This is a genomic window from uncultured Cellulomonas sp., from assembly GCF_963527515.1.
Lineage (GTDB): Bacteria > Actinomycetota > Actinomycetes > Actinomycetales > Cellulomonadaceae > Cellulomonas.
This window is the reverse complement of record NZ_CAURTV010000012.1, coordinates 1-56,664: the sequence shown is the minus strand read 5'-3', so window position 1 is coordinate 56,664 and position 56,664 is coordinate 1. Positions and strand designations below refer to the sequence as shown.

The following is a 56,664-nucleotide window of genomic DNA, read 5'->3' as shown; positions in this document are numbered from 1 at the left end:
GAGGTGACAGGCGGTGTCTCGTCGGAGCCGCTCTTCCTGCCGGCCACCACGGCCGCCGTCGCAGCCGCCGCGACGCCGAGCCCCGCGGCCGCCGCCTTGGCGGAGACCCCGGCATGGCCGCTGTCCCCGCGCGACTCCGCCGCGTCCTCGACCCCGGGCGTCCCGGTGATCCCGGTCTCGATCGACCCCCGCCAGGCGCCGGTCGCGTAGCCCTCGTCCTCGATGAACGCCTTGAACCGGTCCAGGTCACGCTCGGCCTGGTTCTCGACGATGTTCAGCGTGTCGCCGACCTTCTCGACGAGGCCCTCGGGCTCGTACTCGAGCGACAGGTGCACCGACGTCCGACCGCCGCCCACGTCCTCGAACGTCACCGCGCCCGCGTTCGTCGCGCCCGCCGTCGCCGCCCACGACACTTTCTGGTCCGGCACCTGCTCGAGGACCTGCGCCTCCCACTCGCGGCGCACGCCCGCGATCTCGGCGACCCAGTGCAGGCGGTCGTCGCTGAGCTGCGTGATCTCCTTGACGCCCCCCATGAAGTGGGGGAACTCCTCGAACTGCGTCCACTGGTTGTACGCGACGCTGACGGGCACGTTCACCAGGATCGACTTCTCCACCGTGGTCGTCATGACCTCTCCTCGGGTTGACGGGTGACACCGCTCCTTGGTGTGACCTGCGGCGCCGCGAGGGTCCTGCGGCGCCGCTCTTCAGCATCGCCCCGGGGCGGGGCGCGTGCCCGGCGAACAGCCGCTCGGCGCCTCGTTCGGCACGATTCCGGCGATGTGGCTACGGTGCGAAGATGACGCGCACGGTGCGGACGACGCGGTCCGCTGTCCTGGTCCTGATCGCCACGCTCGCCCTCGTCGGCTCCGCCGCCGGTCCAGCGGCCGCAGGCGGCCCAGCGGGCGCCGGGGGCTCCCGTGTCGTCTACGACGCCCTCGGCGACTCGTACGCCTCGGGGTACGGCGTCCCGCCCTACGCCGAGTGCGGCCGCTCGCAGAGCGCCTACGCCGTGCTGCTCGACGGGCGCCACCGTCTGCGCCTCGACGACTTCGTCGCGTGCGCGGGCGCCACCACCACGTCGCTGGTCACCGGCGGCCAGCTCACCGCGCTGGACGCCGACACGGACCTGGTGACGTTGAGCATCGGCGGCAACGACATCGGCTGGTCGACTGCCGTCGTCGCCTGTCTCGGCGGCACCGACGCCCAGTGCGCGGGTGCGGTCTCCCTCGCGGACGTCCGGATCACGACCGAGCTGCCCGCCCTGCTCGACGCGGTCTACGCCCAGGTCGCCGCGGCCGCCCCGGACGCCCGGGTGGTGGTGACCGGCTACCCGCGGCTGTTCTCCCCCGAGCACGGCGCCTACCTCGGCGCCTCGACGGCAGAGCTCACCGCGCTCAACGCCGCTGCGGACACCCTCGACACGGTGATCGCCGCCGCGGCCGACCGCGCCGGCTTCCAGTTCGTCGACGTACGCCAGCGCTTCGACGGCCACGGAGCGAACTCGCCGGACCCGTGGATCCTGGGGCCGACCGACCCCGGGGCGTTCCACCCGACGCTCCAGGGCTACAGGGCCTACACGGCCGCGGTGAACTCGGCGCTGGGTCCGGTCAAGCCGGGCTGCGGCAGGCACCACCGGTGAGGTCGGCCAGGGCGACGCCGGCGACCGTGACGGGCTGGGTCGTCTAGCGCGACTCGCCGCCGAGCGCACGGGTGAATCGCTTCACACGGCTGTGCGGACGATGTCCGTCTGGTGGGCTTGCCCCTCCGCCGCCAGGGTCGCCATGACCCGTGCGCTCTCCCGTTCCTGAGAGGGATCCCTCCCGTGCTCTCACTGCGCAAGGTGTTGACCCTGGCCACGGCGGCCATGGTCGCCGCCGCCGGATCGATCGCCGTCACCAGCCACGCGAACGCCGCCGCAGGCTGCCGTGTCGACTACACGGTGACCAACCAGTGGCAGAGCGGCTTCGGCGCCAACGTGCGGGTGACCAACCTGGGCGATCCGATCACGGGATGGGACCTGCGCTTCTCCTTCGGCGCCGGCCAGACCGTCAGCCAGCTCTGGAACGGCTCCTTCACCCAGGCCGGAGCGGCGGTGACGGTCCGCGACGCCGGGTGGAACGCGACCATCGCCACCCACGGCACGGCGTCGTTCGGCTTCAACGGCGCGTGGACCGGGAGCAACCCCGTGCCCATCGCGTTCACGCTCAACGGCGTCGCGTGCACCGGCAGCCCGGTGACCCCGAGCAGCTCCCCGACGACGTCGCCGACGCCCACACCGACGCCCTCGCCGACCACCGGGCCGATCACGGGCAGCGCCGCCCAGCTCGTGGCCGACCTCGGCAAGGGCTGGAACCTGGGCAACCAGCTGGAAGCCTCCGTCAACGGCGTGCCCAGCGAGACGGTGTGGGGCAACCCGGTCGTGACGGGCGCCCTGATCGACCGGGTCAAGGCCTCCGGCTTCACGACGATCCGCATCCCGGTCTCCTACCTCGGCAAGATCGGCTCCGCGCCGGGCTACACCGTCGACGCCGCCTGGCTCGCCCGGATCCGGGAGGTCGTGAACCTGGCCTACGACCGTGGGCTGCACGTGATCATCAACATGCACGGCGACGGCTACAAGAGCGTCGGCGGCGCCTGGCTCATCTGCGACGCGTCCGGGCAGGACGCGATCAAGGCCAAGTACCAGAAGGTCTGGCAGCAGGTGGCGTCGACGTTCCAGGGCTACGGGGGACGCTTGATCCTCGAGTCGATGAACGAGAACTTCGACGGGCAGTACGGCGCTCCCACGCAACCGTGCTACTCGAACATCAACGCGTACAACCAGATCTTTGTCGACACCGTGCGCCGGACCGGCGGCAACAACACCTCCCGGTGGCTGCTCGTGCCGGGCTGGAACACCAACATCGACTACACCACCGGGAGCTACGGCTTCGTCGTGCCGACCGACCAGTACCGGTCATCGGCCGTCCCCAGCAACGAGAAGCGCCTCATGATCTCCGCGCACTACTACGACCCGTGGGACTTCACCGGGACGGAGAACGGCACCATCACGCAGTGGGGGCCCAACGCGACCAACGCGTCGAAGAAGTCGACCTGGGGTCAGCAGGACTTCATGGACGCGCAGCTGAAGAAGATGCACGACAGGTTCGTCGTCAACGGGTACCCGGTGTTCATCGGCGAGTACGGCTCGATCGACAAGACAGCGTTCGACTCCTCCAACAACCGGTTCCGCGCCGACTACGCGCGCACCCTCGTCGCCACGGCGAAGAAGTACGGTGCGGCCACCGCCTACTGGGACAACGGCCACAACGGCCAGTACGGGTTCGCGCTGTTCGACCGGAGCTCCGCGACCGTGACCCAGCAGGGCATCATCGACGCGATCATGGGTTCCTGACCACTGCCGCACCCGGAGGCGATCGCCATGACCACCCTGCGTCACGGCAAGATCTGCCACGTCGAGCTCCCGGCCGCCGATCCGCAGAAGGCGGCGGAGTTCTACGCCCGCGTCTTCGGCTGGAAGGTGCGCGCCGCGAACGGCACCTACTTCTTCGAGGACGCCGTCGACGAGGTCAGTGGCCACTGGGTCCAGCGGAAGCCGACGCCGCCCGGGGTGCTCGTCTACCTCTGGGTCGACGACCTCGCCGCGGCCGTCGAGCGGGTCACCGCCGAGGGGTGCGAGGTCGTCCAGCCGATCGGCGGCGACCCGGGTGAGCTGACGGCCCGATTCCGAGACCCTGGCGGCAGCGTGATGGGCCTGTACCAGGAGCCGGTGGACTGAGCGCGCCCGTGACGCACCGTGGTCCATGCCCCGGTGCGGGCACCGGCTCTAGGGTGGCGCGGTGACAGTGACCGCGCGGCAGGTGAGCGAGCGGATCGCCGCGCACGTGGGGGTGCCGCCGCGACCGGCCACGGTCGACGGCTTCCTCGCAGGTGATCCGGATGCGCCCGTCCGGGGGGTCGCCGTGACGATGATGGCGACGCTCGATGTGCTGCACCGCGCTGCCGAGCAGGGGCTCGACCTCGTCATCACGCACGAGCCGCTCTACTTCGACCACCACGGTGCGTCGGACGCGATCCTCGAGTCGGAGGGCGACCCGGTGTACGCGGCGAAGTCGAGGTTCGTCGCCCAGAACGGGCTCGTCGTCCTTCACCTGCACGACGCCTGGCACGACCGCCGGCCGGACGGCATCCTGACCGGCACCGCACGCGCCCTCGGCTGGCTCGACGCGGAGCGGGCGGGCGCACCGGGGGTGTACGACTTGCCGCGGACGACGCTCGGCGAGCTGGCCGCGCACGTCGCGCAGAGCCTGGGCGCTCGGGCGCTGCGCTACGTCGGCGACCCGGCGTCGACCGTCTGCGCCGTCGGGCTGCAGCCGGGGTTCCAGGGGTTCGAGCGAAACCGGCAGCTGCTCGCCCGGCCGGACGTCGACGTGCTCGTCCTCGGTGAGGGACACGAGTGGGAGACGGGCGAGTACGCCGCCGACGCGGTCACCGCGGGGGTGTGCGCCGGCGTCGTCGTGGTCGGGCACGTCCCCTCGGAGCAGGAGGGGATGGCCGAGGCCCGCCGCTGGCTGGCGGGGCTCGTGCCGGAGGTCCCCGTCGAGCTCGTCGCCGCGGCCGACCCCTTCCGGACCCTCGGGTCCTAGGCCCGCTCGACGCGGTCGGCCTGCGGTCCCCGGTCGCTCTGGCGCACCTGGTACCGGACGCGGTCGCCCTCCTGCAGCGCGTCGGCGCCCCTCACCACCGACACATGCACGAAGAGGTCCGCACCACCCTCGTCGGGCGTGATGAAGCCGAACCCCCGGTCCGCGTCGTAGCGCGCGACCACACCCTCGCCGCCGCGCACGGGGGCGCCGGAGTCCCGCGGGGGGCCGGACGGTCCGCGTGCCGGCGCGGGCGTGCTCGACACCAGCCGGATGTTGCGGGCCTGGAGCCCCTTCTCGCTCGTGCCGACGTCGTACGTCACGCGATCGCCCTCGGACAGCTCGGTCACTCCGGCGGGCAGCGACCGGACGTGGACGAAGAGGTCCTCGCCGCCGGCGTCGGGGGTGACGAACCCGAAGCCCTTCTCCCCCTCGTACCAGGACACGGTGCCGTCGGCCCCGTCGGACGCCCGAGGCCGCCCGATCGCGTCCGCCCCGAGGGGCAGCAGGTGGTCGGCCTGCGGACCCTTGTCCCCCTCGACGACGAGGAACGCGACCCGCTGCCCGTCCGAGATCACGCCGCCGCCGACGATGGCGGAGCTGTGCACGAAGATCTCCGCGCCCCCGCCGTCGGGCGTGATGAAGCCGTAGCCCTTGCCCGGCTCGTACCAGGAGACGGTGCCGAGCACGCCCAGGAGTGCGTCCGGGGCGTGGTCGCCCGTGATCCGGACGCGGCGGGCCTGCGGGCCGCGGTCACCCTCGCCCAGCTCGAACTCGACGAGCTGCCCCTCGCGGAGCGCGTCCTCGGTCCCGACGATCTCGGACGCGTGGACGAACAGGTCCTCGGCGTCGTCCCCGAGGTAGAGGAAGCCGAACCCCCGCTCGGCGTCGAACCAGCGGACAGTTCCTTCAGGCACGGTGACTCCTCGTCGATGCGGTAGCTGCTGTCGTCCAGTGTCCCCGAGAGGGCGGCGTACACGAAGTCGTGACCCTGCAACCCGAATGCACCATTCAGCGACGCGTCACACGTGCCGATGAGCGGTGTGACGGGCCCCGACCGAGGCCCCGCGAGAGGGCCTGATGAGAACCGACCTGCGTACCGCGACCGCGTGCGCCTCGCTGATCGTCGGAGCGGCGCTCCTCGTCGGCTGCCAGAGCGCCACGGTGGGCTCCCCCGTCCAGGAGACCGCGCCGCCGGTCCCCACGCCCGTGGTGAGCTCCGAGGAGCCCGCGCCGTCCCCTGAACCCGACGACGGAACGACAGCGGACCCCAGCCAGATGCTGGTCGGACTGACCCCCGGGTCGGACGCGTGCCGCGAGGCGTACGCGCAGCAGCTGCTCGCCGCGGACCCGGCGTACTTCGACGTGCGCCCCGTCGACGACCCGATCACGCTGCTGACCTACGACCGGCTGACCGAGACCATCACCGCGGACGAGCACGCCCGCTGGGGGATGGAGCGCCTGCTCCATCCGGACGACGTCCCGCAGGAGTACCGCCTGCCCGACCTCACCGGCGAGGGCACCGACCCGCTGACCGGCATCGCGCTCGCGTCGATGTGGGAGACCGACTGCCTGCCGCTGGAGACGCAGCAGTGGCTGACGGACTACATGACGCCGACCGTGGTCGTCGACGAGCCCTGAGCAACGAGGTATCAGCACGGAGACGGTCGCCCTCCTCCTCGGCATGCAGCCCGCACCGGGCCGCACCGTGCCAGGGGGAGAACAGTGGCCGACAACATGTACGCGGGTGTCTCCGTGCAGGTGTTCCCGAACGGGGACGCGGCACTGAGCACCCCGCACGGCGACGTGACCGCGTTCCTCGACTACGTCCGGCAGTTCAACGGGATCAACTTCCACGCGCAGGACGACGACGTGCGCGAGTGGCGGTTCAACCGGGAGTACGACAACTGGCAGGACAGCCTCGGCATGGACTCCGTCCGGGTGCTGCACGCGTACACGCACATGGGCATGGCCGCGGACGGCCGCTACGTCGCCGCGATGGGCCGCACCTGGGACAACACCTTCCTGGCCGAGTCCACGCGGATGACGTTCGGCGACCAGCGGCTGCGCTACCTGATGCTCCACGGGTGCCACTCCCTCGAGATGCACGGGGGGCAGAACCCCTGGCGCACGTGGGCGGAACCGAACCACGGCGCACGGATGATCTTCGGTTTCGACGGGCTCACCTACGACGTCGGCGGGCTCGGGGCCGGGTTCTTCCGGGAGTGGAACAAGGGGAAGTCGTTCAGCCAGGCGTGGCAGGACGCGGCGTTCTCGACCCTGACCAACCACCGGCCGTCGTCCACCGCCTGCGGCGCGACCGCCGAGGAGGCGCAGGACCGGCTCTGGAACGAGCGGCTGTTCCACGGCGGTGCCGTCTCCGACAGCTGGTACTGGTGGAGATGGGCGGGACCCGCGGTGATCGAGGTCGTCATCACGATCACGGTCCCCCCGTCACCGATGCGCCTCTCCGTGGGGCGCCGGTCCGTCGACGACGAGGCCGCGCAGCACCTGGGTGACCGGTTCGGGGTCCGGGCGCACCTCGCGGCGGCGGCGTCGCCCGATCCCGAGCACCGTCACGAGGGTGTCGACGACGCCCTCGTCGGCCCGCGTCTCGTCCTGTCGCCGGACGGGTCCTACGAGGTCTTCCTGGCCGAGCCGGACCGCTACGCCCGGCCGATCGACCTGGACGCCGCCCGGGAGATCGCCGAGCAGGCGGTCCGCTCGCTCGAGCTGGACACCGAGCTGGTCCTCGACGCCCTCACGGTCACCGAGCACGCAGGCGTGAGCCGGGACGGCGAGCAGACCGAAGTGGCGATCGCCGACTTCACCGCCCACTTCCGGCAGCTGTACGACGGGACGCCGATGGCTCGGGGCCACGACGGTCACGTGAGCGTCACGCTCGACGCGGGGGGCACCGTGTGCAGCATCTCCGACCGGACCGTCGCGATCGTCGACGCCGTCGAGGCCGCACCGTCGGACGGGTACGAGATCGACGTCGACGAGTCTCTCGGTCGCGCGATCGCCGAGCTCGAGCGGCAGCTGCGCTGCGACGGGCGCAACGACTCCCAGCTGGTCCTCCTGCCGGACACGCGGGACGTCTCCTACCGCATCGACCGCGACTCCGCCGTCCTGGTCGCGCGCGAGGAGGTCGAGATCCGCAGCGGCGACTTCGCGATCCGCAAGGTCCTCGAGGTCGTCCTCTAGACCGGCTGCGCCCGGGCGTGCGGGGGGCGCGCCCGGGCGTCCAGCCGCGCCACGGACTCCCGCACCGAGCCGTGCAGCATGAGCTCCACGTCCCCCACCAGCCGGTACGGGTCCCCGGTCATCCCGTCCGAGACCCACCGCAGCAGCACCGCCAGCACGGCCGACGTGTAGAAGTCGACGACGAGCGCGCGGTCCTCCGGGCTCGTCGGACCCCCGCCGCCGACCTCCCTGACCACGGCCTCGGTCACCGGCCTCATCTGCCAGAACAGGAACCGCTCGAGCCCCGCTCGGCCGAGCCCGTCGAGGACCGCGGTGGTCGACGACCGGTTGTCCCGCAGGTACGCCATCAGCCGCACCAGGCCGTCCGCCCACTCGTCATGGTGGGCCGACACGCGCACCTGCTCCGCGACCTCGGTCTCGAACACCCACAGGGCGAGCTCCTGCACGTCGTGGAAGTGGTAGTAGAACCCCTGCCGGGTCAGCCCGCAGTCCTGGGTCAGGTGCGTGACCGTGACCTGGGCCAGCGGCTCCGAGCGCAGCCGCGCCTTGAGCGCCGCCGCGAGCGAGTCGCGCGCGTCCGTGCGGCGCGCGTGCGGACTCACCTCTGGGCTCACACTCCCTCCAACGGTCCGCCGACCCCCGTCGTCGTGGGCCGAAGGTCCCAGGAGGCGACCAGGGGCGCGCCCGGCGATGCCCCTGCCCACCCCGGACTGGACACATCCCGCCCCCTGTCCAGTGCCGGGCGGGCCAGTGCCTTCCTACCGTCGGGCAGCCCCGCAGCCATGGCGGCCGCGGGCGGTCCGCAAGGAGGTCGCGATGTTCCTGTTCGACACCATCGGATGGCAGTCGTGGGCGATGTGGTTCGTCGTCCTCGGCGCCCTCATCGTGCTCAACGAGGTCACCCGCCGCTGGAAGTGGGCCGGGATCGGGTTCTTCGTCGCGCTGCCCCTGGTCCTGACCGTGTTCGTGTGGCCGACGACCGCCGGTGAGGGCTCCTCGACCGGCACCTGGTTCCACTGGGTGAAGGTCTACTCCGCGCTGGCCGGCTGCCTCGGCTTCATGGCTCTCCGGTACGTCGGGCGACTGTCCAGGAACCGCTGGATGCTGCTCTTCCCCGCGCTGATCCTCGCGGTCAACATCGGCGAGGCGGTCGTCCGTGACTTCGAGGTGGCGGGCCTGCAGGGCATGCACGACGGCGTGTTCATGGTGGGCGGCGTCTGGAACTACATGAACGGGATCGCCGGGATCCTCAACGCGCTGACCATCTGCGGCTGGGTCGGGATCATCGTGTCGCGCGACAAGTCGAAGGACATGGTCTGGCCCGACATGCTCTGGTTCTGGATCATCGCGTACGACCTGTGGAACTTCGCGTACGTCTACAACTGCGTCGGCGACCACGCCTTCTACGCCGGAGCCGCGCTGCTGATCTCCTGCACCGTGCCCGCGTTCTTCCTCAAGAAGGGCGCCTGGCTGCAGCACCGCGCGCACACGCTCGCCCTGTGGATGATGTTCACGATGGCGGTGCCCACGTTCGTGACGTCCTCGCAGTTCGCCATCGACTCCTCGCACAACCCGACCGCCCTGTTCGTCGTGTCGGCCCTGTCGCTGCTGGCCAACGTCGCCGTGGCCGTCTACCAGGTGCGCGTCGTCGTGACCCGGCGCCGCAACCCGCTGAAGGACGAGCTGTTCACGCACCTGCGCCCGTACCGCGAGGTCCTGGAGGCGAACGCGCCGCTCGTGACCGCCCGTGAGGACCAGCCGCTCGCCGCGGTCTGAGCGGCGCTAGCCTCGACATGGTCGTTCCGCCGCGGCCCGCAGGAGGCCGCACGACGGGGGGGCACGGGTGAGCGAGCTCCGCACGAGGGTTCGCGTCGAGGCCGCGACGCCCGAGCGCTGGTCCGATGTCGTCGCGGCGTTCGGAGCTCGCGCGTCCAGGCCCGACTCGTGCTGGTGCCAGCGGTTCCGCACGCACGACCAGCCGAGCAACCGCGACGAGCTGCACCGGGAGATCGAGACGGCCGACGTCCCCGTGGGTCTCGTCGCCTACGTCGACGGCGGCCCCGCGGGGTGGACCCGGGTCGTTCCGCGCGCGACCCTGCCGGGCGTGATGGCGAACCGGGCGTTGCGACGACTCCGCGACGACGACCCGGCCGTCTGGTGGGTCACCTGCGTCACCGTCCGCAGCGAGCTCCGCGGCGCGGGTGTCGGGACCGCCCTGCTGGTGGCCGCCGTCGAGCACGCCCGTCGGCACGGGGCCTCGGCCGTCGAGGGCCACCCCGTCGACGTCGCCCGGCTCAGCGCGGCCACAGTCTCCGGCTCGGCCCTGTTCACCGGCACGCTCACCATGTTCGAGGCGGCCGGCTTCCACGAGATCGGCCGCACCTACGTGAGTCGGCCGGTCATGCGCCTGCAGCTCGCGGAAGGGGCGTGACTCTCGTGCCGCTGGCAGGGCGCGCTGGTCACGGACGGAGCTACCCGTCGAGCAGGTCCAGCTGCCGCAGGACCACGGGGTCTCCCGGGGCGAGGTCCAGGGCGCGGGTGAGATCGGCCCGGGCGCCGGCGGCGTCGCCGGTCGTCCGCAGGAGGACACCCCGCTGCAGGAGGACCTGGGAGTCGTACGGGCTGCGGGCGTGGAGCCGGTCGAGCTCGGAGCGTGCCGCCGCTGTGTCGCCGGAGAGGCGCAGGCCCACCGCGTACGCCAGCCCGGCCTGCATGGAGTCGGGGATCCGGCGGCGGGCGACCTCGCCCCAGGCGACGCAGGCATCGGCCGCGCCGGGGACCCCCGCCGACGCCAGCGCCGCCAGCGCCTGTGTGGCCTGGGACGGCACGTCGGCGTCCCACGGCCGCAACCGTGTGGCTGTGGTGAACGCGGAGTCGACGCCGGCGACGTCGCCTCGGCTCATCGAGCGGAACCCGGCGGCGACCGACCACTCGGCGACGACGGCGGCGACCAGCGTGAGCGTGAGCACGGCGCCGGTGAGTCGCCAGGCCAGGACGGGGGCACGGGAGCGCATCGTGACCCGCACCGGGGTCACCGTAGGCACCGCGAGGCACGCCCCGGCCAGGAGAGCCACCAGTGGCGTCGTGCCCCCCGCGGTGAAGTGCGTGAGCAGGGCGACCCCGTACGCCAGCACGGCGACGAGGGGCCCCGCCAGCTCGGCGCGTCGCTCGGGTGCGGCAACGCGCCAGGCGCGGACGGCCAGCACGGTCGCCAGCACGGCTGTGACGCAGGCGAGCACCGCCAGGCCGATCCCTCCTGCAGCTGCCGCCTGGAGGGGCCAGAGGTGGGGGCTGTCGGGAGGGGTGCGCATCCCCACGTCCCTGACCCACTCGAGCGTCACGTAGGGGACGCTCGCGTCGAGATAGCCGCTGGGTCCCGCGCCCTTCAGCGGCCGGTCCCGGAGCAGCGCGGTCGCCTGCGACCACAGCGCGAGCCGCCCGCTGACGGTGTCGCCGGCGAAGAGCCGCTCACGGGAGGCGGGAACGGCGAGCACGAGGGTCACGACGCCCGCGCCGGCGGCGGAGGCGAGCCAGAGGGGACGCCCCGTCACCCGACGCGCCTTTCCCTGCCCCAGCAACGCCAGCCCCACCAGGACGACGAGCGTCCCGACGTACGCGGCGCGCGACCCCGACAGGGCGACGAGCGCTCCTGCGGCCACGGCACCTGACACGACGAGAGCACGGCGTCCGCGCAGCGCAGCGGGCGCCAGCACGGCCAGGACCACCAACCCGAGCAATCCCATCTCGGTCGCATTGCCCTGCAGCGACCCCGACCGCAGGCCCTCGCCGCCGAGCGGACGGGCGCCGGTGAGCTCGATCAGCGCGAACGCCGCCATGACGATCGCGGTCGCGGAGAGGGCCCCGTGCAGGCGGGCCCAGACGCGGGATCCGGATTCAGGCCCCAGGAGGCGCGCCCCCACCCATCCCGCGCCGAGGTAGAGCGGAAGCGCGATCAGCCCCTCGTAGCGCGGCCATCGGCCGAACAGTGCGGCGACGGGAGCGCTCGACGCGAGGGCGGCGGCCAGCAGCAGGCAGGAGCCGGCGGCGAGCGCGACGACGACGGTGCGTGGCAGCCGGCCGGAGGCGGGAGCGAGGCTCGCGACGACGACGGCGACGGCGACCGCCAGGAGCTTGCCCAGCACGAACGCCGACGTCCCGCCGGGGATGACGGCCAGCGGCGCGAGGGCCGCCACCGTCAGTGCGACGGTGGCGGCCCTCGTGGCGCTCGGGCGCCGGTTCACGCGGGCGGGCACGCGTCCGGCCATGAGCGGTGCGTCCGTCTCAGCGGGTGACGTAGTACGCGATGCCCTCGTAGGCCCATCGGCTGTCGGTGGCGATGATGTGGTCCTTCTCGGCCGCGCTCGCCGTGAAGAAGTGCTTGCCGAACTCCGACGACCAGAACCGGTACAGCGCCGTCGTCCCCGGCTGGGCGTCCGCGAAGGCGCAGTACGCGACGCCCTCGTAGGCCCAGGTGGGGTCGGTGGCGATGAGGTGGGCCTTCTCCGCCGCGCTGTTGGTGAAGAAGTGCTCCTGCACCAGCGACGAGTGGAACCGGAACACCGGGATGCCTGCGGCGCACGTGCCGTCGTCGCTCGGTCTCACGGTGTAGAAGGCGATGCTCTCGTAGACCCAGTTCGGATCGGTGTTGCGGATGTTCCACGACTCGATGCCGTTGTTGGTGAAGAAGTGCGCGTTGCTGAACGTCGGGCTGAAGAACCGGTACGTCGGGTTGTACGTCACGTCCTGGCTGTCGCAGTCGACGGACGAGTACGCGCCGACCCAGTACGGGCCGTAGGTGGGGTGCTGAGCCTTGGTCCAGGACGCGGAGGGCACGGCGTCGACCGAACAGGTCACCGGCTTTCCCGGAACGGCCCCGAAGAAGCTGTAGTCCGGAATGTACGCCGTGCTGTAGGGAGTGGCCGAAGTGGACGCCGACTGCCACACCGCACCGGGTTCGAACTCGACGTAATAGTTCGTCGCGTACGCCAGGTTCAGCGAGTACGTGCCGTCTCCGCCGACGACGACGTTGTGGACGTCCGCCTCGTAGAGGTCGTCGCCATTCCCGAGCTGCGTGAAGACCTTGAGGGTGCTGCCGGTCGCCGGCCCCCCGGAGCCGTTCACGACGACGCTGCCGGACACCGTCGTGACGATCGTTGGTGCGGAGGCGGCGCTGGTCGCACCGGCGATGAGCAGGGCGCTCACGGCGAGGGCGCCCGCGGCGAGGGTGGTTCTGGAGGCGCGTCGGAACATGGTCAGCTCCAGGGGAAGGACTCGGGGGCCAGGCGGCCCTGCGTGCGGAGAGTATGGGCGGCATTCCCGCAGCGACAAGGGCGAACGTCCTGTTCCGGAGCCCACCTGCGCACATTCACCCGTTGGTGGCCATGCCGAAATCCCGATGACTCGTGCGGAAACGTACGAACGGTTCCGGTCACGGCGAAGAAATGCGTGCGAGGCCGTTCGGGCTGGCCGGCATCGAACACCCGGAGCACGATGGGTTCATGGTGTACGCCATCGTCGAGGCGCCGTCCGTGCTGGGGCTCTTCCCGCGGGGCGTCGAGCACCTTCCCGAGGCCCTCCTCGGTGCCGGGCTGGCCGAGGCGATCGGGGCGCGTCGAGCGGGGCGTGTGGAGCCTCCGCCGTACGACCCCGCGCGGGACCCGGTCACGGGGCTGCTCAACCCCACCGGTCTGCGGGACTACGCCCACGACCTGGCTGAGGCGGTGTCCGCGGTGCTCGACGCCGGCGACCTCCCGGTCGTCCTCGGTGGCGACTGCTCGATCGTGCTGGGCTCGATGCTGGCCCTGCGCGGGCGGGGGCGTCACGGGCTGCTGTTCGTCGACGCCCACGCTGACTTCTACCAACCGGAGGCGGAGCCGAACGGCGAGGCTGCGTCCATGGACCTGGCCCTGGTCACCGGACGCGGCCCCCGCATCGTGACCGACCTCGACGGACGCGGCCCGTTGGTGCGCGACGACGACGTGGTGCACCTCGGCCGCCGGGATGCGCAGGAGGCCGAGGAGTACGGGAGCCGGCGCATCGAGGGCACCCCAATCCGGGTGATCGACCTGGCCGAGGTGCGTGCGCGCGGGATGCAGCGGGCCGCGGAGGATGCCGTCGCGCACCTGACGCGGGACGGGATCGACGGCTTCTGGGTCCACGTCGACTGCGACGTCCTGGACGACGCCGTCATGCCCGCGGTCGACTACCGGATGCCGGGCGGTCTCGCCTGGGACGAGCTCGAGGCAGCTCTCCGGGTCGCCGTCGGCAGCGGGCACGCCGTGGGGCTGGAGGTCACCATCTTCAACCCGCGGCTCGACGACGACGGGTCGATCGCTCGCAGGCTCGTGGGCTGCGTCGCCGCAGGTCTGAACCACCCGACGAGGGGGTGACCGCGGGGTCACGCACCGGGGGCTGCGGGCCCTACGATGCGGCCGGGAAGACGATGCGGACGTCGTCGCCGCGCAGGTGCGCACGGAACCCGTCGTCCCGGACGTCGACGTCCTGCAGGACCAGCCCCTCCGGGAGGCCCTCGACCTCGTGCTCGATGGTGACGAGCCCCCGCACGACCGACCCGATCAACCCGGCCAGGAACGACGGCCCGCCGATGTCGATCGTGGTCGGCTCCACGACGAGCCGCCCGCCGACGACGTCGACCTCGCCCGACGCGACGACGTCGAAGCTGCGGCCGGCGATCTCGACCGTGCGCTCCACGACCGCCACCGACGCACCGCCCGACCGCACCACCGCGTCCTGACCGATCTGCGCCGCCACGACCTCGAACGGCACCGTGGCGTCGACGACCATGGCCGTCGCGACGAGCCCGTCAGGCCCGGTGCGTGCGCCCTGGGCGGTGACCGTGACGTCCCTCAGGGTCGAGTCGGGCAGGACGACGAGGCCCGCGTCGAGCACCAGGTCGTCGAGCCACATCTCCGCGGGGTCGAGGTCGGAGGGGGGCGCGACCGTTCCTCCGGTGCTCGGGCCCGGCACCGGCGCCGAGGACGCCGCTGCGCCGCCCCCCGCCGGGTCGCTGATCGACCACACGAAGATGCCCACGGCGAGCACCAGCACGAGGACGGCGACCGCCGCCCCGAGGAGTCCGTCGCGCAGCCGCGGGTTCATGAGGGACAGCGTGCCTGATGCAGCCGCAGTCGCACGGTGGCACACGTGCCCGAACGGGCAGACCCGCTTGTCCCGGACCTGCCCCCGAAGACCGCGCCGACGACCGTGCCCGGGCAGCACCCTGGAGGATCTGCGTCCGTGGGGGGAGCCGCCGATGCCGCGTCCGGGACACGTCGCCGCTCCCGATCCTGCCGGTGCGCAGCGGCCGGTGGTGCGTCCTGCGGAGCGCCGGCTGCCGGAACCGCCCGGCGGGGGCCGTCCCGTCCCGGTGGACGCCGGGGCCTTGCGGTCCTGGCAGCGGCTCGCCGGCAACCGCGTCGTGGCGCGCCTGGTGCGAGCGCCCGCAACCAGCGCCGGCGGCGTCGTCGTGCAGCGCGACGGCAACGACCGCGTGCCCATCGCGATCCACTTCTCCACGCCGCAGACGCGCGACCAGTTCATCGCCACGACGAACGCGCAGCTCGGGCTCACCGGCACCCGGTGGCGCAACGTCAAGGAGCAGTACGCCGCGTCGGACAGCCCGGTGCGCGTCCTGGTGCTGCCCAGCACCCTGCGGGCGGCCCGCTCGAAGGCGACCGCCGAGCCGCTCGGGCTGGCGGTCGAGGGCGACGGGGCGATCTCGGGCACGTCGGACCGGGCCGAGGCGTTCGCGAGGATGCCCGCGGGTGGCGAGAAGCAGGCGCTCCTGGACGAGATCGACCGCCGCTACTACCAGGCCACCGACACCCCGGCCGGGACGAAGATCACGCAGGAGCAGACGGGCCGGCGTGAGCTGTGGCTGCAGATCCAGAGCGAGGTCCTGGCGCAGCGTGCCTTCGTGCAGAACCTCCCGGCGAAGGTCGGGCTGGTCATCCGCACCCGGGCCGGCGGAGTCGTCATCACCCCGGCCATGTACGGCCGGCTGGCCAAGGTCGCCGCGAAGATCCAGGCCCTGTCCGACGCCGACGTCGAGAACTACCTGAGCCAGGGCGGCGGGACGGCAGCCTCGCTGGACGCGCTCGAGACGGCCGTCGACGAGTTCGTGGCCGCCAAGACGGCGGCGCCGGGCGAGATCGCCGACGTGATGAAGGCCGCCGCCGCGGGGACCTGGGACGTCGACTCGCTCGTCGCGGCGATGCCTGCCCGGGCCATGTTCTACCTGAGCCTGGCGGACCGGATGACACTGGTCCGCCAGCTCGCCGACGGCTTCTCGGTGGGAGACGAGGACGAGCAGAGCATCCTGCGGCTCCTCACCTCGACGCCGTCCTCCGACGTCAAGGCGCTCGGTGCGGAGCTCAAGGCCAACGAGTCCGGCCTGCTGAAGAAGCTCGAGAGCGTCCTCGACGGGGCGGAGAACAAGCAGTTCTACGCGGTGCTGCGGTCGATCGTGTTCGCGGCCATGGATCCCGAGGCGGCGCTGCGCCAGATGCAGGCGGCGAAGATCTTCCCCTGGGCAGACCCGGGGATCATCAAGGCGACCTACAACAAGCGGTTCTACTACGAGACGGTCGAGTACACCGACGAGGGCAAGATCCGCGTCGCCTACTGGATCAACGCGGGCCCGTTCGGCATGAAGACAGCCGACCAGGTGCTCGAGCCCGACGAGATCATCGGCGTGCACTTCTTCATGGACGAGGACTTCGCCAACGCGGTCGAGGGCGAGACGATGTACATGCCCGCCGCGTCGCTCATCTCGTTCAAGAACGAGCAGTTCAGCCGCGAGCTGCACCTGGCCGTCGACGTCGGGCTGCTGTTCGCCGGCGGCGCGGGGCTGCTGACGAAGGCGTCGCGCCTGGCCAAGGTGATCGCCGTGCTCGACACCACGGTGGCGGCCGCGGCCATCGTCATCAACTCGTTCCGCTCCGACATCGCGAAGTCGCCGGAGGGCAAGCAGTTCCTCCAGGCGTGGGACGTCACGCAGACCCTCATCGCCGCGTACGGCATCGGCAAGCTCGTGCTCCGCCTGCCGGACACGTTCCGCTCGCTGCGCCGGTCCTACGACGCGTTCAAGGGCGCGAAGACCGACCTGCCGAAGGAGTCGCTGACCAAGATCGACGACGAGGCGGCGAAGCTGTTCACGGACGCGGACGCCGCCGTCTTCGAGTCGGAGCTGGCCGCGCTGCGCGCCAAGTTCACGCCCGAGGAGCTCGCCGCGTTCGAGGCGCAGCTGGCCAAGGCGGGGACCATCACGGACGCCGCCAAGCGGCAGGCCGCGATCTCCGCGGTGGAGTCGCAGGTCGCGTCGCAGAAGCACAACGTCGAGCTCGTCGCGGAGCTCCGGGCGGCGAACCCGACGCTCAAGGAGGGCGAGCTCGCGCGGCTGGCGGCGGCGCGCATCGAGGTCCCGACGGTGCCGCACGGCATGACGCCCGACGAGTTCGCCGAGGCGCAGCAGCTGATCAAGGACTGGCTGGCGTCGAAGGGTCGCACCGGTACCACCGGGTTCGCGACCGGCTCCCGGGTCACCGGCGCGACGTTCAACCCGGGCAAGAAGGACAAGTTCGGCCAGCTGATCACCGACTTCAAGGAACGCGACCTCGACATCACGCTCGTGCACGAGAAGCCGCTCACCAACTCTCAGCGCGACGAGCTGCAGCGGCTGTACAAGGCGCGGTTCAAGCACGACCTCGGGATCCGCGCCATCGACGCGTCGCAGCTGGCGCACATCCCCGTCTGGGGCAAGATCGACCTCGCCCTCTAGGCGGGCTCACCGTGCCGGCCGGCTCGTGCCGACGGCGTTCGAAGGAGGGTGGCAGATGCTGCTGTACACCGAGCTCGTGGTCGTGGCGCCCGACGTGCCGCACCCGGACGCCGAGAGCTTCTGGCCGGCACTGTGGGAGAGCGGGGACCTCGACTCCGACGGCGACTTCTACTACGACGGCATCGACGGTCGGTGGACCACGCTGGAGCTGCGCACCAAGGTCCCCGGTGCGGCCGACAGCGTTCTCGAGGTCTACACGTTCCGCGAGCGGAGACTCTTCGAGACGGGGCTGGAGTCGGTGGCCCGGCTCGGTCGGACGCTCGACGACGTCAAGGCCGGGCGCTGGGCGGAGAACGCGACCATCGCGGCGATGACCGACGTCGCGGTCACGTCGCTGAGCATCCGGACCACGTCGACCGAGCACTACCGCGCGTACCTGGAGTCCGTCGAGATGTTCCTCACCCACTCCGGCGGCGTCACCGTCGGCCGGTTCGAGCTCGACGCGGACGGCTTCCGCGACACGTTCCTGCGCGCAGCCGGGGACTGAGCCCGCCCGGTCGCCGGTACGGTGTCCGCGACGTCGACCGAAGGGCCTGCCGTGACCATCGAGAGCACGCACCTGCGACGGGCCACCGAGCTCGACGGCTCGGTGACGGACGACTGGCTCGTCGTGCTGCCCGACGACGTCGAGGTGCTGGTCCGGGGCACGGCGGCCGGTCCCGACGAGGCCGCCCTGCGTCTGGCGAACCTGGTGCTGGGCTCGCTCGACGCGGTCGTGGACCGTGCGGTGCGGCTGCTCGGCGCCTTGCTGCGCGGCGAGGGTACGTGGTCGCTCGGCGGCGTCGACGTCGCGGGCGCGGCGCGGCAGCAGGGGTGCGACGTCGTGCTCGACTTCTCGTTCGAGGCCGACGACGCCCCGTTCGAGGACTTCTACGCGCTGTACTCCGTGTGCTTCTCGGTCGACGAGCGCCGGCCGGCCCCGCTCGACGCCCCGCACCCGTTCAAGGTGGTCGTCGAGTACCGGTGACGTCCCACGGTCCGGCACCGGCGACGCTGCGCGACTCGCGCGGCTTCGCCCGCCTGTGGACGGCGTCGACCACGTCGGCGTTCGGCAGCTACGTCACCGTCCTGGCGATCCAGGTGCTGGTCGTCGACGTCCTGGCCGGCGACGCCGTGGACGTCGGGCTGGTCAACGCGGCCCGATGGGTGCCGTACCTGCTGTTCGGGCTGCTCGCCGGGGTGCTCGTCGACCGCGTGCGGCGCCGACCCCTGCTCGTCGCGACCGACCTGCTCAGCGCCGTGGCGCTCTCGGCGATCCCCGTCCTGACGGCGGCCGGGTCGCTGACGGTCGGGTGGCTGGGGGTGCTCATGGCGGTCTTCGGCCTGTGCACCCTGGTCGGTGACGCGGCGTTCCAGTCGTTCGTCCCGCGGCTCGTCCCGGCGCGGCTGCTCGGACCTGCGCACGCCCGCCTGGACCAGTCGGACGCCGTGGCACAGGCGAGCGGGCCGGCCGTCGCCGGCGGTCTCGTGCAGCTGCTGGGAGCGCCCGTCGCCGTGGTCGTGGATGCCGTCAGCTACCTCGCCTCCGCCGTCCTCATGGCGACCGTGCGGGTGGACGAGCCGCGCGGCGCTGCCGAGCGCCGCGTTCGCGACATCGGCCCGGAGATCGGCGAGGGGCTCCGGTGGATCTACCGCCACCCGACCCTGCGCCCGCTCGCGCTCTCGACCCACGCGTGGTTCGCCTGCTCGGCCGTGGCGGGTGCGGTGATGACGGCCTTCGCGCTGCGGACCCTCCACCTGAGCCCGGCCACGCTGGGCCTGGCGTTGGCGGTCGCCGGGGTCGGGGCGCTCGTCGGCTCCTCCGTCGCGGTCCGGCTCGGCGACCGGTGGGGCGCCGGGCACGTCATCATCGCCGCACGTCTGGGCACCGGGACGGCCTGGGTGGTGATGGCCGCGGCGGCGTTGCTCGTACCTGGTGGCCCGGTCGACGGCACGTGGGGCGGCGGGCGGGCATGGGCCGTCTTCGCGCTCGGGCAGCTGCTGCTCGGGCTGTGCATGGGCGCCGAGAACGCCAACGAGATGGCGTACTGGCAGACCGCGACCCCCGACCGGCTGCAGGGTCGGACCAACGCCACCAGGCGGTCGGCCAACCGAGCGGTCATCGTCGTCGCCGCGCCGCTGGGCGGTCTGCTCGGCGACGCGGCCGGCTACGGCTCCGCCCTCGTCGTGGCGGGGTCGACGCTGGTGGTCGTCGCCGCCGTGTCGGCCGCGACCGGCATGCGGCCGGCGCGGCTCGGCGACGACCACACCCGGGCTCCGGTGTCCTGAGCGCGCGGAGCACCGGAGGCGGGGGATCGACCCGTCCTGAAACGTTTACGTCGCTCCGCGTCTCTAGCGGTAAAGACGCCGCGTGTCCCACCCTCGACTCCAGACGGGCGACCCCCGCCCACTCGACGACGAGGAGTCCCATGGCACAGCGCTCCAGGGTGACCGCGTGGCTGTCCGCGGCCCTGCTGACGATGACGGGGGTCGGCGCCGTCGCCGTCTCCTCGGCGCAGGCCGCGGCCGGCTGCAAGGTCGACTACGCGGTCACCAACCAGTGGGGCGAGGGCTTCGGCGCCAACGTCACGCTCACCAACCTCGGGGATCCCCTCGACAGCTGGACGGTCGGCTGGACGTTCCCGTCCGGTCAGCGGATCACGCAGGCCTGGAACGGGACCGCCACCCAGTCGGGCAGCGCGGTCACCGTGCGGAGCATGGGCTACAACGGCTCCGTCCGCACCGGCGGCACCGCGAGCTTCGGCTTCAACGGCTCGTGGGGCGGCGCCAACGCCGTGCCTACCCAGTTCACCGTGAACGGCGTGACCTGCACGGGCTCGGCCACGGCCACCCCGACGCCGACCCCCACACCCACCCCGACGACCACCACCACGCCCCCGCCGCCCACCGGCACCACGCCGCTGGCCATCAACGGCCAGCTGCGCGTCTGCGGGGTGAACCTGTGCAACCAGTACGGCAAGCCGATCCAGCTGCGCGGGGTCAGCACGCACGGCCTGCAGTGGTTCCCGTCCTGCTACAACACGACCTCGCTGAACACGCTGGCCACCGACTGGAAGGCCGACGTCCTGCGGATCGCGATGTACGTGAACGAGGACGGCTACACCACCAACCCGAGTGGCTTCACGGCACGGGTGAACGACCTGGTCGACCAGGCCGAGTCGCGCGGCATGTACTCGATCATCGACTTCCACACGCTCACGCCGGGCGACCCCAACGTCAACCTCGAGAACGCGAAGACGTTCTTCCGCAACGTCGCGGCGCGCAACGCGGCGAAGAAGAACGTGATCTACGAGATCGCCAACGAGCCGAACGGCGTCTCCTGGGAGCAGATCCGCACCTACGCCAACCAGGTCATCCCGATCATCCGGAACCTGGACCCCGACGCGGTGATCCTGGTCGGCACCCGCGGCTGGTCCTCGCTCGGCGTCTCGAACGGGTCCAGCTCGGCCGAGATCGTGGCCAACCCGCTGTCGTTCTCGAACATCATGTACACGTTCCACTTCTACGCGGCGTCGCACCTGGACAACTACCGCGCGGAGGTGCGCAACGCGGCGAGCCGGCTGCCGATCTTCGTGTCCGAGTGGGGCACGACGAGCGCCACCGGCGGTGGCACCGTCGACATCACCAGCTCGACGGCGTGGCTCGCCCTGCTCGACTCGTTGAAGATCAGCCACGTCAACTGGACGTACTCGGACGCGAACGAGAGCAGCGCCGCCTTCCGACCGGGCACCTGCGCCGGCTCGAGCTACGGCACCTCGCAGCTCTCCCAGTCCGGTCAGTTCGTCCGCAGCCGGATCGTGACGGCGGACAGCTTCCCGACCAGCTGACCGCCTGCTCCCGTCCCGCGCGCCGCCCCACCCCCGGGGGGCGGCGCGCGGGGCCTTGCCCGAGGATGGGTGCATGGAGCCACGCGTCCTGGTGATCGGTCTCGACCCCTACCGGGTGCCCGGGCCGTGGGACCCCGAGCCCGTGGCGCGGGCGACGGCCGCCGGCCTGGCCCGGTTCGCCGAGGCGGGGGTCGGCGTCGAGACCTGCCTGCTCGGGCTCGACGGCAGCGACGACATCGAGGCGGTCGTCACCGAGGCGCTGGGGCGTCGGTCGTGGGAGGTCGTCGTCGTCGGCGGTGGCATCCGCAAGCCCGAGGACCAGCTCGACCTGTTCGAGCGCGTCCTCAACCTGGTGCACCGGCACGCCGCGGACGCCGCGATCGCCTTCAACGGAACGCCCACCGACACCTTCGAGGCCGCGGCGCGGTGGCTGGACGGTCCGTGACCTTCGCCTCTTCCTGACCCGCCGCCGTCACGGCACAGTGACGACAGTGATCCCCAGCAGCTCCGCCTCGAGACGATCCGGGGTGGAGCGCATCAGCCCCGGTGACCTGGTCGAGCTGGCGACGGACGTCGGCCCGGTGCCGATGAACGTCGGCGCCGTGCTGGTCGTCGACGGCGGGACCGACGTGGGAGCCGCGCAGATCGAGGCGGCGCTCGCCCAGCGGATCACGACCGTCCCGCGGCTGCGGCAGCGCCTCGTCACGCCGCCGTGGGGGCTGGGCAGGCCGTACTGGGTGGACGATCCCGGCTTCGACGTCGCCGCACACGTGTCGCGGGTGCGGTGTCCTGGCGCCGGCGACGACGACGCCCTGCTCCGGATCGCCGTCGACGCCGTCACCCGGCCGCTGTCTCGGGCGCGACCACTGTGGCGCGCCGTCGTGATCACCGACCTGGCGGGCGGCCGGGTGGCGCTGGTGATGGTGCTGCACCACGTGTTGGCCGACGGCATCGGGGGTCTCGCCATGCTCGCCCGCCTCGTCGACGGCGACGGGCCGACCGGGACGCCGGATGCTCCGCGTCCTGCACCGCACGCCCTCGACCTCCTGCGCGACTCGACGCGGGAACGGGTCCGCGGGCTGCGGAGAGCCCCGTCAGCGGTGGCCCGACTGCGCGGCGGCCGGGTCGAGCTCGGCCGCCGCGACGGTGACCGCAGGGCACCGCGGTGCTCGTGGAACGCACCGACCGGGCCACGTCGGCAGGTCGCCACCGTCGAGGTGGACCTGGACGCGGTGCGATCGGCCGGACGACGCCACGGCGCCACCGTCAACGACGTGCTGCTGGTCGCGCTGACCGCGGCGATGGCCGGCGCGCTGGGCAGGCGCGGCGAGCAGGTCGAGGAGCTGGTGGTCTCGGTCCCCGTCTCGGCGCGCACCTCGACCACCAGCGCGGACCTGGGCAACCGGGTCGGCGTGATGCCCGTCCGGGTGCCCGTCACGGGTGGGCTGCCCGAGCGCCTCTCGCAGGTCGCCCGCAGCACGCGGGTCCGCAAGACGCGCACGCGGGGTGCGTCCGCCGCACTGGTGGGTCCGGCCTTCCGTCTGCTCGCCGCGGTCGGGCTCTTCCGGTGGGTGGTCGACCGGCAGCGCCTCGTCAACTCGTTCCTCACCAACCTGCGCGGACCCGCAGAGCGCCTGACCCTGGCCGGCGCCCCGGTCCTGCGCGTCATCCCGATCACGGGGACCGCGGGGAACGTGGGCGTCGCGTTCGCGGCGCTGTCCTACGCGGGGACGTTGGTCGTCAGTGTGATCGCCGACCCCGAGGTCGTCCCGGACCCCGACACCCTGGCGGCGGACCTGCGGGCCGAGCTGGAGCGGCTCACCGCCGTGTGACCTGCGCGTCAGGCGGGCCGGGTGAGGCGGTCGACGGCGTGCACCACCTCGTCCGGGTCGTGCGGCTCGGTGTCCAGGGCGCGGTGGATGGACAGGCCCTCGATGAGCGCGTCCAGCAGCCGGGCGGTCTCCGGGTCGAAGTGCCGCTCCAGCGCGTGCCGGCTGCGGGCCATCCACTCGTGCGTGAGCCGCCGGTATCGCGGGTCGCGCGCGGCGAGCGTGTACAGCTCGTGCGTGAGGACCAGCTCGCCGGGGTCGGCCAGCACGTCCACGGTGATGAGGTCGACCACCGCCCGCCGCGCCGCGTCGACGTCCGGGGCGCCGGCCAGGTACTCCTCGAACCGGCCGCTCACGCGGTGGGCGAACTGCTCGAACGCCTCGAGCAGGAGGGCGTCGACGCCGTCGAAGTGGTAGGTCACCGAGCCGAGCGGCACGTCGGCGGCGGCCGCGATGCGCCGGGTGGACGCCCCCGCCACGCCGACCTCGCCGATGACGTCGAGGCACGCGTCCAGGAGACGCTGCCGCCGGTCGGGGTCGTGCCGTCGTGGCCTGGGCATGTGTTCAATCGTACAGATGGTATGTACGATTGACCACAACCCGCCGCGACCACCTCGGAGCACCATGACCATCCCCGCCGTTCCCCCGGCCGCACGCCGCGCCCGGTCCGCCGTCTCGGCGGTGTTCCTCGTCAACGCGGTCCTCTACGCCAACCTCGTCCCGCGCCTGCCGGAGGTGAAGGACCGGCTCGACCTGAGCAACACCGAGCTCGGCACCGCCATCGCCGCCATGCCGCTCGGCGCGCTGGCCGCGGGCCTGCTGGCGCCGCTGCTGATCCAGCGGCTCGGGTCGGCGGCGGTCGCGTCCTTCGGGCTGGTCGCTCTGGCGGTGTCGGTGGCGGCCGTGCCGCTCGCGGGCGGCTGGGCACTGCTGGCGGGCCTCTTCTTCGTGGCCGGCGCGCTCGACGCGATCATCGACGTGGCGCAGAACGCGCACGGCTTCCGCGTCCAGCGCCTGTACGGGCGGTCCATCGTCAACGCCTTCCACGGCCTGTGGAGCGTCGGTGCCGTGCTGGGCGGGCTGCTCGGCGCGGCGGCGGCCGGGCTCGAGGTGCCGCTGGGCGCCCACCTGACCACGTCGGGCGTCGTGTTCGCCGTGGTCGCCGTGCTCGCCTACCGGTTCCTGCTGCGCGGTCCGGAGGACGCCGAGCGGACGGGCGACGTCGCCGACGCCGAACCGGTGCCGGGATCCCGGTCGCTGCGCCAGGTGGCCCGGCCGACCGTCCTGCTGCTCGCCACCCTCGGCGTCCTGGCCGCGTGCGGGGCGTTCGTCGAGGACGCGGGCTCGTCGTGGGGCGCGCTCTACCTGCGGGGCGAGGTCAGCGTCGGGGCCGCCGCCGCGGGCCTGGCGTTCGTCGCGCTGCAGGTCGCCATGACGGTGGGCCGGCTCACCGGCGACCGCGTCGTGGACCGCTTCGGGCAGCGCCGCGTGGCCCGCACCGGAGGCTTCGCGATCGCGCTCGGCATGGGCCTCGCGCTCGGTGTGCCGTCGCTGGCCACCACCCTCGTCGGCTTCGCGCTGGCGGGGCTGGGCGTCGCGACGCTCATCCCCGCCGTGATGCACACCGCCGACGAGCTGCCCGGCCTGCCCGCGGGCGTCGGGCTGACGGTCGTGAGCTGGCTGCTGCGCGTCGGCTTCCTGGTGTCACCGATGCTGGTGGGGCTCGTCGCCGACGCGTCGAGCCTGCGGGTCGCGCTGCTCGCCGTCGTGGCGGCGGGTGTCGTCGTCGCCGTGGTGGGCCGCGTGCTGGTCGCCGGGGCGCCGCGGGCCGACGGCAACGAGGTCGCAGCACCGAGCGGTCCGGCGGCAGCGCCCGTCACCGGTACCTGACGGTCGGCGCCGACCGGCGCCAGGGCGGCCATACTGAGGGCGTCGGGCGGACACTGCGCCCGCCTTCCCGCGGTGACCGGGGGTGCCCGTGGAGCAGAGCAGCCACGCCGCCGACGAGCCCGCGCGAGCGGTCTCGGCCGAGCGGACCACCGACCCGCGCAGCGCCGGGCAGAGCCGGCCGGTGGCGCCGGGGAGCCCGGCACACCTCCTCCTGCGCCTGCAGCGGTCGGCGGGGAACCGCGCGGTCCAGCAGCTCGTCGCCGCGGCGCCACGCCCCACCGTGCAGCGGCAGGACGACCTGGAGGGCACCCCGGAGCTCGTCGCCCAGCTCGAGGACGAGCTCGACGCGGTCGACGCCGACGCCTCCCAGGACTCCGACCTGTACCTCCGGGCGTTCGCGAGCCGGACAGGGCTCCTGCTGCGGTTCCGCGCGCACCCCCGCTTCGAGACGCAGCTCCAGCTCGACGACTTCATCGGTGAGGCCTACCAGCTGGCGACGACCGAGATGGACACGCTCAGCGCGCTCGGTCCGGGCGCCGACCTCGCCCTCGCCGCCACCCCGAAGGGCTTCCCCCTGACGTGGTCCGGACGCGTGCACGCCGCCCTCACGCTGGGCACCGACCCGGCGCTCGTGCTCGCCGAGTCGGCGCAGCGGCACAGCGCACTCGCGGCCGAGGCGGGCACGCTGCCCCCGCGCCTCGTCGACAAGGGGCTGCCCCTCGCACTGGCGGAGGTCGGCGCCTTGCGTGAGTTCCGGCTCGCCGTCACCCACGTCCGGCTCCCCGCGGGGAACGCCACCGGCGACTTCGCCCGGTCGACGGTCCGCCTGGCCCAGTTCCGGTTCTACGCGGCGTTCGCGGTGGCCTGGGAGCAGATGACGGACATGGTCGCCGACTCGGTGGCGGACGGCAGCTACGTGCCGCGCTACCTCGACTACCAGGACTTCGTGGAGCACAAGCAGCAGGTGCTGCGCGACCTGCCGGCGCGGGCGCGCGAACGGGCCGCCATGTCCGAGGAGGAGCTCCAGGCGCTCCAGCAGGACGCGCTCGGCCTCGGCGACGCCGCCCTGGTCAACGGGACCTTCGCGGCTCTCGTCGGGCTGCTGAGCGTCCTCGCCGGCTGGGACGTCGGCGCCGGCATGTTCGCCGATGCCCTGGGCACGGCCGACGGGCTGGTCGGCGGGCTCGGGGACGGCGACAAGGTCGTGACGTCGCTGCGCTGGATGTGGGAGGCGGGCTGGCTCGGCGACGCGGGCGGTGAGGCGTTCCAGGCCCTGCTCGCCAGCGGGCCGGACATCCTCAAGAGCCTGGCGGTGATCGTCGTCCTGCAGATGATCCCGTTCGTCAACGTCGCGGTCGACGTGTACCTGCTCTTCCAGCTCGGCGTCGACGTCGTCTCCCAGCTCGGTGAGCTGGGCCTGGCCCTGTCCGACGTGATGGCGGCCCGCACGGTGCTCGACCTGGAGAAGGCGACCGCGCGGCTCGCGCGCGTCCTGATGGCGGGCGGCCTGCAGATCCTGGTCACGCTCGTCACCATGGGCATCGCCAAGGGCGTCTCGACGCTCCGCGCCCGCGCCGCGGTCATCCGCGCCGAGCGCGCGGTCAGCGAGGCGGAGGCGATGCGGCTGGCGATGCGCGAGGCGTCGGCGGCCGAGCGTGCGCCACTGGAGGCGTCGCGCGGACTGAGTCCCTGGGAGCGCGGGCTCAGCGCGGAGACCCGCCCGATCCTCGACGTGACCGGCGTCCGGCAGCGGCTGGCGGGTCTCAGCGACGCGACACGGCGCATCCTCACGCTCTGCGCCAGCCCGTGCCTGCCCCCGGCGAACCAGCTGCTCGCCGCCGACCTGACGCGGCTCGACGGCATCATCCAGCGCCTCGGCGTCGCGGGCGACCACCCGGGACTGCGCGAGTACTTCTACCGCCGTCGGGACGCGCTCGGGCCGGCCATCGAGGCGCTCGACGACGGTGTGCCGCCGGGCGGCGTCCTGCAGGACTTCCTCAACCGGGCCATCGTCTCCGGGGCGAAGCTGCCCGCGGGGGCGTCCGTCGCGCTGAACGCCGAGGGCCGGTGGGTGTACAGCCGCGCGCCAGGTGGAAAGGCCGGCCGGTTGCCGGAGGTGCTCGAGTACGACATCCGCCCGTACCGCGAGCACGGTCGTGACCACGGGACGCGCAGCTTCTTCCAGTCGCACCACGGGATCCAGGGCCAGTGGGCCCTCGAGACCGGGGTCCCGGGGTACGTCTACAAGGAGGCGCGGGCGATCCTCCTGCGGGACAGCTCGGCCGGGTCGCCGCACCGAATCGTCACGGACCTCCAGGACGCCCGCAGCGGCAAGCTTGCCAGCAGGACCTACGCGGACGAGAGGGCGCTCATGCGCAAGGATCTGGAGGCGGCCGGTGTGCCGGAGCGGTTCATCGCCGAGTCGGAGGCCGTGAACGACGCCTACTTCGGCACCCTGTACCGGAACTCGGGTCGCACGGCGGAGGAGCTGGTCAGGTGGTTCGGGACGTGGGTGCCGTGAGCGCGTTGCTGAGCTGGCTGGAGTCGCTGTCCCCCGACGACTGGGACGCGCGGCCCGCCGGTGCGTGGGAGGGCTCGCCGCCGGCCGACCCGGCCACGCTCGCGTCGGTGGAGGACGCTCTCGGCGTCGCCCTGCCCGCCGAGCACCGCGAGCTCCTGCTGGCCAGCGACGGCGGCGAGCTCTCCGGTCCGGAGAGCAGCGTGACGATCGCCCCCGTCGACGACCTGGTCCGGCGCAACGCCGACGGACGCTTCCGGGACGCGTTCCCGGGCATGGTGACGCTCGGCGACGACGGCGGCGGCGCCCTCTACTTCTACGACCCGCAGGACAGCCTCGGGCGCGGCGCCTGGGCCGTGTACTGGGTGGCATGGTCCGCGCTGGGCGTCTCCTGGGCCCGGTTCGCCGGGGCCGACCTCGCTGACGTCCTGCGCCGCGTCGCCGACGGCGTCTCCTTCTTCGACGAGCCCCGTCTGGGCGGCGAACACTGAGCCGCTCGGCGACGATCGACTGATGACGCGCGCCGAGCAGCTGACCGACCCGCTGGCCTACCACGGGGAGGGCCCGTGCTGGTCGGCGGCGTGGGGTGGCCTGCGCTGGGTCGACATGCTCGCGGGCGACCTGCTCACCCTGCGCGGCGACGGCACGGTCGACCGGCTGCACGTGGGCACGGTCGCGGCGTTCGTCCGGCCGCGTGCCGTCGCCGGGTACGTCGTCGGGCTCGAGCGCGGCATCGCGCTGGCCGACGGTCCCGACGACGTGCCGGTCCCCCGCCCGGAGCTGTGGGCGGACCCGGGCGTGCGGATGAACGAGGGCGGCTGCGACGCGGACGGAAACCTCTTCGCGGGCTCGATGGCGTACGACAAGACGCCGGGCGCCGCCGCGCTCTACCGGATCACCCCCGCCGGCGAGGTGACCGTCGTGCTGCCCGGCGTGACGGTCTCCAACGGCATCGACTTCTCCCCCGACGGCACCCGCGCGTACTACGACGACACCGCCACCGGCCGCACGGACGTCCTCGCGGTCGACGGCGCCGCGCTGACCGACCGCCGGCCCTTCCACGACGGCGACCCCGGCAGGCCGGACGGTCTGTGCGTCGACTCCGCGGGCAACGTCTGGGTGGCGCTCAACGGTGCCGGGCGGCTGCGGTGCTACTCGCCCGACGCGGAGGTCCTCACGGAGATCTCCGTGCCGGTGCGCCTCACCACCGCCTGCACCCTCGGGGGCGACGACGGCAGAGACCTGTTCATCACCACGTCGCGCGAGGACCTCGACGACCCGGAGCCGGCGGCGGGGGCCGTGTTCCAGGCCCGGGTCGACGTGCCCGGCCGCGCGGTGCTCCCGTACGGCGGCTGACCGACCGTCCTGTGCGGTGCGTCACGGTGCCACGCTCAGCAGGTGTCCACCGGCTTGCCCCGGGCCGCGTGCGTCTGCCTACCGTGGGCCGACCGACGTGCCACCGACCGGGGGGAGCCGTGCCGTCGTGCGACGCCTCATCCCTGCGCTGGTCCTGGCGGCCGCCGCGCTCGTCCTCGTGGTCGTGCTCCTGGCCGGACCGCTCGCTCGTGACCCCGCGCCTGCCCCGGAGGCGACCGCAGCGTCGGAACGGGTCAGTACAGTGCTGTCCAGCGAGTTCGAGGACGGCACGGACGGCTGGGCCGGCCTCGGCACCGCTCAGGTCGCGGCCAGCGACGCGGTCGCCCGCTCCGGTGCCGCCAGCCTGCTGACGAGCGCGCGCACCGAGACGTGGAACGGTGCGGTGGTCGACGTCGCCGGGGTCCTCGCTCCGGGCACCGAGCACACCCTGTCGGCGTGGGTGCGGCTCGCCCCCGGCGCCGATCCGGACGAGCTCCGGCTGACGGTCCGCCGTGACGTCGACGGCGAGCGCGTGCACGACCGCCTCGCCCAGGCGACCGTCGGCCCCGACGAGTGGGTCGAGCTCCGCACCGCCTACACGCTCCCGGCGGGCTCGCAGCACCCCGAGCTGTACGTCGAGTCGACGGGCACGCTCGCCGACTTCCTCCTCGACGACGTCACCGTGACCAAGGAGGCACTTGAGGTGCAGGCCGACGTCCCCGCGCTGCGCGAGGCCCTCGCCGACGACTTCCCCGTCGGGACCGCCGTCGGGCGCCAGGACCTGACCGGTGCGCCGGCCGAGCTGCTCACGCGGCACTTCTCGATGATCACGCCGGAGAACGCGCTCAAGCCCGCCAGCCTGCAGCCGCGGGAGGGCGAGTTCACGTTCGAGGGTGCCGACGAGGTGCTCGACGTCGCCGTCGAGCACGGCCTCGCCGTGCACGGCCACACGCTCGTCTGGCACCGGTCGACGCCCGACTGGTTCTTCCGCGCGCCCGACGGCCGCGAGCTCGGGGACAGCACGGAGGACCGGGCGCTGCTGCTCGGACGCCTGGAGACGCACGTCCGGACCGTCGCGGCGCACCTGCGGGAGCGGTACGGCGAGGAGAACCCCGTGCGGACGTGGGACGTGGTGAACGAGGCGATCGACCCGGAGCAGGACGACGGGCTGCGGCGGAACCAGTGGTACGCGGTGCTCGGGCCGGACTACGTCGCGCAGGCGTTCCGGATCGCGCGCGACGCGTTCGGGCCGGACACGGTCCTCTACCTCAACGACTACGACACCGAGAACCCGGGCAAGCGGCGGGCGATGGCGGCCGTCGTGCAACGGCTGCTCGACGACGGCGTCCCGGTCGACGGGGTCGGCCACCAGCTGCACGTCGACCTGGGCGTGCCCGTCTCCCGGATCGAGGACACGATCGCGGCCTTCGAGGACCTCGGCGTGCGGCAGGCGGTCACCGAGCTCGACGTCGCGATCTCCGAGCCCGACGAGGTGCTCGCCTCGACGCCGCCCGAGCGCCTCGAGGACCAGGGCCTCTACTACCGGGACCTCCTGGCGGCTTTCCGGCGGCACCCGGACGCGGTGTCCTCGCTGAGCGTGTGGGGCCTGTACGACTCGCGCAGCTGGTTGCGGACGTGGCCGACGGAGCGCCCGTTCGAGGCGCCGCTGCTGTTCGACGGTGACCTGCAGGCCAAGCCTGCGTACTGGGGTCTGGTCGACCCGGACCGGCTCGACTGACCGCGACGACCCGCCGGCTACGCCCGGAGCCCGTCGACCAGGAGGGCGACCATGCGCCGGTTGAACCCGGCGCCGGTGTCGCGCACCGGCTGGGAGAGCAACGAGACGGCGTACAGCAGCTCCGTCGGGCGGACGTCGGACCGGATCGCGCGGTCCGCAGCGGCGGCATCGAGCAGCGCGCCCAACGCCGGCTCGAGGCGTGACATCACGTAGCCGGGCAGGGCGTCGAACGCGGGGTCGCCGGAGTGCAGCGCCGCGGCGAGACCCCGCTTGGTGGCCAAGAGCTCGGTCAGGCGGTCGATCCACCGGGTGAGCGCCTCGGCCGGCTCGTGCTCGGCGCTCAGGGCGAGGCCGGCGTCGGCACACGCGTCGATCTCGTGCTCGAACACCGCCTTGACCAGGTCCGAGCGCTGCGGGAAGTGCCGGTAGAGGGTCCCGACGCCGACCCCGGCCAGGTCGGTGATCTCCTTCGCGGGCGCGTCCACCCCCGAGCGCCCGAAGACGACCTCCGCCGCGTCGAGGAGGGCGTCCAGGTTGCGCGCGGCGTCGGCGCGCAGCCGGCGCGGTGCGGCGTCGTCGGACATGCATCTCCCTGTTGCTAAACGGAATGTCATTCCGCTACGGTAGCGGAATCGCGTTCCGCTTCCGCGACAGTACCCCTTCCCACGGTCAGGAGAACAGCCATGCGCTACCGCACCCTCGGACGGACAGGCATCCAGGTCAGCCCCTACGCCCTCGGGACGCTCATGCTCGGCGCCGCCATCGGCAACCCCGACCACGACGACTCGATCCGCATCGTCCACAAGGCCCTCGACGCCGGGATCAACCTGGTCGACACGGCCGACGCCTACTCGCGCGCCCCGCAGGGGGCCTCCGAGGTCGTCGTCGGCAAGGCGCTCAAGGGACGCCGGGACAGCGTCGTGCTCGCGACGAAGCTGGGCCTGCCCATGTCCGACGACCCGAACCAGCGCGGCACCTCCCGGCGCTGGATCATGTCCGCGGTCGAGGGCTCGCTGCGCCGGCTGCAGACGGACCACATCGACCTCTACCAGGTCCAGCGCCCGGACCCCTCGACGGACACCGAGGAGACCCTGTCGGCGCTCACCGACCTGGTTCGCAGCGGCAAGGTGCGCGCCATCGGCTCCTCGACGACGCCCGCCTCCGACCTCGTCGAGGCGCAGTGGGTGGCCGAGCGCCGCGGCCTGCAGCGGTTCCGCACCGAGCAGCCGCCGTACTCGATCCTCAACCGCGGCATCGAGGCAGAGGTGCTCCCCGCCGCGCAGCGGTACGGGATGGGGGTGCTCGTGTGGGGGCCGCTCGGGCAGGGCATGCTCACCGGCCGCATCCGCAAGGGGCAGCCGACCGACCTGGTCCGCGCGGGCATGTTCCGGGCCTTCAGCGACGAGCGACGCCTGGACGCCGTCGAGCAGCTGGTCGCCCTCGCTGCCGAGGCCGGCCTGCCGCTGACGCACCTGGCGATGGCGTTCGCCACCTCGCACCCGGCGGTGACCAGCGCCCTGGTCGGTCCGCACACCATGGCCCAGCTGGACGACGTGCTGGCCGGCCTCGAGGTGACCCTGTCCGACGACGTGCTCGACCGGATCGACCAGATCGTGCCGCCCGGCACGGACGTCAGCCCCCTCGACCAGGCGTACGTGCCCCCCGCGATCAGCGACCCGAGCCTGCGCAGGCGGCCCGTCGACCAGCGTGCCGCCGCCTGACGGGCAGTTCGCCGTATCCTGCGGCGGGTGAGCTGGCCGAGGTGGTCCGTCGACGAGGTCCTTGCGCGCCGACCGGCCGTGCGGGTCAACCAGCTGGGCTACCTGGTCGGCGGGCCGATGGCGGCCACCCTCGTCTCGCCCGAGGTCGGTCCGGTGGCGTTCACGGTGGCGCGCGACGACGGGTCCGTCGTCCTGGACCGGCTGTCGGAGCCGTGGCCGGTCCGGCCGGAGCCGACCTCCGGCCTGCCGGTGCACGTCCTCGACCTCGCAGGCCTGCCCGAGGGGACGTTCCGCGTCCGCACGGCCGACCACGTCAGCCACCCGTTCCGGGTGGCCGACCGGCTGCACGCGGACCTCGCCGCGGACGCCCTGCGGTTCTTCACGCTCCTGCGGTCCGGGGCGCCGGTCGACGTCCCCGGCTACGAGCGCCCGGCCGGTCACGCCGGGGACGTCGCGGTCCGGGCGTGGACGGGACCGGACGCGCAGCGCCTCTACCCGGGCTGGCACGACGACGGCACCTACGACGTGTCGGGCGGCTGGTACGACGCCGGCGACTACGGCAAGTACACGACGAGCGGCGCGCTCGCCGTGTGGCAGCTGCTCGCCACGCTCGACGTCCTGGCGCCGCAGGACCCGAGGGTCGACGCCGTCGCCGCCGAGTGCCGCTGGCAGCTCGACTGGCTGCTGCGCATGCAGGTGGCCCCCGGGCGACCGCTGGCCGGTCTCGCGTTCCACAAGCTGCACGGTGTGACCTGGTCACCGCTGCCCGGCTGGCCGCACCTCGACCCCACCGAACGCGTCCTGCACCGGCCCTCGACCACCGCCACCCTCCAGCTCGCCGCGGCCGCCGCGGCGGGTGCGCGGCACCTGCGCAGGCACGATCCCGCCTACGCGGCCCGGTTGCTCGCCGCCGCCCGCACCGCCTACGCCGCGGCCCGCCGCCACCCGGACCTGCTCCCGCCCGACGACCACGCGCGCTACGGCGGCGGTCCGTACGGCGACGACGACACGAGCGACGACGTCGTCTGGGCGGCCACCGAGCTCTGGCTGGCCACCGGCGAGCGCGTGTACGAGGAGCACCTGCTCGACTGCACCGCGCACGCCACCGACCCGTTCCGCGCCGCGGGCTTCGACGTCGACCACGTCAGCGCGCCCGCCCGTCTCGACCTGGCGCTGCACGGAGGCCGGCTCGAGGACCACGCCCGGGTGGTGGACGGCCTGCGCCGGGCCGCCGACGGCCTGCTCGACCTGCAGTCGCGCCAGCCGTGGGGGCAGCCGTACGCGCCCGCCGACGGGTGGGCCTGGGGGTCGAACGGACGGGTCCTCAACAACCTCGTGGTGCTCGGGGTGGCCCACCTGGTCACCGGCACCGCGGCCTACCGCGACGCCGTCGCGACGGGGACCGACTACCTGCTGGGCCGCAACGCGCTGGGCCAGAGCTACGTCACCGGCTACGGCACCGACCACAGCCACCACCAGCGGACACGGCAGTTCGGCCACGACCTCGACCCGGCGATGCCGCCGCCCCCGCCGGGCGCCCTGGCCGGTGGGGCGAACTCCGTGCCGGCGCCGGACTTCCCCTACGACCCCCGCCTGCTCGGGCTCGCGCCGCAGCTCTGCTACCTCGACGAGCCCACGTCGGAGGTCACCAACGACGTCTGCATCCGGTGGAACGCTCCCCTGGTGTGGGTCGCCACGTTCCTGGGGGCGTGACGCCCGTCGCGGCTACTGCCAGACGGTCGCGTGGACGTCCGGCTCGGCGGGCTTCGTCGTCGGCGCGGGTGCCGGACCGGCTGCGGCCAGGTCGCGGACGTTCTTCTGGACCGCGACCACGGAGAACAGGGCCATCGTGAAGCCCAGACCGAAGAAGCCCTTCTCCGACAGCTCCAGCGGCGCGTCGGACAGTCCCGCCGTGACGAGCACGAGCGACACGAGCACCATGCTCCAGGACAGCCCGAGGAAGATCGCCGTGACCGGGACACCCTCGGCGCGGTCGCGGACCGACTTCTGCAGGGCGATCGCGGAGAACAGCCCGAGCAGCAGCGTCGTGCCCAGGAAGCCCTTCTCCGACGGGTCCATCTGTGCGTTCCACAGCCCGATGCCGAAGGCGCTGACGGCGATGACGAGGGCGAGCCAGGACGCGCCGACGAAGGCAGCGGTCGGGCGGGCCGGGACGGGGTGCTGCGACATGGGACGCTCCGGAGGTCGTGGTGCCGGCATCATGCCAGCCGCGGCCGCCATGGTGGGGGCGCCGAACCGTCCACCGCAACCATCCGGCCGGAGCACCGACCAGATGGCCGTACGTCAGGCGCGTCGGCGGGGCCAGTCCAGGAAGACGAACAGGTCCCGCTCCCCGCGCCCGCCCTCGAGCACCGCGCGTGCGACGGCGGGCTCGCCGGCCTGCTCGCAGGACCAGAGCGCGAAGTCGACCAGCTGCGACCAGCTGGGCGGGAGGTAGCCGAGCACCGTGGGGCCGTCCATCACCTTGACCACGTCGTGCTCGCTGCGGGCGAGCACGACGGCGAAGCCGCGCTCGGAACGGCGGGCGCGGGCGGGTGCGGCATCCTCGACGAAGCCGCGCACCCGCACGGGCACGTGCCCACCGCCGGCAGGCACCAGCCGACCGGGCACCCGGGTCGAGGACGACGGCTCCATGCGCGGAACCTACTCCCGACCACCGGCCGGGGCGCGCCAGGACTCGTGGACCACCCGCAGGTCAGCGGGACGCCCGCTGGCCCAGCAGTCCGCCCGTCGCCGCCCGCACCAGCCGTGCCGCGAGCTCGGGCGCGAGTCGTGAGAGCAGGTCGACGAACGTCGCGTCCTTGCCGACGGTGACGCGGTAGGCGTCGCGCTCGACGGCGTCGACGATGATCCGCGCCGCCGCCGGAGCCGTGGTGAGGGACCGCTCCAGCCGCGCCGCCGTCGCACCCGACATCCGCGGGACCTCCACGCCCGAGTTGAGGGCGATGTTCGTGCGGACCGCCCCGGGCAGGACGAGGGTGACGGCCACGGACGTGCCGACCAGCTCGGAGTGCAGGCCCTCGGTCAGCAGCTTCAGGGCCGCCTTGGACGCGCCGTACGCGGTCTGACCCTGCACCGGCAGGAACCCACCGACGCTGGAGACGTTGACGACGTGCGCCACGGGCCGCGTGACGAGGTGCGGCAGGAACGCCTTGATCGTGTGCACGGGGCCCCAGAAGTTCACGGCCATCATGCGCTCGAGGTCCGCGTAGTCCAGGTCGAGCAGCGGCACGAACGGCTGGATCACCCCCGCACAGTTGATCAGGCCGTCCACCTGCCCGTGGGCGTGGATCACCGCGTCGGGCAGGGACTCGACGGCCGCACGGTCGGTGACGTCGACGGCGTGGGTGGACAGCCGGTCGGCCAGGTAGCCGGCCCGGACGACGGTCCCGCGCAGGCGCTCCACGCTCCGTCCGACCGCGGCCACCCGCGCACCGCGCGCCAGGAGGCTCACGACCAGCTCACGGCCGATGCCGTCGCTGCCACCGGTCACGAGGACCGTCCTGCCTGCCACCTTCATCGCCGGCGCCCCTCTGCTGGTCCGGTGCGCCGACCGTACTGCTCGCTTGCCATCGCTCGCGACTAACGATAGTTTTCTATCGATATTCAATAGATGACGGAGGAAATCTCATGGGTCGACTGGCCATCCTCGCGCTGCGGGTGGTGATCGTGCTGATGTTCGCCGGCCTGCTGGCGGTGCAGATCATGATCATCCCGGCGATCGGGCGCGACATCGACGACGGCGGCGCCGCCGTGGCGCACCTGCGCTGGCCGGTGATGATCATCGGCATGGTGGGCGTCCTTGCGGTCCAGGTGGCGCTCGTGTGCGTCTGGCAGCTGCTCACCATGGTCCGGCGCGAGACGGTGTTCAGCACCGCGGCGTTCCGCTACGTCGACGTCATCATCGGCGCGGCGGTGGCGGCGACCCTGCTCGCCATGGCCCTGTCGTTCGTGCTGGCTCCCGGCGAGGCGGTGGCCCCCGGGATCGTCCTGCTCATCGTGATCGGTGGCATGGGCACGGCCGGCATCGCCCTGCTGGTGCTCGTGCTGCGGGTGCTGCTGGCCAAGGCGGTCGCGCTGGACAGCACGGCGACCACCCTGCGTGCCGAGCTCGACGAGGTGATCTGATGCCGATCGTCGTCGACATCGACGTGATGCTGGCCCGCCGCAAGATGTCCGTGGGCGACCTGTCCGACCGCGTCGGGATCACCCCGGCCAACCTCGCCGTCCTCAAGAACGGCCGCGCCAAGGCCGTGCGGTTCAGCACGCTCGAGGCGCTCTGCGAGGTGCTCGAGTGCCAGCCTGGCGACCTGCTGCGCCGGGAGCCGTAGGTCGATCCGTTTCGCCCCCTTCCTCCTGGGCCGCGATGTCCCTACACTCCGGTCGAAGCGCTTCGATGACGAGCGCGACACCGGGGGCACGAACGCCCTCGCGCGCTCGACGGAGAGCCGGCCGCCCCGCTCGAGCGTGACCTTGCGACGAAGGGGCACGCACGTGAAGCAACCCGTCTGGACCACGCTGACCGCACTCGCGGCGGCGGCCGCGCTCTCGCTCGGGCTCGCCGGACCCGCGCAGGCCGGCGACCGCAGCCCCAGGTCGGCCGCCAGGGTCGTCGCCGCGATGCAGCCCGGCTGGAACCTCGGCAACACGTTCGACGCCGTCGGTGCCGACGAGACCGCCTGGGGCAACCCGCGCGTCACGCAGGAGCTGCTCAGCGTGGTGCGCCAGCAGGGCTTCCGCAGCGTGCGGCTCCCCGTCACGCTCGGTCAGCACGAGGGACCCGCACCCGACCACACGATCGACCCGGCGGTGCTGGACCGGGTGGAGGAGGTCGTCGACTGGGCGCTCGCCGAGGACCTGCACGTGCTCCTCGACCTGCACCACGACTCGTGGATGTGGACCAACGCGATGCCCACCCGGCACGACGAGGTGCTCGCCCAGTTCACCGCCACGTGGGCGCAGCTGGCCGAGCGGTTCCGCGACCACCCCCGCACCCTGCTGTTCGAGAGCATCAACGAGCCGCAGTTCTCCGGGTCCACCGGGGAGGCGCAGGAGTACGCGCTGCTGGACGAGCTCAACACGGCGTTCCACCAGGTGGTGCGGGCGTCGGGTGGCCGCAACGCGGACCGCGTCCTGGTCCTGCCGACGCTGCACACCGACTCCGGCCAGGCACGGCTCGACTCGCTGGTGCAGACGTTCACGGCACTGGACGACCCGAACCTCGCGGCGACGTTCCACTACTACGGCTACTGGCCCTTCAGCGTGAACGTGGCGGGCGGCACCCGGTTCGACGCGACCGCCCAGCAGGACGTCACCGACACGTTCACACGCGTCCGCGAGTCGCTGGTGGCCGCGGGGATCCCGGTGATCCTCGGCGAGTACGGCCTGCTCGGGTTCGACCGGCACACCGCGACCATCGAGCAGGGCGAGAAGCTCAAGTTCTTCGAGTACCTGGGCTACCAGGCGCGCACGTCGGGCGTCACGACGATGCTCTGGGACAACGGCCAGCACCTGGACCGCACCGCCTTCACGTGGCGGGATCCCGCCCTGTTCGCCCAGATCTCGTCGAGCTGGAAGACGCGCTCCGGCACGGCGTCCACCGACCAGGTGTTCGTCCGTCCCGGGGCCATCACCGAGCAGACAGTCACGCTGAACCTCAACGGCACGCGGTTCCGCGACCTGTCCCTGGACGGCAGGAAGCTGAAGGAGGGCCGGGACTACCAGCTGTCCGGAAGCACACTGACCCTGCCGGCGGCGCTCCTCCAGCGGCTGTCCGGCGACGGCACGTACGGGGCCAGCGCCGAGCTGGTGGCGCGGTTCTCCCAGGGCGTCCCGTGGCGGATCGAGGTCGTCAACGCCGACACCCCGGTGCTCGCGGACGCGACGGGGACGATCGACGCGTTCACCGTGCCGACAGACTTCCGCGGCGACCGCCTGGCCACCATGGAGGCGCGCTACCTCGACGGGTCGAACGCCGGGCCGCACGGGTGGACGTCGTTCAAGGAGTTCGACGTGACCTTCGCGCCCGACGCGGCATCCGGGGCGATCCTCCTGCGGCCGGCCTTCTTCGCCGAGGTCGCCGACGGTGCCCCCGTGGTGCTCACGTTCCACTTCTGGAGCGGGGCAACGGTCCGGTACACGGTGGTGCGCGACGGCACGGCGGTGACCGGCACCGTCGGCTGACGCGGTGGCCCGGTGTGCGCCCGCCCCGTTCCGGCGGACACGGCGTGCACCGGGCTGCTAGTTTCCGGCGATGCCGATCCGGACGAACCGTGCGCTCCTGACCGCCCTCGGCCTGGCGACCGTGCTGTGGTTCGCGTCGGCGGCCGCGCACGCCGCTGCGACGCGTGCCGGCGTCGCCCCCGGGGTCGTCGGCCTGCTCGCCCCCGCGACGCCCGCGGTGTCGATGGTCCGGGGAGCGAGCCCGGCCGGCGCCTGGGACGTCGCGGCCGTCGTCGCGTTCCTCGGCACGCTCGCCGTGCTCGTCCTGCCGGCGCTGCGGGCCACCCGCACCGGCACCGCGGCCCGGGTGCTCGCCGTGTGGTTCGCCGCGATCGTCGCCGGCTGGGCGGCGGCCTTCGCGTGGACGGTCGTCGTCGCGATGCCGATGATCGACTACGGCCTCACGACGCTGCTGGCGATGGGGTTCGCGGAGGGTGCCCGGGCCGGGTGCGCGTGGGGCGTCACGTACGGCTGGGTCGTCGCACTGGTCACCGTCGCGGTCGCCCGACTCGGCCAGGAGCCGGCGAACGACGCCCACCGGCCCGGTGCGCTCGCGGCGGGGATCACCGCCGGGGCCGTCGCGGCCATCGGCTGGCTGGTCGTCGCCGCCGCCCACGTGCGCATCGACGACACGGTGAACCAGTACGTGACGACCGCCCGGTCACAGTTCGCCTCGATGGTGCGCGCGGGCGCCGACTGGCTGCTGCCCGTCACCACCACGGCGGGCGCCTCCGGTGGGGTCGTGCTGCTCAGCGGCGTCCTCGTCGGCGGCGTCGTCGGCACGCTGGCCTGGCTCGCCGCGCGTACCTCCGTCCTGCCAGGCGGGCGGCTGGTGCTGGTCCTCGGCGTCTGGGCCGCCGCGATCGTCGGCGCGGCCGTGGGCGGGCTGCCCGGCATTCTCACGACCGTCGAGCTGGAGCCCGAGGGCGACGGGTGGTGGGCGGTCCAGCAGCTCCTGCTGTTCGGACCGACCGACGGAGGCGCGTCCGGCGCGCTCTACGGCTGGATCCCCGCCCTGCTCGCGCTGGGCGTGCTGGCCTGGGCGGCGCGAGGGACGCACCCGGCAGCCGAGGAACCGGCACCGGCGATCGGGTAGACCGGCGTATGACCGATACTTTCGGCCGACGTGCACTCCTGCAAACCTAAACGCTTCGAACCGGTTCCGGGGTGTTCCTCCCGCGTGCTGCGGGCTGCAGACTGGCGTCGATAACGTTATCGACGGCGACACCTGTGCCGACGTCGAGGCGTGCGCGGCTCCCGCGTTCCGGGATCCCGCGACTCCCCACGCACAAAGGAGTGCCAGGATGTTCGAAAGTATCGCTCACACGCGACGGCGCCGGTCGTTCCGGGCCCTGGTCGGCCTGGGTGCCGCGGGCGCGATGGTCGTCGCCGGCCTCGCCGTCGCCACCCCCGCCAGCGCCATCTCGTCGAACGGGACCGGCACCCACAACGGGTTCTTCTACTCGTTCTGGACCGACTCGCCCGGGTCCGTCTCCATGGACCTCGGCTCGGGCGGCAACTACACCACCCAGTGGAGCAACACGGGCAACTTCGTCGCCGGCAAGGGCTGGCAGACCGGCGGGCGCAAGACCGTCAACTACTCCGGATCGTTCAACCCGTCCGGCAACGCCTACCTGACCCTCTACGGCTGGACCACGAGCCCGCTGATCGAGTACTACATCGTCGACAACTGGGGCACCTACCGGCCCACCGGCACGTTCATGGGCACCGTCAACAGCGACGGCGGCACGTACGACATCTACCGCACCCAGCGGGTCAACCAGCCCTCTATCGAGGGCGACCGCTCGACGTTCTACCAGTACTGGAGCGTGCGGCAGTCGAAGAAGACCGGCGGCACCATCACGTCCGGCAACCACTTCGACGCATGGGCGTCCAAGGGCATGAACCTCGGCAACCACAACTACATGATCATGGCGACCGAGGGATACCAGAGCTCCGGCAACTCGAACATCACCGTGAGCGAGGGGTCCGGCGGCGGCGGCGGTGGCGGTGGCACGACGACGCCTCCCCCGAGCACCGGCGGCTGCTCCATCACGGCCACCCGTGCCGACGAGTGGTCGGACCGGTTCAACGTGAGCTACACGGTCAGCGGCGCCACCTCCTGGACGGCCACGCTCAACCTCAACGGCAGCCAGACGATCCAGAACAGCTGGAACGCGAGCGTCAGCGGGCGGACCGTCACCTCGACCGGCTCGAACACGTTCGGCGTCACCATCATGAAGAACGGCAACAACACGACGCCGACCGCCACCTGCGGGACCTCGACCGGCGGCGGCGGGGGCGGCACGACGACACCGCCACCGACCACGTCCAGCTGCTCCGCCGGCTACGTGGGCCTGACCTTCGACGACGGCCCGAACACCGGCACCACCAACACGCTCATCTCCACGCTGCGCAACGCCGGCGCCACCGCGACCGTGTTCCCGACCGGGTCCAACGCCCAGTCGAACGCCTCGCTCATGCAGGCGTACAAGAACGCCGGCCTGCAGATCGGCAACCACAGCTGGGACCACCCGCACCTGGTGACCATGAGCCAGGCGGACATCCAGTCGCAGCTGTCGCGCACCCAGACGGCCATCCAGCAGACCGCCGGGGTCACCCCGACGATCTTCCGGCCGCCGTACGGCGAGACCAACCAGACGCTCAAGAACGTCGAGTCCTCGCTCGGCCTGCGCGAGGTCATCTGGGACGTCGACTCCAACGACTGGAACAACGCCAGCGCCGACGCCATCCGACAGGCGGCTGCCCGCCTCACCAACGGCCAGATCATCCTCATGCACGACTGGCCGGCGGCCACCCAGCAGGCGCTGCCGAACATCCTCAACGACCTCAAGGCCCGCAACCTGTGCACCGGCCACATCTCGAGCAGCACCGGCCGGGCGGTCGCGCCCTCCAGCGCCGGCGGTGGTGGGGGCACGACGACCCCGCCGCCCACCACCGGCTCCTGCACCGTCACCGCCACCCGCGCTGACGAGTGGTCGGACCGGTTCAACGTGAGCTACACCGTCAGCGGCACCAGCACCTGGGTGGTCACGCTCACCCTCGCCGGGAGCCAGAGCGTCCAGAACAGCTGGAACGCGAGCGTCAGCGGCCGGACGGTGACCTCGACCGGGTCGAACACGTTCGGCGTAACCATCATGAAGAACGGCAGCAGCACCACGCCGAGCGCCACCTGCGCGACGCGCTGACGGCCTGAGAACGGCAGTTCCCCGCGACCCGTGGGGAGCTGCCGTTCTCGACGTCCGGGGCGGGTCAGACCGGTCGCGACGACCCGTGTGCCCCGTCGACCAGCACCGCGACACCGTCCAGCATCCGGGCGAGCCCGAACTCGAAGGCCCGCCGCGGGTCGTAGGCCGCCTGCTGGGCCTCCCCGGCGATCGGGCCGACGCGGGCGACCGTCGGGTACACCGAGGTGTCGAACACCCGGGCGACGAAGGGCTCGGTGGCGGCCCACCACTCGGCCTCGGTGATCCCCGTGGCCTGCTGGGCGGCCACCTGCTCCACGACGCCCCGGGCGGTGCCGGCGACGAACCCGTCGACCAGTGTCACCACGGCATCCATCGCGACCTCGTCGAGCCCGCTGCCGTCCACGGCACGCAGCTCCAGCTCGTACTTGGCCATCACGCCCGGGCCCAGCGGAGGCCGTCCGGACGCGGCGACGTGCAGCAGCCACGGGTGCCGCTCGTACAGCGCCCAGTTGGCGCGCGCGACGGCCTCGAGCCGGGCGCGCCAGTCGTCGGAGACCGGGGCGTACAGCTCGGCGGTCTCGCTGAGCACGGCGTCGACCATGAGGTCGACCAGCTCCGCCTTGCCGGGCACGTACGTGTACACGGTCATCACGCCGACGCCCAGGTCCGTGGCGAGCCGGCGCATCGACAGCGCGCCGAGCCCCTCGCCGTCCGCGAGCGCGATGCCGGTGCTCACCACGCGGTCGACGGAGAGCCCGGCGGCGGCGCCCCGGCCCCGCGGTGCGGGCTCCGACTCCCGCCACAGCAGCGCCATGCTCCGGGCGGGGTCCCCGGTGCCCGTGATCTCCGTCATGGCACCCATCCTCCCCCGCCGGGAACACCGGGGTGACGTCGTGCGTTTCTTACCGTACGGTGTACGACTAGATGGAGGAGGAGCCCATGACAGCCATCCAGACCCTCGGACTGACCCGCCGGTACGGCGACACGACGGTGCTCGACGGACTCGACCTCGCGGTGGAGCCCGGCACCGTGCACGGTCTGCTCGGCCCCAACGGCGCGGGCAAGACGACCACCGTGCGGATCCTGTCCACGCTGCTGGACCCGCACGGCGGCACGGCGCGCGTCGCCGGCTTCGACGTGGTGCGGCAGGCCGCGCAGGTGCGCCGTCACCTCGGGCTCGTCGGCCAGCACGCCGCCGTCGACGAGATCCTCGGGGGCCGGGACAACCTCGTGATGTTCGGCCGGCTCTCGCACCTGGGCGCCCGGCACGCGCGGCTCCGGGCCGACGAGCTGCTCGAGCGCTTCGACCTGGCCGACGCCGCCGACCGACCGGTGTCCACCTACTCCGGGGGGATGCGGCGGCGGCTGGACCTTGCGGCCGGGCTCGTCCTGGACCCGGCGGTCCTGCTGCTCGACGAGCCCACCACCGGGCTCGACCCCGGCGGCCGGCGCGAGGTGTGGCAGTCGGTCCGGGCGCTCGTCGCGGGCGGGACGGCCGTGCTGCTCACCACGCAGTACCTGGAGGAGGTGGACCAGCTGGCCTCCCAAGTGACGGTGCTGAACCACGGCCGCGTCGCCGCGGAGGGCACCCCCGACGCGCTCAAGGCGTCGATCGGCCAGGACCGGCTGGACGTCGTCGTGCGCGACGAGGCCGACCTCCCCGCCGCCCGGTCCGCGCTGTCGGCCGTCGCCGAGGACGCGGAGGTCGACCTCGACGGTCGCCGGGTCACCGCGACCGTCACCGACCGCGTCGCGGCCCTCACATACGTCGTACGCACGCTCGACGACGCAGGGATCGTCGTCGACGACGTCGCCCTGCGCCGACCCACCCTCGACGAGGTGTTCCTGCACCTGACCGGAACGACGAAGGAGGCCGCATGACCTGGGCACTGCGTGACTCGTGGACCGTGACCCTGCGCGACCTCGGGCACTGGCGACGCCGGCCGTGGGACCTGCTCATCGGGCTCGCGTTCCCGATCCTGCTGCTCCTGATGTTCGGCTACCTCCTGGGCGGCGCCATCGACGTGCCCGGCGGCTACATCGACTTCCTCTTCCCTGGCATGCTCGCCGTGACCATGGCGTTCGGGCTGGAGAGCACCATGACCGCCGTGGCGCAGGACGTGCAGCGCGGGGTCACCGACAGGTTCCGGTCCCTGACCATGTCCCGCGCGGCGGTGCTGCTCGGCCGGGCGACCGCGGACATGCTCGCCACCGTCGCCGGCCTGGTCGTCCTGCTGGTCGCGGGGCTGGCCGTGGGGTGGCGCGTCCACGAGGGCCTCGGCAGCGCGCTGGCCGGCGTGGGGCTGCTGCTGCTCCTGCGGTTCGCGTTCCTGTGGGTCGGGATCTACCTGGGCCTGCTGTTCCGCGGGCAGGGCGGGGTCATGGCCGTGCAGATCCTGGTCTGGCCGTTCGTGTTCCTGTCCAACGCGTTCGTGCCAATCACGACGATGCCCGGGTGGTTGCAGGCGCTCTCGGCGTGGAACCCGGTCACCGCCACGGTCGCCGCGACCCGGGACCTGTTCGGCAACCCCACGGTCGCGGCGAGCGGGTGGGCGGCCGAGAACGTGCACCTGCTGGCCGTGCTCTGGCCGGTGCTGCTCGTCGCTCTGTTCGGCACGCTCGCGGTGCGCCGCTGGGCACACCTGGGGCGGTGAGCGTCAGGCGACGTCGCGCCGGCGGAACACGAGCAGACCGACGAGCGCGAGCAGCACCGCCACCGCACCGAGGAGGAGGCCCGCATCGGTCTGCGACAGCAGGTGCGGCACGCCCGTGCACGACTGCCCCGTCGCGGTGGTCGTGCACGCGGTGGTGAAGTACTTCGCGCCGCCCTGCACCCACGCGTCCACGTTGGTGACGAGCGACCACCGCTTGAGCCAGTCCACCTGGTTGACCAGGATCGCCTCGACCAGCACGAGCCAACCGAGCAGCACCCCGAGGACCGCCGCGGTGTGCCGCGCCAGGAAGCCCAGGGCGGCGCCCACCACCGCGAACACCGGGGCGAGGGCGACGATGCGCAGCGCCACGTGGACGGGGGAGCTCAGGTCGGTCGGTCCGCCGGCCTCCACCGTGTCGAAGGACCGGTACGCCACCCACGAGCCGCCCAGCACGAGCGCGACCCCGACGGCGGCGACCGGGATCGTCGCGAGGCCCGCCGCCAGCACCTTGCTCAGGTAGACCCGCACCCGCCGGGGCGCGAACGTGAGCCAGTTGCCGATGGCGCCGGTGGAGAACTCGGCGGACACGAAGCTGCCCGCCAGCAGCACGGGGGCCAGGACGAAGAGGATCGCCAGCGAGGACAGGAGCGCCGTGGTGTCCCGGTCGAAGCTGGGCGTCGGCGGCAGCCAGCTCGCCAGCTCGGGCGCGGCCATGGTGTCGCAGCCGTAGTCGACCAGCTCCGGGTCCTCGGCGGTCTCCCGGTCCGCGGCCTCCTGCTCCCGGCAGTCGGCGACGTACCGCTCGCCGTTCTCCTCCCAGTCCGTCAGCGCCTGCTCGTGGTAGACCCGCGCCTGGTCCAGCTCGCCCTGCGACGGGGGGCTCGCCGCCTGCCACGCGTTGACCACGGCGAGCGCGCACACGACCAGGACGCCGGCGACGCCCAGCCGGATGAGGGTGCGGGACGCGAACCGGTCCAGCTCGACCCGCAGGAGCCGCATCACGACGCCTCCCCCGCGCGGTGGGTGGGTCTGCCGTCGGCCGCGGGCGGCGCGTGCGTCCCCGGGCCCCGGCCGGCCGTGAGCTCGAGGAACACCGACTCCAGGTCGGCGCGCACGGGCATGAGCTCGTCGACGAACAGCTGGTGCGCCGCGAGCGCCTGCGTGATGTGGGCCGACGGCACCCCGCCGTCGACCAGGAGGTACCGGCCGTCCGGGCGGACCGTCCACCCCTGCGCGGTCAGCACCTGGACCGCGCGCCCGGGGTCCGCCACCCCCACCCGGACGGTCGCGGCGGCACCCGTGCCGATGAGGTCGGCCACCCGGCCGCTGGCGATGAGCTCGCCGCGGGCGATGATCGAGACCGTGTCCGCCACCTGCTCGACCTCGGCCAGGATGTGGCTGGAGACGAGCACCGTCTTGCCGCGGTCGGCCAGCCCGCGCATCGTCCCGCGGATCTCCCGGATGCCGGCGGGGTCCAGCCCGTTGGTCGGCTCGTCGAAGATGAGCAGGTCCGGGTCCTTGAGCAGGGTGGCGGCGATGGCCAGCCGCTGCTTCATGCCGAGGGAGTAGCCGCGGTAGCGGTCGTCGGCCCGGTCCAGCAGACCGACGTCGGACAGGACCACGTCGACCAACCGCGTCGGCGCGTCGATCGCCCGGGCCAGCATCAACAGGTTCTTGCGGCCGGAGAAGCTGGGGAAGAACCGCGGCTGCTCGACGATCGCACCGACCCGCCCGATGACCTGCGGCAGCCGCTCGGGCACCTGCTCCCCGAACAGCGCCATGGTCCCGGAGTCCGCACGGATCAGGCCGAGCAGCATCCGGATGGTCGTCGTCTTGCCGGCGCCGTTCGGCCCGAGGAACCCGTGCACCCCGCCCACCGGCACGTCCAGGTCCAGCCCGCCGACCGCGACCGCGCGCCTGCCGGTGCGGCTGCGGTAGGTCTTGCGCAGGCCACGGGTGGAGATGGCGTAGTCCGTCGACACGTCGGTGTGCCCCCTGGCGGTCGGGCGAGGACCGGGCGGCGCGTCCGGTCGGGAGCACCGTAGCGTCCGGGGCTTCCCGGACCAGGTCAGACGCGCGTCGCGGCGAGCTGCTCGACCAGCCGCCAGCGCGACGACGTGCTCTCCAGCACCCGCAGGCCGGCGTCGGGCAGCAGCAGGATCGGGCGTCGGCGGTGGTGCTCCCCCGCACGCTCGGGCGTGACGGCGTCCAGCACCCGCTGGACGCCGCGGCCCAGGCGCGCGGACGACTCGACGTGGTCCGCCATGAGCAGGCGCCCGCCCGGTCTCAGCACGCGCGCCAGCTCCCGCAGCACGGCGAGCTCGTCGGCCACGCAGCACATCGCGAAGGTGGACACCACGGTGTCGACGGAGGCGTCGGGCAGGGGCAGCCGGGCCGAGTCGGCCCGCAGCACCGTGACGGGCACGCCCAGCCCCGCGGCGCGCGCCGAGGCCGCCCGGAGCATCTCGCCGCTCACGTCCGTGAGCGTGAGATCGGCGACGCGGTCGGCGTAGTACGGCAGGGTGGCCCCGGTGCCGACGCCGACCTCCAGCGTCCGGCCGGTGACGCGCTCCGCGATCCAGCGCCGGGCCGGCGCGAACAGCCGGGGCTCCAGGAACGCGGTGGTGCGGTCGTACCTCGGTGCCTGCTCGTCCCAGTACTCCGCTCGCGTCACGCTCACGGTCCCCCAGGGTGCCACCCTGCTCAGCGCTTCGGCCAGGTCCAGGCCGGGCCGTCCAGCACACCGACGCCGTCGACGGACGTGACGCCGCCGGTCTTGGTGAGCTCGACCGTCGTCGCGTCGGCGGCGCGGAGCGCGCGCACCAGGTCCCCGGAGTGGGTCACGACGAGCACCTGCGAGCGCTCCGCCGCGGACGCGACCAGGGCGGCGACCGCGGGCATCAGGCTCGGGTGCAGGCTCGACTCCGGCTCGTTGAGGACCAGCAGGTCGGGCGGCCGCAGGGCGTGGGCGGCCGCGACGAGCTGGAGAAACGTCAGCGTGCCGTCCGAGAGCTCCGCCGCGGACAGCGGGCGGCGCAGGCCGGGCTGCGTCATGGCGACCCGGCAGACCCCGTCGTCGTCCTCCGTGACCACGCGCGAGCCGGGGAACGCCACGTCGACCGACGCCTGCAGCGCGTCCGCGTCCCCGGCGAGCTCGATGGTGAGCAGTGCGGCGGCGAGGTCGTCGCCGCCCGGGGACAGCACCGGGGTGTACGTCGCGACGCCCGGCCGGCGGGCGGCGGAGTCGGCGTCGGTGCGCAGGTGGTCGTAGAAGCGCCAGCGGCGGGCCTGCTCGCGCAGGGCGAACAGGTCGGGCGTCGCCGCGGGGTCGGCCAGGAGCGCCATCACCGACTCGTGCGCGTGGACGGTCAGGGGGACCGTCGCCCAGTCGCCGGCGTCGTCCCGCGTGCGGACCCGCGACCCGGTGCGCTCGGTCAGCACCGTCGACGGGCGCAGCACCGGGCCCGCCCAGACCACCTCGGACTTGATCTCGGGGTCGAGCTCGAACGGACCCAGCTGCGGCAGGCCGAGGTCGATCGCGTAGGACAGCTCCTCCGTGGCGATGCCGAGGCGGACAGCGACGGGTCCGTCGCCGCGGCGGCCGGCGTGCACGGCGGACCGCATGCCGCCCTCGCGCGCCAACGAGGAGACGGCGCCGTCGCGGGCCACCTCGGCGAGCAGGCGCAGCGCCCGGTACACGCTCGTCTTGCCGCTGCCGTTGGCGCCCGTGACCACGGTGAGGTTGGCCAGCCCGAGGGTCAGCGAGCGCAGGCTGCGGTACCCCTCGACCGCCAGCGTCCGGATCATGGGCGCGACCCTAGCGGGGGCCTCTGACGGGCTCGAGGAGGACGACGGGGATGACGCGCGACGTGCGCTCCTGGTAGCGGGCGTAGTTGGGCAGCGCCTCGACGATCTGCGGCCAGAGCCGCTCGTGCTCCTCGGGCGTCGCCACCCGCGCCCTCATCGGCCGGCGCGGACCGCCCGCGACCGCGACCCGGACCTGCGGGTGCTCGCGCAGGTTGAGGAACCAGGACGGGTGCGCGTCGTTGCCCCCGGCCGACGCCACGACCACGAGGGTGTCGCCCAGCGTGACCGGCGCCGTGAGCATCGACGAGCGGGGCCTGCCCGAGCGCCGCCCGACCGTGACCAGCTCGAGCGACGGGAGCCCGACGAGCACCCCGCCGAACCGCCCGCGGCTCACCGTCAGCAGGGCGCGGTGCAGCCCGCTCAGGGCGCGCATGACGACGGTGCTGGTCATGGGTCGATCAGAGCACGGCCGACCGCCCGGCGCGTGTCGGACCCCTTTGCGACGATGGCGCCATGACCCGATTCGTCGTCGACGCCGCCGCGGCGCTCCGGCTGGCCGCGACCGGCGCTCCGGTGCCCGACGAGCACGAGCTCCTCGCGCCCACGCTCCTGCGCTCGCAGGCGCTCTCCGCGATGCACGCGGCGGTGCACCGGGGACAGCTCGACGCCGCGGAGGCGCGGTCGCGCCTGGACCGGCTCGGCAGGCTGCGGATCCGGCTGCTCGGCGACGGCGTCCTGCGCAAGGTCGCCTGGACGGTCGCCGACGAGCTCGGCTGGGAGTCCACGTACGCCGCCGAGTACGTGGCGCTGACCCGGCTGCAGGCCGACTACCTCGTCACGCTCGACGACGATCTCGCGTGTGCCGTGGCCGGCGTGGTGCCGACCGCGCCGTTCGACGCTCTCCTCGACCCGGCATCCGTGCCACGATCCCCTGCGTGAACGTGTCCCTCAGCCCGTGGTCGACCTCCGACGCCGACGCGCTCGCCGCCGCGGTGCGGGAGAGCCCTGACCTCGCCGTCCAGCTCGGGGACCGGGCCCTCGGCCAGGCCCCCGTGGCCCTGCGGTACATCGAGCGCTACCTCACCGACGACGACGCCACGGTCGCGTTCGCCATCCGGGTGGACGGCGTGGCGGTGGGGCACGCCGCCCTGAGCCACGTCGAGCGCCGGCACGACTCGGCGTGGGCGTCGTACTGGGTCACCGCCAGCCGGCGCGGTCGCGGGCTGGCGTCGCGGTCCCTGGCCACGGTGGCCGCGCACGGCTTCGACGACCTGGGCCTGTTCCGGCTGGAGCTGGGCCACCGGGTGAACAACCCCGCATCGTGCCGGGTGGCCTCCGCTGCGGGGTTCCGCGCCGAGGGGGTCGAGCGGTCGAAGCTGCGGTACGGCAGCGACCGGTACGACGTCGAGACGCACGCCCGCCTGTCCACCGACCCGGCGCCCCGGATCGCCCTCGTGCCGATCCTGATGGCCGCCGGTGCGGCGTGGCGATCGGGCGACACCCCGTGACGCCGCAGCGCGACGGCTGGCAGCATCGCCGGTCGTGACCTCGGACAACCCCTGGCAGCTGCCCGCGGCCGGCGACGTGCCGCAGACGCTGTTCGGCGGCGTCCGGGTGGTGCAACGGATCGAGCGTGAGCGGGTGGTCGAGGCCCTGCGCTCGGCGGTGGCGATGGTGCAGGCCTGCATCGGCGTCGACGTCACGTGGTGGACCTCCACGGCGACCGACCAGGACGGTCCCGACGCGACAGCACAGGACCTGATGCGCCCCGGTCTCGACTGGGCGTTCGTCCACGACAGGCCCGGCGCGGCGTCATGGATCGCCCTGTCGGGCGCATCCACCTCGCTGCTCGGGCACCCCGGGCACCCGCAGCGGGAGGTCGCCCACGTCGTCGCCCGGTTTCCGGAGCACGTCCTTGCGCTGGGTGCAGACGTCGGCTCCACCAGCGTGGCGGTGTCCGTCCAGCGGTGGGCGATGTACGGCTCGGGCGAGGACCTGCGCCGGGTCGCGGCGCCGCTGTCGGACTGGATGCTCCAGACCGCGGTCTCGCTCGGGTGCGACACCGGCTACGCCATCCTGGACACCGTCGACGCCTTCGACCCGGCCAGCGCCTGGCAGCGCCGGACCGGCCTGGCCGTCGGCACCGAGGAGGACGCGACCGGGCTGTGGGGGTACGGCTGGGCCACCCTCCTGTCGGACCATCACGTCGACCGCGCGGGTGGCCTCGACGTGCTGAGCGCGATCGCGGGTGCCGAGGTTCGGGACGTTCCCGGTCGGCGCGCGTGGGTCAGTCTCGGCGACGACCCCGCGGCGGTCCCCGACGCCGCCCTGCACGCGCTGCACGCGACGCTCCTGCCCGCCTTCCCGGACGGCGACCCCGAGCCGCATGCCGCCGTGCTCCCGCCGTCGGTCGCCGACGTCACCTCGCGGTGGCGGGCGGACGTCGCAGCGGCGCGGGCCGCCGGCCGCACGGTGGGTGCGTTCGGCCCGGTCGGCTTCACGCTCGACGCCGGGGTGCCCGCTCTGGTGGTCCCGCACGTCGAGTGGGTCGGCCCCGACCTCGACTTCCTGCCGTTCACCGGCCTGGGCGCCGACGCCGCAGGCGCCCTCCTGGACCGCCTCGACGCCGGCGTGCTCGACGTGCGGACCGGCGCCGGCCCCACCCTGCGGACCGCGCTGCGCGCGGCGGTCGCTCACCCGGGGGTCGTCCTGCTCACGGGGCACGTGGTGGGACCGGGTCGCGACGACGAGCGGCTCACCGTCGAGGGGGCCCACCTGCACGACCCGGTGCTGGCAGGGCTGGACCGGGCCGCCGTCGCCGCGGCCTGGCAGCGGGTCGTCGCCCTCGGCCTCGACGACGCCCTCGGCTCCCCGGACGAGCTGCGCGCGCCGACCGAGGACGAGCCGGACGCCTGGACCGTGTGGTGGGACTGACACCCACCTCTGCCACAGTGGCCTCACCCACGACCCGGAGGTCCCTCGTGCCCGCACTGCCCCTCGACGGGCGCGTCGTCCTGGTGACCGGTGCGAGCCGGCGTATCGCGATCGGCGCCGCAGTGGCCCGACGGCTGGTGGCCGACGGCGCCGCCGTGCTCGTGCACTCCTGGTCCCCGCACGACGCCGAGCAGCCCTGGGGCGCCGACGAGGGCGGGGCCGACGCCTTGGTCGACGAGCTGCGGTCCGCGGGCGGCACGGTCGAGCACGTGTCGCTGGACCTGGCGGACCCGGCCGCCCCGCACGCGCTCGTCGACGCCGCACACTCCGCGTTCGGCCGGCTGGATGCCGTCGTCGCCAACCACGCGCGCAGCTCGGGACAGTCGCTCGAGCAGCTGACCGCCACGGAGATCGACCTCTCGTACGCGGTCAACACCCGGGCCGCGCTGCTGCTGGTGCAGGCGTTCGCGGCGCGGCACGCGGGCGGGCCCGGAGGTCGCGTCGTCCTGTTCACCTCCGGGCAGTACCGCGGGGCGATGCCGGGCGAGCTCCCCTACATCGCGTCGAAGGCGGCGCTGCACGAGGTGACCGCGAGCCTCGCGGTGCACCTGATGCCCCGTGGCATCACGGTCAACTGCGTGAACCCCGGCCCCAACGACACGGGCTACGCGGACGACGCCGCACGAGCCGCCGTGAGCGCGCGCAGCCCGGGCCGCCGGTGGAGCACGCCCGCCGACACCGCCCGGCTCGTCGCCTGGCTGCTCAGCGACGAGGCGGACTGGGTGACGGGGCAGACCATCGCGTCCGACGGCGGCTTCTCGTCCCTCTGAGCCCTCTACGCTGCGCACGTGAGCGAGTTCGCGGACCTGATGGCGGAGCACCCCTGGGTCACGATCGGCGTCGTCGCCGTCGTCCTGCTGACCGGCTGGCTCCGCCGTCCGCGCCGAGCCCCGCAGCACCCGACCCGTTCCCGCGGGGCGCTGCCACGGCCCGGCGAGGTGTGGTTCGCCCAGGTGCCGTTCGAGGACGGCACCGGCAGCAAGGACCGGCCGGTGCTGGTCCTGTCGACGACGGTCGGCTCGTGGCAGGTCGCGCGGTTCACCTCGCAGGACCGCAGCGGTCGGCAGGACTTCCTGCGGGTCCCGCAGGGGATGCACGGGCTGCCCACGGCGAGCTGGCTGGACCGACGGCCGCTCACGCTGGACCGGACCGCGTTCCGGCGGCACGTCGGGGACCCCGGCGAGGCCTTCGTCGCCTGGTACCAGGGCGCCACCGAGAATCGCGGGTGACCCGGACGGCGGGGGCGACTAGCGTCTCGCCCTTGTGAGCCGGATCGTCGACGTCGTCGTCCCGCGCAGGCTGGGCACCGGGTTCCGGTGGCTGCTGGCCTCGTCGTGGAGCTCGAACCTCGGCGACGGCATCGTCCTCGCGGCGGGTCCCCTGCTCGTGGCGTCGCGCACCGAGGACGCGTTCCTCGTCGCGCTCGCGGCCCTGCTCCAGTGGCTGCCACCGCTGCTGTTCGGCCTGTGGGCGGGTGCGCTGACCGACCGGCTGGACCGCCGGCGTCTGGTCATCCTGGTCGACTCGCTCCGCACCGTCGTCCTGCTGCTCCTGGCCGCCGCCGTGGCCCTCGACACCGCGCCGATCGTGCTCGTCCTGGTGGCGATGTTCCTGCTGGGCACCGCGGAGACGTTCGCCGACAACGCGTCGAGCACCCTGGTGCCGATGCTCGTCCGGCGCGACGACCTGGCACTGGCCCACAGTCGCATCCAGGCGGGGTTCGTCACCGTCAACCAGCTGATCGGCCCGCCGCTGGGGGCGTTCCTGTTCGCGGTCGGGCAGGCGTGGCCGTTCGCCACCGAGGCGGTGCTGGTCGCGGCGGGCGCGGTGCTCGTCTCGCGGATCTCGCTGCCCCCGCACCTGAGCGGACCGCGGACCACCCACCTGCAGCACGACATCGCCGAGGGCGTCCGCTGGGTGCTGCACCACGCGGCCGTCCGCACGCTGGTGCTCACCATCCTCATCTTCAACGTGACGTTCGGCGCCGCGTGGTCGGTGCTCGTCCTCTATGCGCGCGAGCGGCTGGGGCTGGGAGCGATCGGGTTCGGGCTCATCACCACGGTCGGGGCCGTCGGTGGGCTCGTCGGGACGGTGTCCTACGGCTGGATCACGCAGCGGGTCAGCCTGGCGAACCTCATGCGGATCGGGCTGATCGTCGAGACCCTCACGCACCTGGCCTTGGCCCTGACGACGACCGCGTGGTTCGCCCTGGTCGTCTTCTTCGTGTTCGGGGCGCACGCGTTCGTGTGGGGCACCACGTCGGTGACGATCCGCCAGCGGGCGGTGCCGACCGAGCTGCAGGGGCGGGTCGGCAGCGTCCACCTGGTCGGGGTGTTCGGCGGGCTGGTGGTGGGTGCGGGCATCGGCGGGCTGCTCGCCCAGCGGTACGGGGTGACGGCGCCGTTCTGGTTCGCCTTCGTCGGCTCCGCGGTCTTCGTGGTGCTGATCTGGCACCAGCTGCGGCACGTCGCGCACGCGGACGAACAGGACGTGCCCGAGCCCGTTTGACGCGTGGATCGAGATCGATCAATATAGGGCCGTGCCAAGCATCGCGATGAGCCCCGCGTCCGCGGACCTCGTCGCCCGCTCGCTCAAGGCGCTGGCGGACCCGCTGCGCCTGCGCGCGCTCTCGCTCATCGCCGCCAGCCCCACCGGCGAGGCCTGCGTCGAGGACGTCAGCGAGCTCACGTCGGTCTCGCAGCCGACCGTGTCCCACCACCTCAAGGTGCTCCGGGACGCGGGGCTGGTCACGGCGCAGCGCCGCGGCACGTGGGTCTGGTACCGGATCGCCCCCGAGCACCGGGGTGCGGTCCGCACCGTGCTGGAGGCGTTCGCCGCCGCCGAGGAGCCCGCGGCGGAGGCGGTGCCCGACCTCGACCGGGTGCTCGACCGCATCGCCGCCGACCTCGCCCCGCGGTATCCGACGATCGACGCCGCCCGCGTCCGGGACGTCGTGCGTGACTCCTCCACCGCGCTGGCCCGCACCGGCGCCGGCGCGCGGACCAGCACCCTGACCGAGCGCTTCGCCCGGCAGCGCCTCGACGACCTGGTCCGCATCGAGGGCGGCACCACCGTCCCGCGCGTGCTCTTCGTCTGCGTCGCCAACGCGGGTCGCTCGCAGCTGGCGGCGGCCCTGCTCCAGCACCACGCGGGCGACGCGGTGCTCGCCAGGTCGGCCGGCTCCGCCCCCGCCGCCGCGATCCACACCCACGTCCGCCCGGAGCTCGACGCCCTGGGTGCCGCCGGCTTCCCGAAGCCGCTGACCGACGACGCCGTCCGCGCCGCCGACGTCGTCGTGACCATGGGCTGCGGCGACGTGTGCCCGGTCTACCCCGGCACGCGCTACGAGGACTGGGCGGTAGGCGACCCCGCCCTCGCCTCACCGGACGGCGTCGCCGCCATCCGAGCCGACATCGACGCCCGTGTCCAGCACCTGCTCACCACCCTTGGAGTGACATGACCCAGCCCAGCGTCCTGTTCGTCTGCGTGCACAACGCCGGCCGGTCCCAGATGGCGGCCGGCTTCCTCAAGGCGCTGTCCGGCGGCGCCGTGGAGGTCCTCTCGGCCGGGTCGATGCCCGCGGACACGGTCAACCCGGTGGCGGTCGACGCGATGGCGGAGGTCGGCATCGACATCCGCGCCGAGCAGCCGAAGGTGCTCACCACCGAGGCCGTCCAGGCGTCCGACGTGGTGGTGACGATGGGCTGCGGCGACGCGTGCCCGTACTTCCCGGGCAAGCGGTACGAGGACTGGGTGCTCGAGGACCCGGCCGGGCAGGGCATCGAGTCGGTCCGCCCGATCCGCGACGAGATCCGCGCCCGGATCCTCACGCTCCTGGACGAGCTGGGCGTGGAGCCCGTCGGCGCGTGACCGACCTCGTCCGTCGGCTGGGGGTCACCGACGCGGTCGTCGTCGGGCTCGGCGCGATGCTGGGCGCCGGGGTGTTCGCGGCCTTCGCCCCCGCCGCGCAGGCCGCCGGCTCCGGTCTGCTGATCGGACTGGCGATCGCCGCGGTGGTGGCGTCCTGCAACGCCACGTCCTCGGCGCGCCTGGCGGCGGTGCACCCGGAGTCCGGCGGCACCTACGTCTACGCGCGGCGGCGGCTCGGAGAGTTCTGGGGCTTCCAGGCGGGCTGGTCGTTCGTCGTCGGCAAGACCGCGAGCTGCGCGGCGATGGCGCTGACGTTCGCGTCCTACGCCGCACCCGGGCACGCCCGGCTGGTCGGGATCCTCGCGGTCGTGGCGGTCACGGCGCTGAACTACCGCGGCGTGCAGAAGTCGGCCCTGGTCACGCGAGTGATCGTCGTCCTCACGCTCGGGACGCTGGCACTGGTCGTCGGCGCGTCGGTGGCGGGCGGGACCGCGTCGACGGACAACCTGACAGGCGTCGACCTCGGCGGCGTGCTGCAGTCCGCGGGGCTGCTGTTCTTCGCGTTCGCGGGGTACGCGCGGATCGCCACGCTGGGCGAGGAGGTGGTCGACCCGCAGCGCACGATCCCGCGGGCGGTCCCCCTCGCGCTCGGGATCGTGCTGGTGGTCTACGCCGTGGTCGGCGTCTGCGCGCTGCTCGCCCTCGGGCCCGACGGCCTGGCCGCGACCGCCGCGCCCCTGCGCGCGGTGGTCGAGGCGGGCGCGTGGGCCGCGCTCAGCCCGGTCGTGCAGGTCGGTGCCGCCGTCGCGTCGCTCGGGGCCCTGCTGGCGCTGGTGCTCGGGGTGTCACGGACGGCCTTCGCGATGGCCCGCGACCATGAGCTGCCGCCGTACCTCGCAGCCGTGCACCCCCGTCACGGCGTGCCGTACCGGGCGGAGCTGGCCGTCGCGGCGGTCGTGGTCGCGCTCGTCGCGACCCTGGACGTGCGGGGTGCGATCGGCTTCTCGTCGTTCGGCGTGCTCACCTACTACGCCCTGACCAACGCCAGCGCCCTGCGGCTGGGCCGCGACGAGGGCCGCCCGCCGCGGTGGGTGGCAGTGCTGGGGCTGGTCGGCTGCGTGGTGCTCGCGCTCACGCTGCCGCTGCCGTCGGTGCTCGGCGGGCTCGCCGTGGCGCTCGTGGGCGCGGGTGCCTGGGCGGTCCGGCGGGGGCGGGGGCGCCGGGGGGCGCCGCCCCCCCGCGCCGTGGGGGCCCCGGGCCCGCCCCCCGGGGCGCCCACCCCCCGCGGGGGGGGGGGGG

Annotated in this window: 56 protein-coding genes (1 of these 56 only partly in view); 39 read left to right on the top strand and 17 right to left on the bottom strand. The window is 73.2% G+C overall.

What is annotated here, in order from left to right; all coding sequences use genetic code 11:
* Positions 1-626: the 5' portion of an SRPBCC family protein gene (locus RYN42_RS05680; protein ID WP_315094481.1), read on the bottom strand. The gene continues 100 nt to the left of window position 1, outside the view; the window shows 626 of its 726 coding nt (coding positions 1-626); the start codon lies at positions 624-626; the stop codon falls past the left edge of the window.
* A 170-nt stretch (positions 627-796) separates the two neighbouring features.
* Between RYN42_RS05680 and RYN42_RS05675 the strand changes: the two genes are divergently transcribed.
* The 4 genes from RYN42_RS05675 (at position 797) to RYN42_RS05660 (ending at position 4,646) form a co-directional block, all read left to right on the top strand.
* A complete protein-coding gene (locus RYN42_RS05675) occupies positions 797-1,639 on the top strand; it encodes an SGNH/GDSL hydrolase family protein (RefSeq protein WP_315094480.1) in 843 nt (280 codons plus the stop codon).
* Positions 1,640-1,822: 183 nt separating this feature from the next.
* Entirely contained in the window at positions 1,823-3,394 is a 1,572-nt protein-coding gene (locus RYN42_RS05670) for a cellulase family glycosylhydrolase (protein ID WP_315094479.1), read from the top strand.
* 27 nt (positions 3,395-3,421) lie between these two features.
* A complete protein-coding gene (locus tag RYN42_RS05665) occupies positions 3,422-3,778 on the top strand; it encodes a VOC family protein (protein WP_315094477.1) in 357 nt (118 codons plus the stop codon).
* Positions 3,779-3,839: 61 nt separating this feature from the next.
* The gene (locus RYN42_RS05660; protein ID WP_315094475.1) at positions 3,840-4,646 is read left to right on the top strand and encodes a Nif3-like dinuclear metal center hexameric protein; all 807 of its coding nucleotides are present in this window, start codon (positions 3,840-3,842) and stop codon (positions 4,644-4,646) included.
* Here the strand turns inward: RYN42_RS05660 and RYN42_RS05655 are convergent.
* A complete protein-coding gene (locus RYN42_RS05655; protein ID WP_315094472.1) occupies positions 4,643-5,560 on the bottom strand; it encodes a cold shock domain-containing protein in 918 nt (305 codons plus the stop codon). The genes RYN42_RS05660 and RYN42_RS05655 overlap by 4 nt on opposite strands.
* Before the next feature lie 163 nt (positions 5,561-5,723).
* Between RYN42_RS05655 and RYN42_RS05650 the strand changes: the two genes are divergently transcribed.
* Both RYN42_RS05650 and RYN42_RS05645 read left to right on the top strand, forming a co-directional pair.
* Entirely contained in the window at positions 5,724-6,284 is a 561-nt protein-coding gene (locus RYN42_RS05650) for a hypothetical protein (protein ID WP_315094470.1), read from the top strand.
* 84 nt (positions 6,285-6,368) lie between these two features.
* On the top strand, positions 6,369-7,850 hold the full coding sequence (locus RYN42_RS05645) for a DUF6345 domain-containing protein (RefSeq protein ID WP_315094468.1): 1,482 nt from the start codon (positions 6,369-6,371) through the stop codon (positions 7,848-7,850).
* Here RYN42_RS05645 and RYN42_RS05640 read toward each other — a convergent pair.
* Positions 7,847-8,452: a TetR-like C-terminal domain-containing protein gene (locus RYN42_RS05640; protein ID WP_315094466.1), complete on the bottom strand. Its 606-nt coding sequence runs from the start codon at positions 8,450-8,452 to the stop codon at positions 7,847-7,849. The two genes, RYN42_RS05645 and RYN42_RS05640, sit on opposite strands and share 4 nt — an antisense overlap.
* Positions 8,453-8,666: 214 nt before the next feature.
* Between RYN42_RS05640 and RYN42_RS05635 the strand changes: the two genes are divergently transcribed.
* Both RYN42_RS05635 and RYN42_RS05630 read left to right on the top strand, forming a co-directional pair.
* On the top strand, positions 8,667-9,626 hold the full coding sequence (locus RYN42_RS05635; RefSeq protein WP_315094464.1) for a DUF5692 family protein: 960 nt from the start codon (positions 8,667-8,669) through the stop codon (positions 9,624-9,626).
* 67 nt (positions 9,627-9,693) lie between these two features.
* Positions 9,694-10,281: a GNAT family N-acetyltransferase gene (locus RYN42_RS05630; protein ID WP_315094462.1), complete on the top strand. Its 588-nt coding sequence runs from the start codon at positions 9,694-9,696 to the stop codon at positions 10,279-10,281.
* 40 nt (positions 10,282-10,321) lie between these two features.
* Here the strand turns inward: RYN42_RS05630 and RYN42_RS05625 are convergent, their stop codons facing one another.
* Entirely contained in the window at positions 10,322-12,115 is a 1,794-nt protein-coding gene (locus tag RYN42_RS05625; protein ID WP_315094460.1) for an O-antigen ligase family protein, read from the bottom strand.
* Positions 12,116-12,131: 16 nt separating this feature from the next.
* Positions 12,132-13,100, bottom strand: coding sequence for a hypothetical protein (locus RYN42_RS05620; RefSeq protein WP_315094458.1), 969 nt, complete (start codon positions 13,098-13,100; stop codon positions 12,132-12,134).
* 248 nt (positions 13,101-13,348) lie between these two features.
* On the opposite strand from RYN42_RS05620, the gene RYN42_RS05615 reads away from it, so the two are divergent.
* Positions 13,349-14,239: an arginase family protein gene (locus tag RYN42_RS05615; RefSeq protein ID WP_315094456.1), complete on the top strand. Its 891-nt coding sequence runs from the start codon at positions 13,349-13,351 to the stop codon at positions 14,237-14,239.
* Between the two features lie 31 nt (positions 14,240-14,270).
* On the opposite strand, the gene RYN42_RS05610 is transcribed toward RYN42_RS05615, so the two are convergent.
* Positions 14,271-14,969 (bottom strand): LmeA family phospholipid-binding protein, encoded by a 699-nt coding sequence (locus tag RYN42_RS05610; protein ID WP_315094455.1) that lies wholly within the window; start codon positions 14,967-14,969, stop codon positions 14,271-14,273.
* Between the two features lie 154 nt (positions 14,970-15,123).
* Between RYN42_RS05610 and RYN42_RS05605 the strand changes: the two genes are divergently transcribed.
* The 7 genes from RYN42_RS05605 to RYN42_RS05575 all read left to right on the top strand — a co-directional run bounded on the left by RYN42_RS05605 (position 15,124) and on the right by RYN42_RS05575 (position 23,368).
* Entirely contained in the window at positions 15,124-17,649 is a 2,526-nt protein-coding gene (locus tag RYN42_RS05605) for a hypothetical protein (protein ID WP_315094453.1), read from the top strand.
* Between the two features lie 55 nt (positions 17,650-17,704).
* Positions 17,705-18,196, top strand: a complete 492-nt coding sequence (locus RYN42_RS05600) for a hypothetical protein (protein WP_315094451.1) — start codon at positions 17,705-17,707, stop codon at positions 18,194-18,196.
* A 51-nt stretch (positions 18,197-18,247) separates the two neighbouring features.
* On the top strand, positions 18,248-18,676 hold the full coding sequence (locus RYN42_RS05595) for a hypothetical protein (RefSeq protein WP_315094449.1): 429 nt from the start codon (positions 18,248-18,250) through the stop codon (positions 18,674-18,676).
* On the top strand, positions 18,673-19,977 hold the full coding sequence (locus RYN42_RS05590; RefSeq protein WP_315094448.1) for an MFS transporter: 1,305 nt from the start codon (positions 18,673-18,675) through the stop codon (positions 19,975-19,977). Before RYN42_RS05595 ends, RYN42_RS05590 begins: the two co-directional genes overlap by 4 nt.
* Before the next feature lie 140 nt (positions 19,978-20,117).
* Positions 20,118-21,536, top strand: a complete 1,419-nt coding sequence (locus tag RYN42_RS05585; RefSeq protein ID WP_315094446.1) for a cellulase family glycosylhydrolase — start codon at positions 20,118-20,120, stop codon at positions 21,534-21,536.
* A gap of 73 nt (positions 21,537-21,609) precedes the next feature.
* Positions 21,610-21,981 (top strand): hypothetical protein, encoded by a 372-nt coding sequence (locus RYN42_RS05580; RefSeq protein WP_315094444.1) that lies wholly within the window; start codon positions 21,610-21,612, stop codon positions 21,979-21,981.
* 82 nt (positions 21,982-22,063) lie between these two features.
* Positions 22,064-23,368 carry a wax ester/triacylglycerol synthase domain-containing protein gene (locus RYN42_RS05575; RefSeq protein ID WP_315094443.1) on the top strand — a complete coding sequence of 435 codons (1,305 nt, stop codon included), beginning with the start codon at positions 22,064-22,066 and terminating at the stop codon, positions 23,366-23,368.
* 8 nt (positions 23,369-23,376) lie between these two features.
* Here the strand turns inward: RYN42_RS05575 and RYN42_RS05570 are convergent, their stop codons facing one another.
* Entirely contained in the window at positions 23,377-23,925 is a 549-nt protein-coding gene (locus RYN42_RS05570; RefSeq protein ID WP_315094441.1) for a TetR family transcriptional regulator, read from the bottom strand.
* Positions 23,926-23,989: 64 nt separating this feature from the next.
* On the opposite strand from RYN42_RS05570, the gene RYN42_RS05565 reads away from it, so the two are divergent.
* The 5 genes from RYN42_RS05565 to RYN42_RS05545 all read left to right on the top strand — a co-directional run bounded on the left by RYN42_RS05565 (position 23,990) and on the right by RYN42_RS05545 (position 30,867).
* Positions 23,990-25,255, top strand: coding sequence for an MFS transporter (locus RYN42_RS05565; RefSeq protein WP_315094440.1), 1,266 nt, complete (start codon positions 23,990-23,992; stop codon positions 25,253-25,255).
* Positions 25,256-25,337: 82 nt separating this feature from the next.
* Complete coding sequence (locus tag RYN42_RS05560) at positions 25,338-27,776, top strand: hypothetical protein (protein ID WP_315094439.1); 2,439 nt, start codon at positions 25,338-25,340, stop codon at positions 27,774-27,776.
* Positions 27,773-28,264, top strand: a complete 492-nt coding sequence (locus RYN42_RS05555) for an SMI1/KNR4 family protein (protein ID WP_315094436.1) — start codon at positions 27,773-27,775, stop codon at positions 28,262-28,264. The genes RYN42_RS05560 and RYN42_RS05555 overlap by 4 nt, the downstream gene beginning before the upstream one ends.
* Before the next feature lie 22 nt (positions 28,265-28,286).
* The gene (locus RYN42_RS05550) at positions 28,287-29,129 is read left to right on the top strand and encodes an SMP-30/gluconolactonase/LRE family protein (RefSeq protein WP_315094435.1); all 843 of its coding nucleotides are present in this window, start codon (positions 28,287-28,289) and stop codon (positions 29,127-29,129) included.
* A gap of 127 nt (positions 29,130-29,256) precedes the next feature.
* Complete coding sequence (locus RYN42_RS05545; RefSeq protein WP_315094433.1) at positions 29,257-30,867, top strand: endo-1,4-beta-xylanase; 1,611 nt, start codon at positions 29,257-29,259, stop codon at positions 30,865-30,867.
* Positions 30,868-30,884: 17 nt separating this feature from the next.
* Here the strand turns inward: RYN42_RS05545 and RYN42_RS05540 are convergent, their stop codons facing one another.
* Positions 30,885-31,451: a helix-turn-helix domain-containing protein gene (locus RYN42_RS05540; protein WP_315094431.1), complete on the bottom strand. Its 567-nt coding sequence runs from the start codon at positions 31,449-31,451 to the stop codon at positions 30,885-30,887.
* 99 nt (positions 31,452-31,550) lie between these two features.
* Between RYN42_RS05540 and RYN42_RS05535 the strand changes: the two genes are divergently transcribed.
* Together RYN42_RS05535 and RYN42_RS05530 are read left to right on the top strand one after the other, a co-directional pair.
* Positions 31,551-32,588, top strand: a complete 1,038-nt coding sequence (locus RYN42_RS05535; protein ID WP_315094429.1) for an aldo/keto reductase — start codon at positions 31,551-31,553, stop codon at positions 32,586-32,588.
* A 27-nt stretch (positions 32,589-32,615) separates the two neighbouring features.
* Positions 32,616-34,301: a glycoside hydrolase family 9 protein gene (locus RYN42_RS05530; protein ID WP_315094427.1), complete on the top strand. Its 1,686-nt coding sequence runs from the start codon at positions 32,616-32,618 to the stop codon at positions 34,299-34,301.
* A gap of 12 nt (positions 34,302-34,313) precedes the next feature.
* Here RYN42_RS05530 and yiaA read toward each other — a convergent pair whose 3' ends face one another.
* From yiaA to RYN42_RS05515, 3 genes are all read right to left on the bottom strand, one after another.
* Positions 34,314-34,778: an inner membrane protein YiaA gene (gene yiaA, locus RYN42_RS05525; protein WP_315094426.1), complete on the bottom strand. Its 465-nt coding sequence runs from the start codon at positions 34,776-34,778 to the stop codon at positions 34,314-34,316.
* Positions 34,779-34,892: 114 nt separating this feature from the next.
* Positions 34,893-35,243 carry a hypothetical protein gene (locus RYN42_RS05520; protein WP_315094425.1) on the bottom strand — a complete coding sequence of 117 codons (351 nt, stop codon included), beginning with the start codon at positions 35,241-35,243 and terminating at the stop codon, positions 34,893-34,895.
* A 61-nt stretch (positions 35,244-35,304) separates the two neighbouring features.
* Entirely contained in the window at positions 35,305-36,102 is a 798-nt protein-coding gene (locus RYN42_RS05515) for an SDR family oxidoreductase (protein WP_315094424.1), read from the bottom strand.
* 137 nt (positions 36,103-36,239) lie between these two features.
* Here RYN42_RS05515 and RYN42_RS05510 point away from each other — a divergent pair, with 137 nt between their 5' ends.
* The 5 genes from RYN42_RS05510 to RYN42_RS05490 all read left to right on the top strand — a co-directional run bounded on the left by RYN42_RS05510 (position 36,240) and on the right by RYN42_RS05490 (position 42,040).
* Positions 36,240-36,737, top strand: coding sequence for a DUF2975 domain-containing protein (locus RYN42_RS05510; protein WP_315094423.1), 498 nt, complete (start codon positions 36,240-36,242; stop codon positions 36,735-36,737).
* Entirely contained in the window at positions 36,737-36,940 is a 204-nt protein-coding gene (locus tag RYN42_RS05505; protein WP_315094422.1) for a helix-turn-helix transcriptional regulator, read from the top strand. Before RYN42_RS05510 ends, RYN42_RS05505 begins: the two co-directional genes overlap by 1 nt.
* Positions 36,941-37,103: 163 nt before the next feature.
* The gene (locus tag RYN42_RS05500) at positions 37,104-38,792 is read left to right on the top strand and encodes a cellulase family glycosylhydrolase (RefSeq protein ID WP_315094420.1); all 1,689 of its coding nucleotides are present in this window, start codon (positions 37,104-37,106) and stop codon (positions 38,790-38,792) included.
* Positions 38,793-38,862: 70 nt separating this feature from the next.
* Positions 38,863-39,927, top strand: coding sequence for a hypothetical protein (locus RYN42_RS05495; RefSeq protein ID WP_315094418.1), 1,065 nt, complete (start codon positions 38,863-38,865; stop codon positions 39,925-39,927).
* 208 nt (positions 39,928-40,135) lie between these two features.
* Positions 40,136-42,040 carry a glycoside hydrolase family 11 protein gene (locus tag RYN42_RS05490; protein WP_315094416.1) on the top strand — a complete coding sequence of 635 codons (1,905 nt, stop codon included), beginning with the start codon at positions 40,136-40,138 and terminating at the stop codon, positions 42,038-42,040.
* Between the two features lie 64 nt (positions 42,041-42,104).
* Here the strand turns inward: RYN42_RS05490 and RYN42_RS05485 are convergent, their stop codons facing one another.
* Complete coding sequence (locus RYN42_RS05485) at positions 42,105-42,893, bottom strand: TetR/AcrR family transcriptional regulator C-terminal domain-containing protein (protein WP_315094414.1); 789 nt, start codon at positions 42,891-42,893, stop codon at positions 42,105-42,107.
* Between the two features lie 86 nt (positions 42,894-42,979).
* Here RYN42_RS05485 and RYN42_RS05480 point away from each other — a divergent pair, with 86 nt between their 5' ends.
* Together RYN42_RS05480 and RYN42_RS05475 are read left to right on the top strand one after the other, a co-directional pair.
* Positions 42,980-43,921 (top strand): ATP-binding cassette domain-containing protein, encoded by a 942-nt coding sequence (locus RYN42_RS05480; RefSeq protein WP_315094413.1) that lies wholly within the window; start codon positions 42,980-42,982, stop codon positions 43,919-43,921.
* Complete coding sequence (locus RYN42_RS05475) at positions 43,918-44,694, top strand: ABC transporter permease (protein WP_315094411.1); 777 nt, start codon at positions 43,918-43,920, stop codon at positions 44,692-44,694. The genes RYN42_RS05480 and RYN42_RS05475 overlap by 4 nt, the downstream gene beginning before the upstream one ends.
* Positions 44,695-44,697: 3 nt before the next feature.
* On the opposite strand, the gene RYN42_RS05470 is transcribed toward RYN42_RS05475, so the two are convergent.
* The 5 genes from RYN42_RS05470 to RYN42_RS05450 all read right to left on the bottom strand — a co-directional run bounded on the left by RYN42_RS05470 (position 44,698) and on the right by RYN42_RS05450 (position 48,952).
* On the bottom strand, positions 44,698-45,693 hold the full coding sequence (locus RYN42_RS05470) for an ABC transporter permease subunit (RefSeq protein WP_399552403.1): 996 nt from the start codon (positions 45,691-45,693) through the stop codon (positions 44,698-44,700).
* A complete protein-coding gene (locus RYN42_RS05465; protein WP_315094409.1) occupies positions 45,693-46,676 on the bottom strand; it encodes an ATP-binding cassette domain-containing protein in 984 nt (327 codons plus the stop codon). The genes RYN42_RS05470 and RYN42_RS05465 overlap by 1 nt, the downstream gene beginning before the upstream one ends.
* An 86-nt stretch (positions 46,677-46,762) precedes the next feature.
* Complete coding sequence (locus RYN42_RS05460) at positions 46,763-47,374, bottom strand: class I SAM-dependent methyltransferase (protein WP_315094408.1); 612 nt, start codon at positions 47,372-47,374, stop codon at positions 46,763-46,765.
* Between the two features lie 23 nt (positions 47,375-47,397).
* Positions 47,398-48,501 (bottom strand): AAA family ATPase, encoded by a 1,104-nt coding sequence (locus RYN42_RS05455; RefSeq protein ID WP_315094406.1) that lies wholly within the window; start codon positions 48,499-48,501, stop codon positions 47,398-47,400.
* A 10-nt stretch (positions 48,502-48,511) separates the two neighbouring features.
* Positions 48,512-48,952 carry a nitroreductase/quinone reductase family protein gene (locus RYN42_RS05450; protein WP_315094405.1) on the bottom strand — a complete coding sequence of 147 codons (441 nt, stop codon included), beginning with the start codon at positions 48,950-48,952 and terminating at the stop codon, positions 48,512-48,514.
* Between the two features lie 62 nt (positions 48,953-49,014).
* Between RYN42_RS05450 and RYN42_RS05445 the strand changes: the two genes are divergently transcribed.
* From RYN42_RS05445 to RYN42_RS05405, 9 genes are all read left to right on the top strand, one after another.
* Positions 49,015-49,440: a hypothetical protein gene (locus RYN42_RS05445; protein WP_315094404.1), complete on the top strand. Its 426-nt coding sequence runs from the start codon at positions 49,015-49,017 to the stop codon at positions 49,438-49,440.
* Positions 49,437-50,009, top strand: coding sequence for a GNAT family protein (locus tag RYN42_RS05440; protein WP_315094403.1), 573 nt, complete (start codon positions 49,437-49,439; stop codon positions 50,007-50,009). Before RYN42_RS05445 ends, RYN42_RS05440 begins: the two co-directional genes overlap by 4 nt.
* Positions 50,010-50,043: 34 nt before the next feature.
* Positions 50,044-51,435 carry a hypothetical protein gene (locus RYN42_RS05435; RefSeq protein WP_315094402.1) on the top strand — a complete coding sequence of 464 codons (1,392 nt, stop codon included), beginning with the start codon at positions 50,044-50,046 and terminating at the stop codon, positions 51,433-51,435.
* Between the two features lie 47 nt (positions 51,436-51,482).
* Positions 51,483-52,265, top strand: coding sequence for an SDR family oxidoreductase (locus RYN42_RS05430; protein ID WP_315094399.1), 783 nt, complete (start codon positions 51,483-51,485; stop codon positions 52,263-52,265).
* A gap of 18 nt (positions 52,266-52,283) precedes the next feature.
* On the top strand, positions 52,284-52,724 hold the full coding sequence (locus tag RYN42_RS05425) for a hypothetical protein (RefSeq protein WP_315094398.1): 441 nt from the start codon (positions 52,284-52,286) through the stop codon (positions 52,722-52,724).
* 34 nt (positions 52,725-52,758) lie between these two features.
* Complete coding sequence (locus RYN42_RS05420) at positions 52,759-54,003, top strand: MFS transporter (protein ID WP_315094396.1); 1,245 nt, start codon at positions 52,759-52,761, stop codon at positions 54,001-54,003.
* A gap of 46 nt (positions 54,004-54,049) precedes the next feature.
* Complete coding sequence (locus RYN42_RS05415) at positions 54,050-54,955, top strand: metalloregulator ArsR/SmtB family transcription factor (RefSeq protein ID WP_315094498.1); 906 nt, start codon at positions 54,050-54,052, stop codon at positions 54,953-54,955.
* Positions 54,952-55,365 (top strand): arsenate reductase ArsC, encoded by a 414-nt coding sequence (locus tag RYN42_RS05410; RefSeq protein WP_315094394.1) that lies wholly within the window; start codon positions 54,952-54,954, stop codon positions 55,363-55,365. The genes RYN42_RS05415 and RYN42_RS05410 overlap by 4 nt, the downstream gene beginning before the upstream one ends.
* Positions 55,362-56,664: APC family permease (locus RYN42_RS05405; protein WP_399552398.1), on the top strand; the 1,303-nt coding region annotated here is incomplete at its 3' end. The genes RYN42_RS05410 and RYN42_RS05405, both read left to right, overlap by 4 nt.

Bases quoted from the DNA above. Each gene is read 5' to 3' on its own strand.
- RYN42_RS05675 (WP_315094480.1), top strand. From the start codon at position 797: ATGACGCGCACGGTGCGGACGACGCGGTCCGCTGTCCTGGTCCTGATC.
- RYN42_RS05665 (WP_315094477.1), top strand. From the start codon at position 3,422: ATGACCACCCTGCGTCACGGCAAGATCTGCCACGTCGAGCTCCCGGCC.
- RYN42_RS05650 (WP_315094470.1), top strand. From the start codon at position 5,724: ATGAGAACCGACCTGCGTACCGCGACCGCGTGCGCCTCGCTGATCGTC.
- RYN42_RS05635 (WP_315094464.1), top strand. From the start codon at position 8,667: ATGTTCCTGTTCGACACCATCGGATGGCAGTCGTGGGCGATGTGGTTC.
- RYN42_RS05625 (WP_315094460.1), bottom strand. From the start codon at position 12,115: ATGGCCGGACGCGTGCCCGCCCGCGTGAACCGGCGCCCGAGCGCCACG.
- RYN42_RS05620 (WP_315094458.1), bottom strand. From the start codon at position 13,100: ATGTTCCGACGCGCCTCCAGAACCACCCTCGCCGCGGGCGCCCTCGCC.
- RYN42_RS05615 (WP_315094456.1), top strand. From the start codon at position 13,349: ATGGTGTACGCCATCGTCGAGGCGCCGTCCGTGCTGGGGCTCTTCCCG.
- RYN42_RS05610 (WP_315094455.1), bottom strand. From the start codon at position 14,969: ATGAACCCGCGGCTGCGCGACGGACTCCTCGGGGCGGCGGTCGCCGTC.
- RYN42_RS05605 (WP_315094453.1), top strand. From the start codon at position 15,124: ATGCCGCGTCCGGGACACGTCGCCGCTCCCGATCCTGCCGGTGCGCAG.
- RYN42_RS05600 (WP_315094451.1), top strand. From the start codon at position 17,705: ATGCTGCTGTACACCGAGCTCGTGGTCGTGGCGCCCGACGTGCCGCAC.
- RYN42_RS05585 (WP_315094446.1), top strand. From the start codon at position 20,118: ATGGCACAGCGCTCCAGGGTGACCGCGTGGCTGTCCGCGGCCCTGCTG.
- RYN42_RS05580 (WP_315094444.1), top strand. From the start codon at position 21,610: ATGGAGCCACGCGTCCTGGTGATCGGTCTCGACCCCTACCGGGTGCCC.
- RYN42_RS05570 (WP_315094441.1), bottom strand. From the start codon at position 23,925: ATGCCCAGGCCACGACGGCACGACCCCGACCGGCGGCAGCGTCTCCTG.
- RYN42_RS05565 (WP_315094440.1), top strand. From the start codon at position 23,990: ATGACCATCCCCGCCGTTCCCCCGGCCGCACGCCGCGCCCGGTCCGCC.
- RYN42_RS05550 (WP_315094435.1), top strand. From the start codon at position 28,287: ATGACGCGCGCCGAGCAGCTGACCGACCCGCTGGCCTACCACGGGGAG.
- RYN42_RS05540 (WP_315094431.1), bottom strand. From the start codon at position 31,451: ATGTCCGACGACGCCGCACCGCGCCGGCTGCGCGCCGACGCCGCGCGC.
- RYN42_RS05535 (WP_315094429.1), top strand. From the start codon at position 31,551: ATGCGCTACCGCACCCTCGGACGGACAGGCATCCAGGTCAGCCCCTAC.
- yiaA (WP_315094426.1), bottom strand. From the start codon at position 34,778: ATGTCGCAGCACCCCGTCCCGGCCCGCCCGACCGCTGCCTTCGTCGGC.
- RYN42_RS05520 (WP_315094425.1), bottom strand. From the start codon at position 35,243: ATGGAGCCGTCGTCCTCGACCCGGGTGCCCGGTCGGCTGGTGCCTGCC.
- RYN42_RS05510 (WP_315094423.1), top strand. From the start codon at position 36,240: ATGGGTCGACTGGCCATCCTCGCGCTGCGGGTGGTGATCGTGCTGATG.
- RYN42_RS05505 (WP_315094422.1), top strand. From the start codon at position 36,737: ATGCCGATCGTCGTCGACATCGACGTGATGCTGGCCCGCCGCAAGATG.
- RYN42_RS05495 (WP_315094418.1), top strand. From the start codon at position 38,863: ATGCCGATCCGGACGAACCGTGCGCTCCTGACCGCCCTCGGCCTGGCG.
- RYN42_RS05490 (WP_315094416.1), top strand. From the start codon at position 40,136: ATGTTCGAAAGTATCGCTCACACGCGACGGCGCCGGTCGTTCCGGGCC.
- RYN42_RS05485 (WP_315094414.1), bottom strand. From the start codon at position 42,893: ATGACGGAGATCACGGGCACCGGGGACCCCGCCCGGAGCATGGCGCTG.
- RYN42_RS05480 (WP_315094413.1), top strand. From the start codon at position 42,980: ATGACAGCCATCCAGACCCTCGGACTGACCCGCCGGTACGGCGACACG.
- RYN42_RS05475 (WP_315094411.1), top strand. From the start codon at position 43,918: ATGACCTGGGCACTGCGTGACTCGTGGACCGTGACCCTGCGCGACCTC.
- RYN42_RS05470 (WP_399552403.1), bottom strand. From the start codon at position 45,693: ATGCGGCTCCTGCGGGTCGAGCTGGACCGGTTCGCGTCCCGCACCCTC.
- RYN42_RS05455 (WP_315094406.1), bottom strand. From the start codon at position 48,501: ATGATCCGGACGCTGGCGGTCGAGGGGTACCGCAGCCTGCGCTCGCTG.
- RYN42_RS05450 (WP_315094405.1), bottom strand. From the start codon at position 48,952: ATGACCAGCACCGTCGTCATGCGCGCCCTGAGCGGGCTGCACCGCGCC.
- RYN42_RS05445 (WP_315094404.1), top strand. From the start codon at position 49,015: ATGACCCGATTCGTCGTCGACGCCGCCGCGGCGCTCCGGCTGGCCGCG.
- RYN42_RS05415 (WP_315094498.1), top strand. From the start codon at position 54,050: ATGAGCCCCGCGTCCGCGGACCTCGTCGCCCGCTCGCTCAAGGCGCTG.
- RYN42_RS05410 (WP_315094394.1), top strand. From the start codon at position 54,952: ATGACCCAGCCCAGCGTCCTGTTCGTCTGCGTGCACAACGCCGGCCGG.